Origin of the sequence: Corynebacterium spheniscorum (assembly GCF_900113445.1) — a bacterium.
In the GTDB taxonomy this organism is placed as follows: domain Bacteria; phylum Actinomycetota; class Actinomycetes; order Mycobacteriales; family Mycobacteriaceae; genus Corynebacterium; species Corynebacterium spheniscorum.
In genome coordinates this window covers 115,343-173,013 of sequence record NZ_FOPJ01000003.1, presented here as the reverse complement: position 1 = coordinate 173,013, position 57,671 = coordinate 115,343, and the positions used below count along the sequence as shown (strand labels likewise).

The following is a 57,671-nucleotide window of genomic DNA, read 5'->3' as shown; positions in this document are numbered from 1 at the left end:
GCGCATGACCTTCGGAGGTACTACGGAGACGGTGTGAAAAAGAATCTACCGCTGAACGCCTATCCGAGGTGGCGGGCGCTATCTCAGTCTGAGGTGTTCATCGACGCTGAGCCTCTACTTGATGAGTACGAGCTGGGGGGATACACCCCCGGCGAGAGAAAAGAAGTAGAAGAGAAGGTCTCTCAGGAGCTATCCGACATGTATCAAAAACGAGTGGTGCGAGTGGTAAAGGATGATGACTCGAGTGCCGATCGCTCCTACTTCTTCAAGAAGGAAGATGGGCAGTGGAAGTTCTGCTCTCAAAGCGACTGGAACCAGGCGGTAGAACCCATCAAAACCGCAGTGTATCTTCGTAGGTGATAGATCGCTTCGCGCAGTAGCCGTAGGATTCCTACTGCGCGGAGCCTTGTCTTTGTGGGCAGCTCCGAGGGGCAGCAGAGTGGAGTCCTAGCCCCAGCGCACCACGGACTCCCCAGTAGCTTCCTGGGTGAGTTCATCCAGGGTTCGGAGCACCTCATTAATTCCCCCGGCTAAGCAGTGAATCAACTGCCGTCCGGTCATCCCAGCTGGGATCTCGGTGACCGCCTCTACCGCCACCTGCAACCCATCAAGATCCGGGGAAACAAATACCTTCGCCATGGGGTATTTGGAGGTGTAGTCATTACATAGCAACTCGGTATGAAGGAAATCGCGTTCCTTATTGCGGTTGGCGTACCACATACCGCGGATCATCAAACTCGGCCCATTATCGAGAATGAAACCAAAGGGGATCTCGTTAATGGAGGTACCGACTGCTTGCTCGTGGGTCGCTACCTCTCGGATACCTAGATTGTCGAGCTGTTCGACAATATCGTCGATCGTCACGGTATCGGGGATATCTAGATCAGTGATCTCCGAATCAGCATCCTCCGGTTCAGGGGGACTATAAGTCACCAAACGCATATCGTTTTCGATGTCCTCCAATTCCCGTAAAATGCTGCTGGCATCATGCGGTCCTTGGCCTGGTTGATCCAAAAGCTGTTGGTGGGTCCAACCGGATACCCCAACCCCAGCCGGACCTAAGCGCAGCTGATCCTCCCAGACGCGCACATCCACTGCTAATTCGCTGACATCGAGCTCCGGGAACTGTTCAACCAGGAAATTACTAGCGATCATCGCTAACTCGATGCTGGTTTTGGTACCGACATATAGCTGTTCCTCGGTTAACCCGGTGCCCACCGGGATGGTGGTGCGGATATGCAGCCACTGCCAGCCGATGGCGTCGACGGTCCAGTAAAGCGCGGGATTAATGCGCTCCTGGTTCCACTGCGCGATCACACGGGCAAGTTTTTCTACGGAGGAAATCCCTAGGGGAGCACGCAACCGCGAGTTAAAAACGACAAGCGGGAGGTCCACATTTTCGATGGTCACCAACGTGGAATGGTTGGTAAAGCCGACAATCATCCGGTCATCCATCATCCAAGGCTGGAAACCACAGGCACAGGCAGCCTCCTCCACATCACGCATAGTGATGCGTTCCGGAGCGGTATCGCCCCGCGTATGCCCAAAGTTGGCTGAGCTCATGGTTTTAGCCCCCTTCCTATGAAGATCGTCCACAGATGATGGTTACGGATAAACAAAGCCTAACGCTGATGCTAGATAAGTTCAGCACTAGCTATCGGACTTGAACTGTTGAGAAGAAGATGACCCTGGGGAATAGGAAGCCGGGTTTGAAAGAACTGCGTGAAACCAACCCCCTGGCATCTTCTGGCTTACGGCTTGGATGATACGCGCTATAGCCAGCTCTGCAAGGCTTGGGCGGTGGGTTACCCTAAGGGGTGCATAAAATATGCACTGCGAAAACTGTTTCACCCAGATTGTTGTGCGCTCCGGCGCAGGAAGGCATCCATGCTCAGCCTGATCGACCTCCGAGGGACAACTCCGTCACCCAGCGAACTCCGACGGACACTGCCGCGCGGCGGCACCGATGTTAACGCCGTCCTTGGGACAGTAGCGCCCATCGTGGAGGACATTAAGGCCCATGGTGCCGCTAAAGCTCTTGAGTATGGCGAAAAATTCGATGGCATTAGCCCGCAGAGCGTTCGCGTGCCCCAAGAGGTAATCGACAAGGCAGTCGCTGACCTCACCCCAGAAATCAAAGCCTCCCTCGAAGAAGCTATCTCCCGGGTCCGCGTTGTTCACGCCGAGCAGCGCCCCCAGAGCCCTCGCACGACCACGCTGGCACCGGGTGCTGAGGTTACTGAAGTTTTCCTGCCCATGGCGCGGGTAGGCCTTTATGTTCCCGGCGGAAACGCTGTCTATCCTTCCTCGGTGATCATGAACGTGGTTCCCGCCCAGGAAGCCGGCGTAGAGGGCCTGGTTGTCGCATCTCCGCCACAAAAGAACTTCGGTGGCTGGCCGCACCCCACCATCCTGGCAGCCTGCGGGCTTCTAGGGGTCGATGAAGTATGGGCAGTCGGCGGTGCCCAAGCTGTCGCACTACTGGCTTATGGCGATGACGCCGAATCCCTCGAACCGGTTGACATGATCACCGGACCGGGCAATATTTTCGTGACCGCCGCTAAGCGCCTAGTCAATGGGGTAGTAGGCATCGATGCTGAAGCCGGTCCCACTGAAATTGCGATCTTGGCTGACTCCACTGCCGATCCAGTGTTCCTTGCTTATGACCTCATCTCCCAAGCAGAACACGACGTTATGGCTGCCAGCGTGCTCATTACCGATGATGCGGAGCTAGCTGAAGCCACCAACCGCGAAATCGAGGCTCGCTACACCGTCACCCTGAATCATGAGCGCGTCGCCGAAGCCCTCAAGGGCAAGCAATCCGGCATTGTGCTGGTCGATGACCTCGAACAAGGCATTGCGGTGGCTGATGCCTATGGTGCAGAGCACCTAGAAATCCACACTGCTGATGCCCCGGCAGTAGCTGCCCGTATCCGCAACGCTGGTGCCATCTTCGTAGGCGAGAACTCCCCGGTACCGCTTGGTGATTACGCTGCTGGCTCTAACCACGTGCTGCCCACCTCTGGTACCGCACGCTTTAGTGCTGGGCTGTCCACCCACACCTTCTTGCGCCCAGTCAACCTGATTCACTACGACCGCACTGCTTTAAAGGAGATCGCCCAAACGGTCATCACTTTGGCAGACGCGGAAGATCTGCCGGCGCACGGCGAGGCAATCCGGGCACGCTTCGAAAAGCTGCCCACCCAGGCTGACTAAGCCTGCACAAAAAATTTTTTAAGACGCATCCCGCACACCCCGCACAGTGAGTTTTCCTCCAGCGGCCGCGGGATGCGCTATTTTCACCCTCATTCGCAGGGAGCACACCGATAATGCTTAATTTCCGTGCTAACCTGCGCCTATTGGCCTAAAGACGCGATCTCTTCGAGGAGCTTCCTTCACAGTGACTACCACCTCTCCACTCGCCGCTAATACGACTCTTTCTGAGTTGCCCTTGCGCGAGGAACTACGCGGCCAATCCCCCTACGGGGCCCCGCAACTTATGGTGCCAAATCTGCTCAACACCAATGAGAACCCTTACCCGCCGTCCCAGGCGCTCATTGATGAGCTCGTCCAGGAAGTCTCCGCGCTAGCCCATACCCTCAACCGCTACCCAGAACGCGACGCCGAAGGATTACGCGCCGCACTGGCGGAGTACATCAGCGAACAAACCGGGGTCGCAGTCACCAAGGAAAACCTCTGGGCAGCTAATGGTTCCAATGAGGTACTCCAGCAGCTTCTCCAAGCCTTCGGTGGGCCCGGGCGCACAGCCTTAGGCTTCCAACCCAGCTACTCGATGCACCCACTTTTGGCAGCAGGAACCCAAACCGAGTTCCTAGCTTGTCCGCGTGGTGAAGATTTCCGCATCGATATCGACGCGGCCTTAGCGGCAATCGACAAGCACCAACCGAATATCATCTTCGTGACCACGCCGAATAACCCCACCGGTGATGTCACCTCACTAGCTGATATCCGCCGCATCCTGGATGCTGCGCCGGGAATCGTGATCGTCGATGAAGCTTATGCGGAATTCGATGATGGCCCTTCGGCATGTGAGCTGCTAGCTGAGTACCCGCGCAGCTTGGTGGTTTCTCGCACCATGAGTAAGGCCTTCGACTTTGCCGGTGGACGCCTTGGCTACTTTGTTGCCGCCCCAGCATTCGTCGAAGCTGTCATGCTGGTCCGCTTGCCCTATCATCTTTCGACCTTGTCTCAAGCGGTTGCTACGGTAGCTTTACGCCATAAAGGCGATACCCTCGCTACCGTGGCCAAATTGGCAGCCGAACGCGACCGCGTCCAAGCCCGACTCATTGAGCTGGGTTACCAGGTTGTGCCGAGCTCCTCGAACTTCCTTTTCTTCGGTAAGTTCGCGGACCAGGCTGCTACCTGGCAGCGCTTCTTGGACAATGACGTACTCATCCGCGATGTGGGTGTCCCAGGGCACCTCCGGGTGACTATTGGACTACCTGAAGAAAACGATGCCTTCTTGGCTGCCGCCGAGAACTTAGTCGAGGACATCCAATAATCACTACGACCTAGAGCTTCGAAATATTTGGAATCCCTGCTCGCCTTATCCCTCTAAGAAGGACTTTTAGCTGTGACCATCACTCCGCGTATCGGCCGCGCATCGCGAGCCACCAGCGAATCCCGCATCGAAGTAGAAATCAACCTCGATGGTTCGGGACAAGTGGACATCAACACCGGGCTGCCATTTTTCGACCACATGCTCACCGCCTTCGGGGTGCACGGCAGCTTCGACCTCAAAGTCCACGCAGTCGGTGATATTGAGGTCGATGCACACCACACTGTCGAAGACACCGCGATTGTTCTGGGAGCAGCACTGCTTGACGCACTAGGGAATAAGGAATCCATCCGCCGGTTTGGTTCCCAGCAGCTACCCATGGATGAAACCCTGGTGGAAGCCGTTATCGACATTTCTGGCCGCCCCTACTTTGTCATGCGTGGGGAACCGGACCACATGGTTAGCCAGATCATCGGTGGGCACTACGCCACCGTGATTAACCACCACTTCTTTGAAACCCTGGCGCTGAACTCGCGGACCACCTTGCACGTGATTTGCCACTACGGCCGCGACCCGCACCACATCACGGAGGCGGAATACAAGGCCGTGGCCAGAGCGCTACGTCAAGCCGTGGAGCGAGATGATCGCATTCAGGGTGTGCCTAGTACCAAGGGGGCGCTCTAAGTGCTGAACGAACTTGCTACAGTAGCGGCGGCCTTTCCTTTAGCGGAAGAAGAACGCCGCTCCGATTGGCTGGTTTACCTTCTCTTTATCGCCGCCGGGTTATTAACCGGTGGCACCTGGTCCGCCTATCAGGCGGGCCACAAGCTGATAACAATTATTCTTGCTGTTCTTGCTGCTGTGGCCCTAGTGGCCGCGGTGATGTGGCTGATGGGAGTGATGACGTAAGTGGCAACGACGACCCTGACTCGCGCTGAGATCGAGCAACTAGACAGTGTGTGGCGCAGTCCGGGTTTTACTGCCACCCTCATCGCTGTAGCAGCAGCCTTCGGTAGCTGGGCGTTATTGCTGCCCGTTGTGCCGCTGGCGGTACTCGACAACGGCGGAAGCGACGCCCTAGCCGGCGGCTCTACCGGTATTTTCATGGCCACCACGGTGCTCACCCAGATGATCACCCCACGGCTGCTACGCACCATTGGCTATAACCCAACCATGGTGTTCTCTGCCTTCATGTTGGGTGTCCCAGCACTGGGATACTTGCTGGGTGTGGATCTTGTCCCGGTGCTTTTCTTCTCCGCACTGCGTGGCATTGGCTTCGGTGCCTTAACTGTTGCCCAAGCAGCGCTGGTAGCGGAATTAGTGCCGGTGCGTTTCCTTGGCAAAGCTTCCGGAATCTTGGGCGTATTCATTGGCCTATCCCAAATGGTCTTTTTGCCTTCCGGACTCGCCATTGCCCATAACTTCGGGTTCGACACCATCTACCTGGTGGCCGCTGGTACCGCTTTGGTGGCAGCACTGATGTGCCTGCGGATCCCGCGACTAAAAGCCGCCCCAAAGGCAAAACCGCGTACCTATGATCATCCGGAAGAAAAACTCATTCCGACGGTTGCCACCTGGAAGCTGGTGACGGTACCTGCATTGGCGGTGCTGACTCTGGCGATGGGCTTCGGTGCGGTGTCTTCCTTCTTGCCCGCAGCGGTGAATGATATTGACCCAGTTGATGGCGCCATCTTTGGTGGTGTGATGCTCTCGGTGGTTGGTGGAGCGCAGATGATCTTCCGCTATGGCTCCGGCGTGGTGGCTGATCGTCGTGGTGAACCGGGATCCACGATGTTCTTTGGCCAGATCACCGGCATGCTGGGCTTGGCTGTCATGGCCCTGGTGGTCGCCCAAGGCTGGTCAGTATGGTTCCTGGTGCTTGCTGCAGTTCTCTTTGGTGCCGGCTTTGGCTGCGTGCAAAACGAAGCATTGTTGTCGATGTTCTTCCGGCTGCCACGCTCGAAGGTGTCCGAAGCTAGTGCCATTTGGAACTCCTCCTATGACGCGGGCACTGGTTTGGGTTCCTTCGTACTCGGCATCATTGCCGGGAAACTGGCCTACCAGGGTTCCTTCGGGGCTGGCGCACTCATTGTGTTTATTGGCTTCCTGGCTACGATCGCGGACCGCATTATTGGCCGCCACCGCATTGCGGAGTACAACAATATGCGTGCTCGCCTGCGTCAGGTGCCGGTGGCACGTAAGGCGGTGCACTCCGCCCGCAAGATCCGTAGGGTTGCCACCACCCCGGTTCCAGTGACGAAGCTACTGACTCGTCGCCCACCGCGACCTGGCTGGAAGCGACGCGAAGAAGAGGACGTATAGTTTTTTAACCATGACAGCTCAACAGCAACCACATGTCGCTTTGCTCGACTACGGCTCCGGCAATCTACGATCCGCACAACGCGCCGTGGAAGCCGCCGGCGCACAGGTGACCGTCACCCATGATCCGCAGGTCTGCCTGGATGCTGATGGGCTATTGGTTCCCGGGGTAGGGGCCTATGCTGCCTGCATGAAGGGGCTGCGCAAAGTCCAAGGTGCCCGCATTATTGGTTCGCGGCTGGCTGGGGGCCGCCCGGTGTTGGGGATCTGCGTTGGGATGCAGGTTCTATTTGACTCCGGGGATGAGCATGGTGTGACGGCACAAGGCTGTGGTGAGTGGCCGGGGCGGGTGGAAAAACTGCATTCTAAGATTTTGCCGCATATGGGGTGGAATACCGTTGAGCAGGAAGCTGGCTCTGAGATGTTTGCCGGCTTGCCTGCGGATGAGCGTTTTTACTTTGTGCACTCCTATGCGGTGCGGAACTGGGAGCTAGAAACCGATGATCTGACTCAGGCACCCTTGGTGCACTGGGCGGAGCATGAGGGGGACCGCTTTGTTGCGGCGGTGGAAAATGGGCCCTTGTGGGCCACGCAATTCCACCCCGAAAAGTCCGGGGATGCAGGCCAAGTTCTGCTCCGAAATTGGGTACGTAGCCTGAAAACCCCAACTGCCAGCTAGGATTGCCTTCATGAGTTTCACGCTTCTTCCCGCAGTCGATATCGTCAACGGCCAGGCCGTTCGCCTGGACCAAGGCGAAGCCGGCACCGAAAAGTCATATGGGGACCCCATTGAGGCCGCGAAGTTCTGGCAATCCCAGGGCGCGCAGTGGCTGCATGTGGTGGACCTCGATGCGGCTTTTAATCGCGGCAGCAACCACGAGTTGCTCGCTGAGATTGCCGGCACCTTGGACATTAATGTGGAGCTCACCGGCGGTATCCGCGATGATGCTTCCTTAGAGCGCGCCCTGGCCACGGGTGCGAAGCGGGTCAATATTGGTACCGCTGCCTTAGAAAACCCCACCTGGATTGCCCAGGCTTTGAAAGAGTATGGGGATCGCATTGCGGTGGATATTGCGGTGCGGGAGATCGATGGGGAGTGGCGCACCCGTGGTAATGGTTGGGTATCTGATGGTGGTGACCTTTGGGAGGTACTGGAACGCCTAGATACTGATGGTTGCCAACGCTTTGTGGTCACCGATGTGTCTAAGGATGGCACCTTAACGGGGCCGAATATTGAGCTTTTGCGCGATGTGGCTGCTGCTACGGAAGCACCGATTGTGGCCTCTGGTGGCATCTCCACCTTGGAGGACATTATTAATGTGGCGCGCTATCAAGCAGAAGGCATTGATTCGGTGATTATCGGCAAGGCTTTGTATGAATCTCGCGTGAACCTGCCAGAAGCACTGGCAGCCGTGAAGAATGTGGAACCCGCACCTGACCTGATCCCCGAGCTCCCCGATCTCGATTAAGCGCGCAGCCCAATGAGCGAATCCGATCTCGATACCCGCAGCTTATTAGCTATTGCCGAAGCCATCGTGGATGAATCTGAAGTGATTTTTGCCGATGGCTTGGGTGCGGATCCGGCGCGCCTGAAGCCGGCCGGGGATTTTGCCACTGAGGTGGATATTGAGATTGAAGCGCAATTGAAAGAGCGCTTAACTGAGCTCACCGGAATTCCAGTATTTGGGGAGGAATCCGGGGGCGATGCGGATGCTGACACTTTATGGGTGGTGGACCCAATTGATGGCACCGCGAATTATGCGGCGGGGAACCCCATGTGCGCGATTTTGGTGTCTTTATTGCATGCCGGGCAGCCGCGTTTAGCGATTACGAGTATGCCGCTTTTGGGGCGTCGTTTATGTGCCTATGAGGGTTCGCCTTTATATGTGAATGGTCGGGCGCAACCTTCTTTGAAGGAAAGCGGCGATATGGTTGCGCAGGTGGGATTTTCCTCGGTGGGGGCGCAGCATGACTCTAATTTCCCGGGAATGCTGCGGCGCGGATTATTAGCTGAATTGGCGGAGACTTTCTTACGCCCGCGGATTACCGGATCAGTTGGGGTGGATTTGGGATTTACCGCCCAAGGGATTTTTGGTGGGGCCGTGAGTTTCTCTCCGCATGTGTGGGATAACGCTGCTGGGGTGCTGTTATTGCGCAGCGCCGGGGCAGTGGTGACCGATATTAAGGGCCGTCCGTGGCGGCCGAGTTGCACTGGGGTGGTGGCGGGTAATCCGCGTGCGCACCGCACCATTATGCGCACCATGGATGCGCTGATGAGCTCCCGATAATCTTGTACCAGCACCTTTGTGGTGCGCTTAAGTTTCCTGTTTATGAAAGGCTTGTGAAAAGCAATGAGTTTGGCAATCCGAGTTATTCCTTGCCTGGATGTGGATCAAGGGCGCGTTGTGAAGGGCGTGAACTTTGAGAACCTGCGGGACGCGGGCGATCCAGTGGAATTAGCGCAACGCTATAACGAAGAGGGCGCTGATGAATTGACCTTCTTGGATGTATCGGCTTCTAAACAAGGCCGCGGCACCATGTTGGAAGTTGTGCGCCGTACCGCCGAACAAGTTTTTATTCCGCTGACTGTGGGCGGTGGGGTGCGAAGTGAAGAGGATGTGGATCAGCTGCTACGTGCTGGCGCCGATAAAGTGAGCGTGAATACCTCAGCTATTGCGCGGCCGGAATTATTGGGGGAGTTATCGCGTCGATTTGGTGCGCAGTGCATTGTGTTGAGTGTGGATGCGCGCCGCGTACCCGAAGGTGGGCAGCCGCAACCCTCGGGGTTTGAGGTGACTACCCATGGTGGGACGCGTTCGGCAGGCATTGATGCCATTGAGTGGGCGCGCCGCGGTGAAGAACTTGGGGTAGGCGAGATTCTGCTGAACTCCATGGATGGCGATGGCACCCGTGAAGGCTTTGATTTAGAGCTGCTGCGCAGGGTGCGAGAAGCGGTGAATGTACCGATTATTGCCTCTGGTGGGGCGGGTGCAGCTGAGCACTTCCCGCCGGCGGTAGAAGCTGGGGCGGATGCGGTGTTGGCTGCCTCGATTTTCCACTTCCAGGATGTGAGCATCCGCGAAGTAAAGGAAGCTATGGCTGCAGCAGGCCAGGAGGTGCGACTATGAGTGCTTCGGATCCCAACGCGGGGGCAGTCCCTGAGCGCCCGGAAGATGCGGTGCTTGATCCTGAGATTGCTGCGCGTGTGCGTTTTAATGACCAGGGTTTAGTGCCGGCGATTGTGCAGGATGCTAGTGATGGCAGTGTGCTGATGATGGCGTGGATGGATGAACATGCTTTGGCCTACACCTTGGCTGCGAAGCGGGGCACCTATTGGTCGAGGTCGCGCCAAGAGTATTGGATTAAGGGTTTAACCAGTGGGCATACCCAGAAGGTAACGGGATGCCGATTGGATTGTGATGGCGATACGGTGTTGGTGACCGTGGAGCAAACCGGCGGGGCTTGCCACACTGGGGACCATAGTTGCTTTGATGCTGACCCCTTATTGCCCTAGGAAAATGCTGGGCTAGCAGTCATGTGGTGCCGCGGTTGTTGCGGCGGTGGCTGTCGCGGCGGCTGCCGTGGCGAGGGCCGTGGTTGCCGCCCTGGCTGCGGCTTTGTTCCCTAGTTCCTTATAGTTGATATCCCTAGTTCTTCGAGTACGGAAGTGCAGCAGATTTTTATGAGCACCCGAGCAAGCGAACCAGCACGCGAAGGCCACGAGAGCGAAGGCCACGAGAGCGAAGGCCATGAAGGCGAAGGCCATCAGGCCGTCGGCCATGAGCCTGTGGGCCACGAGACGCTAGGCCATGAAGGCCGGCGTGCGGGTAGGACTCATTCGCGGAAGGTGTCGCGGATCGCCGCCTTAGGGATCGCACTGGGCGCAGTGGGGCAGTGGTTTGCAGCACGCGCCACCTGGCTGAAGGTCGTGGCTTTTGATGATAAGACCGGTGATGTCACCCGCTCTATCCCGGGAGCAAGCTGGTCAACCGCCACCACTGCCTTAGCTGCCTTGCTCTTGGTCGCTGCGATTGCGGGTTTGTCGCTAAAGAAGATTGGTCGGCGTTTAGCTGGGGCGATGGCAGCCATTGCGGCAGTGATCGCTAGCTGGCCGGCTACTCATCTAGCACTTTATGGGGCGGACCCGCAGCGCGCGCATAGCTTGTTGGTTGATGGTTTGACCAGCTCTAAAGCCACCGAACCACAAACCATTAGCCAGTGGGCCACTATCCAGGACATGCAGGTCAACTATGTGGCGACCGTGGTGTTTGTGGTGTTCTGCGCGCTGGCTTTAGTTAGCAGCATTGTGCTGGCGATGCGCCCAGGTGAGGACACGGCGAAGGCGAATCGCTTTGAGCGGAAAGCTGATCGGGAAGCGAAGCTGGCGGAAGATTTAGCGCAAAGCCCGGATTCCGGGCGCGTGATGTGGGATGCCTTGGATGCGGATCTGGACCCAACGGATGATTTGCCGCCAACGGATCCGGATGCGCCGGAGGCATCGCAGGCCCCGGAGGCACCGCAGGCGCCGGAACGGCCATAGCATTTCGCTGCTTTTGGGGTGAGCGTTTTGGGTGCGAAAAATGGTGGTGGGGGTACTGTGGGCACACCCCAAAGATCATTTCGCAGGCCACAGGGTAGATCTGATGTCCGGGGGTAGGAGGGGGTCTACAGAAGTTTCGGCTTCGTAGGTTGGCGGCATTACTCTGGAGCAGAACCGCGAGGGATCGTGTCGCGGATCACTAGCTAGCCGGATTTTCCTAGCACCTCGAGCAGAGGCGCACCGGAGCATCTGGTGCGGGAGGTGAAATGTCCACTCCATCTGATAGTCATCGCCGCTGGAGCATCCCAGGGCTCGTCTCGGCGGTGCGTCACGCCGTTGCCGCACGCGAAGCACGCGTGCCCCTTAAACAATTGCGTCAAAGCATTCAACCTAGCCAGCGCGGCAAAGAAATTGTTGGCCTCTTATCTTCCCCGGGCTGCACTGTTATTGCTGGATGCGACCCCTGTGCGGATAAACAACGGATGCGTACCTATGTCCGTGATTTAGACGATGCCCGAGTTACCTTAGTTGCCGGTATCTGCTGCCCGTTGATGGATACACAGTGCGTTAGCCAGCGCAATTGCGGGTGGGCACACAATTCTCCAGCAGCGATGCTGCTGCCTTTTATTTTAAGAGACGTCGTCATTGAGCCCTACCAGGTGCTAGAAGCCCGTGCCTTTGGTGCGGACGCCATCTGCTTACGCGCCAGCTTGCTAGAACAAGAACGCTTGCTTGGCCTTTATGAACGAGCAACGTCTTTGGGCATGGAAGTAATAGTTGAGGTGGGCAACCCAGCTGATGTGACACGAGCATTAGCAGTGGGAGCGAAAATCCTGGGGGTCAGTACCTTAAGCGCACTATCGGCAATGGCCTTAAACCTGCCCGAAGATGTGTTGCGCATTGCTTTGGAACCAGTGGCCAGCCCAGCTGAGGTGATGGCCTATGCCGCAGCAGGTGCTGATGCGGTAATTACCTACCCGGAGCGATATTCCTTAGCACCAAAGGTGAGCAACCTCGCGTCGCTATGTAGTGCTGGGCTGCACCCAGCCTGCCCATCCCGCTAAGCCTGGGCCGCAAGGAACCACCGCCGCCGGGGGAGCGAAGTGGTGCCCAGGGTGAAAGGTAGGGCACACTATGAACCGTGACTGAGTACATCCTCGCGACCATCCCATCACCGCCCCAAGGTGTCTGGCACCTTGGCCCTATTCCTATCCGCGCCTATGCGCTGTGCATTATTACCGGCATCATTGTCGCCTTATGGATGACCAGGCGCCGCTATGCTGCCCGCGGCGGCAACCCGGAGCTGACCTATGATGCGGCCATTGTGGCGGTACCGCTCGGCATTATTGGTGGCCGCCTCTATCACGTGATCACCGATCACGATAAATACTTCTGCATCGACTGCAACCCCATTGATGCCCTCAAAATCACCAATGGTGGTTTAGGTATTTGGGGTGCAGTAGCACTGGGCACCTTAGGTGTGTGGGCGATGTTTAAGGTCAAAAGGATCCCCATGGCCCCCTTCGCCGATGCGGTGGCCCCCGGCATTATCTTGGCCCAGGCGATTGGGCGCTTAGGAAATTGGTTTAACCAGGAGCTTTATGGTCGACCCACCGATGTGCCCTGGGCATTAGAGATCTACCACCGCGTTGACGCTAATGGGCTATATGCACCGCTTACTGGGCATTCCACCGGGGAAGTGGTGGCCACGGTGCACCCCACCTTCCTTTATGAACTTCTGTGGAATGTGCTGATCTGTGTGCTTTTGATCCTCTGGGATCGTCGCGCGCAACTCGGCCATGGCGCGGTTTTCGCACTCTATGTGGCCGGCTACACGCTGGGACGCTTTGCAGTAGAAGCGATGCGCGCAGATGCAGCAACGCATGTCTTTGGGCTGCGGATCAACACCATTGTGTCTGCGGTGGTGTTTATTATCGCCGCCACGATTGCCGCGCGACTGTTAAAAATGCGAAGGGAAACCCCCGCGGAAGTTCAAGGTGAAGTTGCGGTAAACCAGGCCATGTGAGTGAAGCAACACTTCTGTGGTCAGGTAGCCTGCCGCACCAAAACCGTGGACTCTATGTGGTGAATGTGGCCTTAAGAGCAGCGTAGTTGGTGTATTGGCCCATAAACCACTGTGACCCGAGAGTAAACGGACAGTAAACATGTGGGAATCTGCCCGATCGGGTATTGGCCTGGGGCATAAGAGAGAGTAGGTTGGGGCTCGTGGATAGAAGAACAAAGATTGTATGTACCTTAGGCCCCGCGGTTGCGAGCAAGGAAGGCATCCTTGAACTCGTGCGCGCCGGCATGAATGTTGCCCGCCTGAATTTCTCGCACGGGGATCACTCCGATCACGAGCAGAATTACCGTTGGGTGCGCGAAGCCACCGACGAAACCGGACACGCCGTTGGCATCTTGGCTGACCTCCAAGGCCCCAAGATTCGCCTCGGCCGCTTCGTTGATGGCGCCACCGTCTGGGAGACCGGCGAAACCGTACGCATCACCGTTGATGATGTGCCCGGCACCCATGATCGTGTTTCCACCACCTACAAGAACCTCGCCAAGGACGCCAAGCCGGGCGATCGCCTGCTGGTTGATGATGGCAAGGTCGGTCTTGTCTGCAAGGGTGTAGAAGGCAACGACGTTATCTGCGAGGTCATCGAAGGTGGCCCCGTTTCTAATAACAAGGGTGTCTCCCTGCCGGGCATGGATGTTTCCGTACCGGCACTGTCCGAGAAGGACAAAGATGACCTGCGCTTCGCCCTGAACCTTGGGGTGGACTTTATTGCCCTTTCTTTCGTCCGCTCCCCGGCGGATGTGGAATTGGTTCACGAGATCATGGATGAGGTGGGTCGCCGCGTGCCGGTGATCGCCAAGCTGGAAAAGCCCGAAGCTGTGGAAGCTTTGGAATCCATCGTCTTGGCCTTCGACGCCATTATGGTTGCCCGTGGCGACCTGGGTGTGGAAGTTCCCTTGGAAGAAGTTCCCTTGGTCCAAAAGCGCGCCATTCAGATTGCGCGTGAAAACGCCAAGCCGGTTATTGTCGCCACCCAGATGCTGGACTCCATGATCGAGAACTCGCGCCCCACCCGCGCTGAGGCCTCCGACGTGGCCAACGCGGTGCTAGATGGCTGCGATGCTGTGATGCTTTCTGGTGAAACCTCGGTGGGCGTTAACCCGCATAACGTGGTTCGCACCATGGCTCGCATTGTGCGCCGTGCGGAAACCGACGGCAGCTGCCCGCCCTTGCAGCACCTGCCGCGCACCAAACGTGGTGTGATTTCTTATTCGGCACGCGATATTGCTGAGCGCTTGAACGCTCGCGCATTAGTGGCCTTTACCTCCTCTGGTGATACCGCCCGCCGCGTGGCTCGACTGCATAGCCCGCTGCCGCTATTGGTATTCACCCCGGACCCGGCGGTGCGTAGCCAATTGGCACTGACCTGGGGTGCTGAGACCTTCTTGTGCCCCTCGGTTAATAGCACCGATGAGATGATGCACCAGGTGGATTCCGCTTTGTTGGCCATGGATGCCTATGAAGCTGATGACATGATGGTGGTTGTCGCTGGTACCCCTCCGGGAGTTTCCGGCAACACCAACATGATTCACGTGCACCTCTTGGGTGAAAACTACTCGGTAGGTAATCAGCGCTAAAAGCTGAACACGCTAAGGCCCCTTGGAAGATCTTTCCAAGGGGCCTTCGTGCTGCCGTAGGGAGGTTCAGGGCTTGGGTGTTTCGGGGGTTTTCATTTTGAGCACCTTGACCTGATCCCAGGAGCTCACCACATGATCGGCGAGCTCATAGTCGACCGCTTCATGAGCGTTGAACCAACGGTCATGTTCGGAATGGCGGTGAATGGTTTCAATGCTTTGGCCGGTGTTTTTGGCTTGCTTTTCTTCGAAGTGTTTGCGGGTCAGCCGGTGCAGTTCGACTTGGATGCGGACATCTTCAGCCGAACCGTCGATACCGGAGGAAGGCTGGTGCATCATGACACGTGCTGAAGGAAATACCCAGTGAGGACCTTTGGTACCAGCACTCAGTAAGAATTGGTCCATGGAAGTGGCTAGACCCAGGGCCACGGTACGCACCGGTGCATCGAGGACTTTGATGAGGTCATAGACCATCATTCCCGCGAGCATTTGCCCACAGATGGATTGGCATTGTTCGCTGGTGACCTCACCGAAAAGAGTGACGGTGCGGCCATCGAAAAGACCTTGCTGGATCAGGGCTTCAATGGGTGGTGTGGGGGCAGGGGTGGTTTGTGGTGAATCCTCAGCGTCATTGGCGCTGGGCTTGTAGACGGTATTCAACATACTTCAGGAAGATAATCACGTTTATTCTTTGGTTGGGGAAAGCTCGCTAAGAGCGTAAAAGGGAACCTGCCGTGGGTTCTTCTACTCGCGTGTGGAAGCAACTGCGCGCGGCAAAGCTGCGGAAGCCTGCTGGGCGTGGGGGAGCGCGCCGCGGCGTAGCCCCACGGTCTCGGGGAAAGCAAACATAGCGCGAAGCGGCGCAGCTAGAGTTTGAGGGAATGATCGAGTGCCGAAAGATTGAGGAATGCGATGACTAACATCAAGCGTGCCGTGGTTGTGGGGGCGGGACCGAATGGGTTGAGTGCGGCGGCGCGCTTGGCGAGCCAGGGGTGGCGTGTGGATGTGTATGAGGCGGGCGCGAGTGCGGGTGGGGCGGCGCGTTCTTCGGGAGAAGTTTTTCCTGGTGCCGTGGTGGATTTGGGGGCGGCGGCGCATCCTTTTGGGGTGGCGAGCCCGGCGTTTCGGGCCTTGGATTTAGAGTCTTATGGGTTGCGTTGGTGTCATGCTCCTTATGAGATGGCGCATCCTTTGGTGGGGCAGGAGGCTGCGGTTTTGAGCGCGTCTCTGGAGCAGACCGCGGATGGTTTGGGGGTAGATGCGCGCGCCTGGGAGCAGCTTCATGGCGCGGTGGTGGAGCATATTGATGAGCACCTGGAGAATTTTTTGGGTCCGATGTTGCGGGTGCCGCCGCATCCTTTGGCGATGATGCGTTTTGGGGCTCCGGCGGTGTTGCCGGCGAAGTTTTTGGGGGAGAAGTTTTTTCGCACCGAAGCTGCGCGGGCGCTTTTTGCCGGGAGTGCGGTGCATGCGATTGTATCGCCCACTAAGCCGATGACCAGTGCTTTTGGGATGTTATTTGGGGCCTTAGGGATGACGCGCGGATGGCCGGTGGCTTGTGGTGGGAGCCAAGCGATTGTGGATGCTTTAGTTGGCGTGTTGGAAGCCCATGGTGGGCGGGTGCATCTGAATTCTTTGGTGGAGGATATTCGGGATCTGGGGCCCGCTGATGCTGTGGTATTGAATCTGACGCCGCGGCAGGTAGCAGGCCTTGGTGGGGTGGATTTGAGTGTGCGGCAGCGTCGGGGTTTTAAGCGTTGGCGTTATGGCACCGCTGTGTATAAGGCGGATTTTTTGCTCAGTGAGCCGGTGCCGTGGGCGGATCCGCGGGTGCGAGAGGCTAGTACCGTGCATGTGGGTGGCACGGTGGCGGAGTTTGCGCAGGCGGAAGCCGAGGCGGCGGCAGGCCGTTTGCCGGAGCATCCTTTTGTGATGGTGTGCCAGCAATATGCGGCGGATCCCGGGCGCGGGTTGGTGCTATGGAGTTATGCGCATGTGCCACATGGGTATGTGGAGCGGTACCCGGGGGAGGTGCGGGAGGCGATTATGCGCTCTATTGAGCGCTTCGCGCCGGGGTTTAGGGATGTGGTGTTAAGGACGCAGATGAGTAGTCCGGTGCAGTTGGAGGCGTGGAATCCGAATCTGGTTGGTGGGGATATTGCCGGTGGGAGTATGGCTGGGGCGCAGTTGTTATTGCGGCCGGGGTTGAGTGTGCGGCCGCATCGGGTGAGCGTGGGGCGTGGTGGTGCTTCGGGTGCTGCAGGTGGGCCGGCCGGGGTTTATCTGGCATCAGCAAGCACCCCGCCAGGGGCCGGTGTTCACGGCATGGCGGGGTGGTGGGCAGCTGAGCAAGTCCTAGCGGACTGTGAGGCTAGCTAATGGCAGCTGGGGAGATCTTCCAGACTTCCTCGGCGTAGTCATTGATGGTGCGGTCCGAGCTGAAACGACCGGATTCGCAGATATTGACCCAGCACTTGCGGGCCCAGTCGAGGGGTTCGGCAACATAATCGGCGGCCATGCGGTCGCGGGTTTCGCGGTAGGAAGCGAAATCACCGAGCACATAGTAAACATCCGGGGTTTCCCAGCCGCCACCATCGAGCAAGGAGGCGCGCAGGTCATGGAACATGCCGGAGTGGCCGTCATTGAGGGTGCCATCGACGAGAGCATCGAGAGCGCGCTTAAGCCCCGGGACGGTTTCATACACCTGGGCGGGGTTATAGTGCGCCCGCAGCTCCGGTAGTTCTTCGACCTTGGCGCCGAAGATATAAGCGTTCTCATCACCAACGGAGTCCACGATCTCCACATTGGCGCCATCGAGGGTGCCCAGGGTGAGAGCGCCGTTCATCATGAACTTCATATTGGAGGTACCGGAAGCTTCCTTGCCGGCAGTGGAGATCTGCTCGGAGACATCCGCGGCCGGAATGATGTGCTCGGCGGGGGAAACATTGTAGTTTTCCACGAACACAACCTTGATGATCTTGGAGACCTCGGGATCATTATTGACCAGGTTGGCGATCTCGTTGATCAGCTTGATGATGGCCTTGGCGCGCACATAGCCGGGGGCGGCTTTAGCGCCGAAGATGAAGGTGCGCGCCGGGATGTTTTTCTCGCCGTCTTCCTTGATGCGGAAGTAGAGATCCAGCACATACAGAGCGTTCATCAGCTGGCGCTTGTACTCATGCAGGCGCTTGATCTGAACGTCGTAGATGGATTCTGGGTCAATGGTGATGCCCTGGCGGTCTTCAATCCACTGGGCGAAGTCGCGCTTATTGGCGGCCTTTACCTCAGCGAGTTCGCGCATAACCTCATCATCTTCGGTGAGATCGCGAAGCTTCTTGAGCTCATCCAGGTCGGTGACCCAGGCATCGGAACCGCTGCGCTTGGTCAGAAGTTCGGACAGGCGCGGGTTGCACATCTTCAACCAGCGGCGCGGGGTGACACCATTGGTCTTGTTATTGAACTTCTCAGGCCAAATATTGTGCCATTCGCGCAGGGTTTCGGCCTTGATGATTTCGGTGTGCAGCGCGGCCACACCATTGATGGAGTAGGCGGCGTAGCAGGCGATCCAGGCCATGTGCACGGTGCCATCATGGACCGGGGACATGTAGGTGATGGTGTCTTCGCTAAGCCCACGGGCACGCATATCTTCGCGGAAGCGGCGATCAATTTCGCAGACGATCTCGAAGATGCGGTTGAAAAGCTGCTGGAAGATAGTGACATTCCACTGTTCCAGGGCTTCCGCCAATACGGTGTGGTTGGTGTAGGCGAAGGTTTCGGTGACGATCTTCCAGGCGGCATCCCAGCCGAGCTTGTGATCATCCATGAGTAAACGCATTAGCTCTGGGATGGCCAGCACGGGGTGCGTGTCATTGAGCTGGATGCAGTTGTACTTAGCGAAATCGCTGAGGTCTTCGCCATGCTGCTCGATGTAGTTGGCGATCATGGCCTGCAGCGAAGCGGAGACGAAGAAGTATTGCTGCCGAACGCGCAGCACCTTGCCGGCGTAGGTGGTGTCATTGGGGTAGAGCACACGGCAGAGATCCATGACCGCTTCGCGTTCCACAATGGCGTCGGTAAAGCGCTGGGAGTTGAAGGCGTCGTAGTCGAACTCTTCCATCGGCTCGGCCTTCCACAGCCGCAGCGTGCCAACATTCTTGGTGCCATAACCGGTGATCGGCATGTCATAGGGCACGGCGCGCAGGATCATGTCATCGAAGGTGACGATGCGTTGCTGCTCAGCGCGGCGCACCACGAAGGGGTAGCCGTCTTCCTTCCACGCATCTGGGTGCTCTACCTGGAAGCCGTGGTCGAAGGTCTGCTTGAACAGGCCATAGCGGTAGAGGATGCCGTAGCCGGTGACGGGGAGGTCTTGGGTGGCACAGGAGTCCAGGAAGCAGGCGGCGAGGCGGCCGAGGCCACCGTTGCCGAGGGCTGCATCATTTTCGGATTCCAAGATATCGCTGAGGTTGTGGCCAAGTTCGGCGACTGCCTGTTCAGCATCCTCGACCAACTCGAGGTTGGTGAGGTTATTGAGCAAGGCGCGGCCCATCAGGAACTCAGCGGAGAAGTAGTGCTGTTGACGGGTTGCCGAGTAGGCCTGGGTGGTGTCTTCCCAGCGGTCGGCAAGTTGTTCCATCACGTTGCGGGAGAGGCCGAACCAGAACTTGCGATCAGGAGAGGTCTGGGGGCTGGTGCCGGCCGCGGCACGCACATGACCACCGACGGTCGTGGTGCTCAGCGGGGGAATCTGGGCATTGCTGCTCATAGCTTTGGCTGACTCAATTCCTTGAAGTTGTGGTGGGCAGAATCTATGCCAGCGTAGCCGATGGGTGTTGATGAACTAAGCAAGCGGGGGTGTCTGCAACAACGATCCTGAGATGGTGGTCACAAACCCTGGTGGGGTGTGGTGTCTAAGGGGTGTGTGGTGGCTGAGGGGTAGGGGGTTGAGGGGCTTGGGTCCCGGGGCGTGAGGGGCTTGGGTCCCGGGGCGTGAGGGGTTAACGCCAGAGGTAGGAAAGCGCACCGGCGGTACCGGCTTTGCACAGTGCCGTGATGGTGGGCTCATACTCCGGGACGAAATCCCCGGTGTGGTTGGTGGGTACCAATTTATCGACCGCGCCGCTTGCTTGTGCATGCTCCCAGAGCTCGCGATCAGTGCAACCCACCACCCAATAGCTATAGGGGACACCCCAGGCTTTGGGGATCTCGGAAAAATCTTCGGAGGCATAAGAAGGGTCAGCGTCGATGGAGTCTTCGGCGAAGACCTGGTCAAAGACCGGGCGGATGTGGTGGTGTACTTCAGCGGAGTTGGTGACTGCAGCAGCACTACCGAAGTACTCGAAGGTGGGGTCAACCTGGCAGCCCGAGGCCTCACATTCGGCGCGGACGACTCGTTGGATGGCTTTGTTGAGGCGGTTGCGGATCTCTTCGCTAAAAGAGCGGGTATTCAAAACCAGCTCGGCGGTACCGGGAATGGTGTTGTGGGTATCGCCCGCTTTTAAGGTACCCACGCTAATAACGGCTGGGGCTGCGGTACCGATCTCGCGGGCCACAATGGCTTGGAGTCGAAGCACAATCATCGCTGCGATGATGGTGGGGTCGATGGATGCCTGTGGCATGGAACCATGGGCCGAACGCCCGGTGATGGTGATGCGGATGGAATCGCATGCTGCGAAAACCGGGCCTGGGGTGCTCATAACCTGGCCGGCGCGGCCGGGAATAATGTGTTGGGCTAGGCAGACATCTGGGCGGGGGATCAGCTCGGTGAGGCCATCAGCGACCATGGCTTCAGCACCATTACCGAGTTCTTCAGCTGGTTGGAAAAGTGCAATGAAGGTGCCGGACCAATGCTCTCGCATGGAATCGAGGATCTGGGCTGTGCCCAGCAAACCGGTGGTGTGCATATCGTGTCCACAGGCATGCATGACCGGGCATTCCACCCCACGGTGATCAGCCATGGTGATAGTGGAGGCATAAGGCAGCCCAGAGGTTTCTTCAACCGGGAGCGCGTCGAAATCGGCGCGCATTAATACTGTGGGGCCTTCACCATTGCGGAAGATCGCGAGGATGCCATAGCCGCCCACATCAGGAATCACGTCGCACTCAAGCTCGCTCAGTGCTGCGCGGATCTGGGAGGCGGTGCGCTTTTCAAAAGTCGATAGCTCGGGATGTGTGTGCAGATCCTGATAGAACTCGCGAAGAAAATCCCACTGCGGATGGTAGGTTTCCAGCGCAGCGGCAATGTCCTGGGCGCTGTGGTTGCTGAGTGGTTCAGCATCCGTGGGGCGGGTGGTAGTCATAAAAAGACCCCCTCTGTTTTTCGGCACGCGTGTTCGTGGTGGAAGGTGCGCTATCAACTGTGGTCTGAAGCGTTGAGCACACTATACGCCTGCATAAAAGGAAACAGAGGGGCTGGAGGCCGAGCACCAGCAGAGGTGCGGGGTGCGGGCTATTGGGGCCGGACAACCCTGCGCCACTAAGGCGCTGGCTTAGTGCCGCTTAGTAGAGCTTCTGGGTGCCACCATCAGCCATCACGGTTTGGCCGCTGATATAACGGGCATCATCACTTAAGAGGAAAGCCACAACCGGGGCAATGTCCTTAGCAGGATCGCCATAACGACCCATCGGGATTTGGTTCTTTACCTTCTCATAGGCTTCCGGCTGCGCCTTGGACCACTTCTCTACGCCTTCGGTAAGAGCCAGCGGGGAGATGACGTTGACACGGATGCCATCTTCCGCCCACTCATTGGCAACCACGCGGCTTAAACCGCGGATAGCTTCCTTCGCCGAAGCGTAGGCACCCTGGGTGGTTTGCCCGGACATCGCAGAACCGGAACCGTAGTTCACGATCGCGCCCTTGGTCTTCTTCAGTTCCTCATAGGCGGCCTTCATAAATTGGGCAGTGGCCCAGAAACCGGTGCCAAAGGAGAGCTCCCAGTCTTCCTTCTCCAACTCCAAGAAGGGCTTCTGGCGAGAAGCATGCGCATTATTGACCAGGCCATCAAGCTTGCCGAATTTTTCGGCAGCTAGGGCAACGGCCTTCTTGGCGGTCTCCGGGTCGGAGACATCGCCGTTGAGGAAGGCTGCGCTATCGCCGCACTCATTAACCAAAGCTTGGCCGGCATCTTCGTTGATGTCCACGGCTACTACCTTGGCGCCGCGGGCAATGAGCTCACGACTAACGGCGCCGCCGATACCGGAAGCGCCGCCAGTGACGATGATGGACTTGTTTTCGAGTTGCAAGACAACCTCCAAAAATAGCGAGATTTATGGTGTTCCCTTGCGAGTGTAGGACGCTAATTCAACACGGGGTTGTAGCGCAGGCTATTCCGAGGGAGGGTGCATTCCGTGGCGATGCGGATGTTCTGGCTAATAACACCTTCATCACGCAGGCGGAACATCTGCGGAACCACGCGGTCGCGGATATCCCACGGTGAAAGCGTATTGACATAGATCTTGGTGCCGCCTTCAAACCCAGCCAAGGTCGACACACGCCACTTGATCATTACCCGGAAAGGCATGGGCACATCCAAGTCCACTGGTTGGTGATGCCACTCTTCATTACAGGCAACACTTGGTCCCGCTGCAGCATGGCAGGCGTGGATGAGATCGCTCATGGCATTGAGCTCTTCTTCGGTTTGCAGCCAAGGCTGTGCTGTGGGGGACTTAGAGAAAACTTCCAAGGTGGGGTAGCGGTGCCCGAAACCAGCGAAGCACACCGCATGATCATTTTCGGCGATCACCAGGTTGCGGTAGCCGGCATAATCCACCGCCCACTCGTTGTACATATTCGGATGACTGCGTAGCTTGGCGATCTCGATTTCGGCATTCATGCCGCGCTCATCGATGGCGACTAATTGCTTATGCAGGTGGTCGAAGGAAGCACCGGCAGGCGATAGCCAGTTTTGGAACACCACCACATAGCGGGCATAGCGGTTTTGGGTATAAAGATCTGCCATCGCATCCACGGTAAAGCGGGTAAGTGCTGCGTGTTCTTCCACGCTGAGCGTGCCAGAGCTAGCTAGCTGCGAGGTGTCTTCAGCGCCATCAATGTAGTGCCTACGGCCAATGATCACGTCATGTCCGCCACCGAAATAAGCCGGGGCGAGCTCTAAGAGTTCCTCTTCGGAGCGTTCGGCAATCTGCTTTGCGGCTTTAAGGCGGGTGCGCACGATATTCAGGACATGTTCTTTGCCCTCTGGATCAGCCAAATAGGCTTCCATTCGGGCGCGCACGGCAGCGGGCATCTCATAGTCATAGTTCTCCCGCCAGTAGTCATATGAAACGATTTCGAAGAGATTGGGCACACGCCGAAATTCCGCGGTAGTCTCACCCAACTCCTTGGGCAATAACCCGCGCAGAATCTCCCAATCACCTGCCGGGGTGCGCACCATCCGCGCTTTTTCCGGCGGGGTGGCAAGCGGGGTGGCCTCGCAAAAAGCGCAGGCAGAGTGCGCATCTTCGGGCTTTAGTGGCTGTGGCTGCGGCAAGGTTGAAGCCAGCGGGCGATTGCCGCGCCCGGGTACCGTCCACACCTCCGTCCCGGAGAAGGGATTGAGTTGTTTGATCGTCCCATCAGCCATCGTGGTGATGGGATTGGGGGTGAGATTGATAGACGGCAAACCAGAAGATGGGATCATGCCCTTAACACTATTGCGTTTCGGCACTAATGTGGGCACATGCCCTCCATTTTGTTTGATGTACTGGTTCCCGCAGAGGATGCCCAGACCCTGGAAGACGATTTCGCTAACGTCTTGAATAAATTAGTGGCCGCCAAGAAGCTGGCCACTGCACATGTCACTCGCACCCCCAACCCATCGGTGGGCGAAACCGTGGAAACTGAACTCCGCAAGGTATATGCGGGCCCAGAACACGATCTCGAAATGCACCGCTATGCAGTACAAGTTGAAGGTGCCACCGGATCCATCAACCAACTTGCCATGTTGCTTAGCCGCCTGATGACCCCGCAGGCGGACCTGCCCAAGGATAAGGTGCTGCTAGAACGCGAAGACGTCTACGAACTGCCGCCGCGTTATCCCTGGACCGTGGACATCGCGATGCGCTGACCGGCGTCAAAAAGCTGTTCATAGACATCGCTGCTGTCTTTTAGCTGCACACCATGTACTCCATCGGGGAGCTCACCAAGCTGGCCGGCCGCTACTGCAAGGGGCGTGCCGGCAGCCTTGGCTAAATGCCATAAGGTGCCCACCACCTTGCCACGGAAGGATTGTTCATCCAGGCGGCCCTCGGCAGTGATTACCAAGTCTGCCTTGGGAATGGCATCTTCTAGGCCCTGGGTGCGGGCAATAAGTGGCGCGCCGGGCATTAAGTGGATGCGATCGGCGGACCCATGCAAGAGGGTAGAAAGCCACATCAAAGACACCGGGGTGGCACCTGCTGCGCCCATGCCAGGAATGCTGCCATCCACCCCAGTTGCTTGAAGAAGTGCTTCGATACCTGCATCTAAAGCCGCCACGGTCTCTGCGTCCGCGCCTTTTTGGGGGCCGAAGACCGCTGCTGCGCCATCAGAGCCGGTGGCGGGCGAGGTTACGTCGCTAAGCAACACCCACTCCATTGCCGCGGCGGGGATATTCAGTTGCGCGGTATCAATCGAGGCGATGTCTTTAAGTGCCACGCCACCTTTCTTTAGCGGGTGCCCGGCTTGATCCATGGGCGTTGCGCCCAAGGCAATGAGAATGCCGGTGCCCCCATCAACGGTGGCTGAGCCGCCCAGCCCGAGCACAATGCGCTGAGCACCCCTGGTTTGGGCGTCCGCGATGAGCACACCGGTGCCATAGGTATCGGCAGTTGCCGGATCATTTCCGGGCATAACAGCTGGTAGACCAGAAGCTGCGGCGATGTCGATATAAGCGGTGGTGCCATCAAGCACATAGCTGGCCTCACATAGGCGCCCCATGGCATCCACGGTGGGCAAGGTGATTTCTTGGCCCTGGAAAGTGGCGGCCGTGCCCTCGCCGCCATCAGCCATGGGTGCCAGGATGATCTCGGCATCAGCTAAGACACTGCGCACCCCATCAGCTAGCGCCTGCGCGGCTTCTTGCGCGGTGGCTGTTCCCTTGAGGGAGTCCGGGGCAATGATGATGGTGCGCTGGTGAGCAGTGGTGGCGTGGGTGGCCGTGTCGTTGGCCGGGGTGGTGCCAGCGGTGCCAGCAGGGGAGTTGGCAGTTTCGCCGGCGGCCGCGTGGGGCTGGTTGTTCTGGGGGTGTTCTTCGCGGGGATTCATAGCTTTAGGGTGCGTGTTCTCGTTCTCGAATACAAGCAGGGGAGGGCGCGGGATGGGTGGCTGGGCCTTCAGCCCCGACACCTTGATGGCGGGAAACTCTGCGCTAAGAGTATCGACGGCACGCACGGAAGCGCTGACCGGCGCCATCTTGAAGCGGCTTAAAAGATCTGCCGCACCATCCACCCAACACCCCACCCAACCCCTCCACACCCCCCACACCGAACCTGTACGTCCGTACACTTCCGCAGGAAAACCGCGCTGTGAGAGAAATAACTTTCGAGCTATAGGCTAGCGGAAAAAATCCTTCTGAACTGCATATATTTCTACCCAAACGTACTGCCAGCCGGTGTGTCGGCAGGGGGTGCCGTTAGGTCAAATCGCTCTCGGCATGAAAAACTATTAACCGTTAGATATTCAGTTGAACCAGGATGATCGCCCGAGGACTTAAGACAACTTACGCGCGGTTTCCTAAGAAAGGGACACATATGAACGTTGAAGAGCAGGTATCGACCTACTACAACATGCTGCTCAAGCGTAACGCTGGCGAGCCGGAGTTCCACCAAGCAGTGGCAGAGGTCCTCGACTCTCTGAAAATCGTCCTCAAGAAGGATCCGCACTACGCCGACTATGGCCTGATCCAGCGCCTCTGCGAGCCGGAGCGTCAGCTGATCTTCCGTGTGCCGTGGGTTGATGACCAGGGCGTTGTCCAGGTCAACCGTGGCTTCCGTGTGCAGTTCAACTCCGCTCTTGGCCCCTACAAGGGTGGCCTTCGCTTCCACCCCTCCGTGAACCTGGGCATCATCAAGTTTCTCGGTTTCGAGCAGATCTTCAAGAACTCCCTCACCGGCCTGCCCATCGGCGGCGGCAAGGGTGGCTCCGACTTCGACCCCAAGGGCAAGTCTGACGCCGAAATCATGCGTTTCTGCCAGTCCTTCATGACCGAGCTGCAGCGCCACATCGGTGAGTACCGCGACGTCCCCGCCGGTGACATCGGCGTCGGCGGCCGTGAAATCGGCTACCTCTTCGGCCAGTACCGTCGTCTCGCCAACCAGCACGAATCCGGCGTCCTCACCGGCAAGGGCCTCACCTGGGGCGGCTCCCTGGTGCGTACCGAAGCCACCGGCTATGGCCTGGTCTACCTGACCAAGGAAATGCTGAAGTCCCATGGTGAAACCTTCGAAGGTGCCAAGGTTATCGTCTCCGGTTCCGGCAACGTTGCCATTTACGCGATGGAAAAGGTTCAGGAACTCGGCGCCACCGTTATCGCCTTCTCCGACTCCTCCGGTTGGGTTGAAACCCCCAATGGTGTCGATGTTGAGAAGCTGAAGGAAATCAAGGAAGTCCGCCGCGAGCGCGTCACCTCCTATGTTTCCGAGGTTGAAGGTGCCACCTTCCACGCTGAGGGTTCCATCTGGTCCCTGCCTTGTGATGTGGCCCTGCCTTGTGCCACCCAGAACGAGCTGGATGGCGAAGCTGCCCGCCTACTCGCCGACAATGGCTGCCGCTTCGTTGCTGAAGGCGCCAATATGCCCTCCACTCCGGAGGCCATCGAGGTGTTCCGCGAGCGCAAGATCCACTTCGCTCCCGGCAAGGCCGCCAACGCTGGCGGTGTCGCAACCTCCGCGCTGGAAATGCAGCAGAATGCTTCGCGTGACTCCTGGTCCTTCGAGTACACCGATGATCGTCTCCACAAGATCATGGCCAATATCTTCAAGACCATCGAAGCCACCGCAGCCGAGTACGGTCACGATGGCGACTACGTCATCGGCGCCAACATCGCCGGCTTCAAGAAGGTCGCCGACGCCATGCTCGCCCAAGGCGTCATCTAAAAACACCTAAGTAAAGCCTTTAGGAAGTAACCACTTCTTCCTAAAGGCTTTTTCTTTGCGCTCTGCTCGCCCCGAGATCTGGTGGTGCGCGTGCATAATTTTGTGCGCGCCCCCACGCAAACGCTCTGCCACTCCAGTAGCCTGTTAAGGTATGTATCGCGTTTTTGAGGCCCTAGATGAACTCGTCCAAACCGTAGAGCAAGCCTACGGCGTCCCCATGACCTCCAACTGTGTGGTCCCCCGCAGCCACGTGCTCGCTTTGCTCGACGATCTCCGCAACGCACTTCCCATCGAGATCGATGATGCCCAAGACGTCCTCGATGAGCGCGACGAGCTCCTCCGCGGGGCCGAAGAACGCGCCCGCTCCATCGTCGACGAAGCCCAGCAACAAGCCGATGACTTAGTCCGCGGTGCCGACGCTGAAGCCCAACGCCTCGTCGCCGATGCCACCACGCGCTCCGACTCCATGATTGCCCAAGCCGAAGATCGTGCCCGCATGCTTAATGAGCAAGCCGATCGCGACTCCACCGCCATGGTTGACCGCGCCCGCGCCGAATCCGAGCGTCTCATCGCCGAAGGTAATGACTCCTACCAGCGCAGCATCGACGAAGGCCTCGCCGAACAACGCCGCCTCGTCGAAGAATCCGAAGTGGTTCGCCGCGCCAATGATGAAGCCCGCCGCGTGGTGGACGCCGCCCACGCTGATTCCCGTCAGCTCCGCGGTGAATGCGATGACTTTGTTGACTCCAAGCTCGCCGAATTTGAAGAATCCCTCAGCAATATCCTGCGCACCGTGGGCCGCGACCGCCAGGCTCTTCGCCGCGGTGCCGGTGCCGCCGGCCTGGGTGATGAATCCTATCGCTAAACCCTAGAGCTCGAACGCGCACTCCTTATCAAGCTCCCTTGGTTGCTCACGCAGCCAAAGGGAGCTTTTCTATTGGGTTATAGAAATAGGTTCCTATAGAGCTATAGTTATTTGTGTCCACATGCACTCAACCCCCACCAGCCCCTGAGGGCGTGCACTGCCTGACACATCGCCCCGCTATCGCACAAGGAGCCCAGCGACCGCCCATGAATCCAGACTCACTCATCTCAACATCCGGCGACGCCAGCTGGATTCTGATCTCCGCCTCCCTTGTCCTGCTCATGACCCCAGCACTAGCCCTTTTCTACGGCGGCATGAGCTCTCATAAATCCGTCCTCAACATGATGATGATGGCCTTCGGCGCAGCCGCCGTTGTCTCCCTTATCTATGTGCTCATCGGCTGGTCCATGTCCTATGGCACCGAATCCTTCGCCGGCATCTTCGCCAACCCCTTCCAACACTTCGGCCTGCACAACGCCATCACCGCCAAAGATGGCAGCTTCCTACCCGGCGACCACGGCTACCCCGTAGTTATCGATATCGGCTTCCAACTCACCTTCGCCATCATTAGCTGCGCCCTTATTTGCGGCGCGCTGGCTGACCGCGTGAAATTCTCCGCCTGGCTCATCTTCGTAGGCTTCTGGGTGATCCTCGTCTACTTCCCGCTGGCACACATGGTCTGGGGCGGGGGAGTGCTCTCCCACCACCACGGTTCTCTCGCCACCGCACTTTTCGGTCATGATGCCGAAGGCTTCGCGCGTATCCCACCCATCGATTTCGCTGGTGGGGTAGTAGTGCATATTTCCGCAGGCACCGCAGCCCTAATCCTTGCCATCGTCGTTGGGCACCGCCGCGGCTTCTTAAAAACCGTGCAACGCCCGCACAACCTGCCCATGGTCATGCTCGGTGCCGCACTCTTGTGGTTCGGCTGGTGTGGCTTTAACGCCGGCTCTGCTTTCGGTGCTACCGCCTTAGCCGGCCTCGCCTGGCTTAATACCGCCACCGCCGCCTGTGCCGGAATCGGGGGCTGGCTGATTGTCGAACGCATCCGAGATAAACGCGCCACCTCACTTGGTGCAGCCTCCGGTGTGGTGGCAGGACTGGTATCCATCACCCCAGCCGCCGGCGACCTCACCCCACTAAGCGCCATCCTGCTTGGCGCCATCGGCGGGGCACTCTCCGCCTATGGAGTGGCCTTAAAATACCGCTTCAAATTCGATGACTCCCTCGACGTCGTTGGCGTGCACCTACTATCCGGGCTGTGGGGTACCGTCGCCGTCGGACTTTTCGCTAGCGGCGGGCGTGGCTGGTTAACCGGCGGTGGCTGGGAAGGTGCTCAACTCTTCCTCCTCCAACTCCTGATCGCGATAATCGCCATGGCGCTTTCTGCAGCTATGACCCTGACCATCGCCCTGGGTATCAAACACACCCTCGGTTGGCGGATAGATCCGGAAGATGAACACCACGGCATCGACTTCGCCCAACACGGTGAATCGGCTTACGATAATGCCGCCCACTTCCGCTAACCAAACAAAGGTGCCGCGCACCCCCAACTTATAGGGGGAAGCGCGGCACCTTTTGTGAAGCACTGCGGGCTTTAAGACTTTGTCGGTATCCGACGAGTAGTGGAATCACCCACCACCAACTTAGGCGCAATCACGGCACGCTGTGGCGGCAGATCAGGATCCGCAATGCGGTTACGCAGCACCTCCAGGGCCTTCAAACCGAATTGCTCCGGGTGAATATTCACCACCGTGGTGGACATGCCAAACCCGGGGCTAGAAAGCACCGGCAGGTCACCAAAGGCTGCGATCGCTACATCATCGCCAGGCATAAAGCCACGATCGCGCAGCGTTATCAACGCACCAACCAAATAACTCTCGTTGAAGCACACCACAACATCCGGGGCAGCCCCATCGAGGTTCTCATGGCAACGATCCAAAGCCTCAGTTACCAAGTTCAGGTTTTCGCTAAACTCATAATTGCCATTAGTAGCCGCAGCCTCGCACACCGGAATCTCCTTATCCGGAAGATGCTTAGCTAAACCATCCTGGATACCGGCCACACGTTGGCGCAGCACCGAGTTGCTCGTAGAACCGCCAATAAAGAGCAGGTTATTGGGGTTTAACTCAGCCAGATGCTCACCGAGCAAATAACCCGCCGCATACTCATCAACAATCACATGATCAAAGGCAGGGGCCGAATCATGAATCAGCTGCACCACCGGAATACCCAAACGGGCATTAATTTCCTGCATATCGTGGTCGCTATAAGGCTCGCGCGGCATGAACATCAAACCGGATATACCTTGGCCGGCCAGCTTCGTAGCTAGAGCTGCTTCCCTCCGCTTACCCCCGAGTGAGAAAGTCGAGACCGCCATATCATCGCTATCGGCGAGGGCCTGCTCGACTGCCATAATCAGTTCACGGAAATACGCATTCCGTGGATTCGTCACCAGAATTCCGAAGGTGGTGGCCCCTCCGCCACGCAAATTACCGGCCAGCCGGTTATATACGTAGCCAACATCTTTAATTGCTTGGTGGACGCGCTTAGCGGTGCAATCAGGTATCTGAGAATCCCCGCGAACAACCAAGGAAACCGTGGTGGTTGATACTCCCGCACTTAAGGCGACGTCTTTCATCGTTGGTCTTTTTGTGGACACGCAGTGCTCCCAACTTTGAATGTCTTCGAGGGCTTTCCTAAAACCTCGAACCGGATAATGAACCCACAAGGACACGGCCATCACATCCGCTGAAGCAGTCGATTTCGCACCGTTTTAATAAGAGGCGATATTGGAGTTGCTCCATCGTTAAGATAATGACCCTGCCGAGAAATATCCGTCGTGACTTTCGCCACCACGACTACCCTCTGCGGGGTTTTCACCATCAAACCTTCTCTCCCTAAAAAGGGGCTAAGGCAATAGTGAGAATGTGTGGGTTTCCTCCGGGGTCACACAGTTGAAGCGGCACATGTGGGGAGCAAACGCTGATGCCGACTGCGAGTCACCAAGAGGGTCGCTACACATATCTATTACCTATCAGAAACTGCGCCTAAGTCATACCTTATGCGTCGTATGGGGGTAATCACGGTATAGGCTAGCGGACGTCATGACTTCACCATTTCGCTTTGACGTCGCCGCCTTACTTAGGCCTGGCGCACTCCCTGAACACCTTGTCCACACCGGTCCTTCACCGCTTCGCATCGGACCGGTCATGATCGCTATCCCCGAAGGCGGGGAAGTGACCGTGGACACCAACCTGCGTCCGCTAGGGGATGCGGTGCTGGCCGAAGCCTCGGTCTCGGCACGCATGAAAGGCAAATGCTCGCGTTGCCTTAAAGAGCTCAACCCGATGTACACGCTGGACATCTCCACCGTCTTCGCCGCCGATGAGGACTTCATCCAAGGCGAAGAGGATGAAGACGAAGAGGTGTCGATGGTGGAAGAAAACCACATCGATCTCACGCAGGCGACCATCGACGAAGCCGGCCTCAACCTGCCTTTTAACCCAGTGTGCGCAGATTTCGGTGAGGAATGCGATGAGGAGGCAGTTCCCGCACCGGATGGGGTTTCAGGCGAAGAAGAGCGAGTCGATCCGCGCTGGGCGGGGTTGGAGAAATTCCTATGAGCCGAAAAAAGAATCGTCTCACCGGCACAGCGGCTTTGGAGGAGGCATTTAATGCCATCAACCATGAGCCGCTGCTTGATCGCCTAGGCATCGAGCTGAACCCGGATTTACTATGCCTGGCGCTTACTCACCGCTCCTTCGGCAACGAGAATGGGAATCTGCCCAATAACGAGCGCCTCGAATTCCTCGGCGACGCGGTCCTCGGCGTCTCGGTGGCCCACCAGCTCTACCTGCAATACCCCACCAGCCCGGAATCTGTGATCTCCAAAATGCGCGCCAGCATTGTTTCGCGCTACGGATTGGCCGATATTGCCCGCAGCATCAACCTGGGTGATTACATCCTGCTTGGCCGCGGCGAGCGCATGACCGAAGGCAAAGACAAGGACTCCATCCTCGCTGACACCACCGAAGCGCTTTTCGGGGCGATTTACCTGGAGCATGGGTTCGACGCAGCCAAGAATGTCATCTTGGCGCTATGCAAAGACAAAATTGATCACGCCACCGCTCAGGGCCTGCATCAAGATTGGAAAACCACGCTGCAGGAGCGCGTCTCGGAGCTTAAATATGAGCTTCCGGAATACACCGCGACCCACGAAGGCCCCGAACACGACCTCACCTTCACCGCACAAGTGTGGGTCAATGGCGAAGTGATGGGCACCGGTGTTGGCCACAATAAGAAACTGGCAGAGCAAGAGGCTGCCCGCGTAGCTTATGAACGGTTGGCCTAGTGCCTGAGCTTCCCGAAGTTGAGGTGGTTCGCCGCGGTTTAGCCGAGCACCTCAGCAACACCACGGTGTTAAGCTGCGAAGTGCTACACGCACGCGCCAACCGCGGCCAGGAAAGCCCCTTAGCCCCGCAATTAGTCGGCCGCCGCATCACCGGCTGGCATCGCCGCGGAAAATTCCTCTGGGCAGCCCTCGACGATGATCGCGCCCTGATGGTGCACCTCGGTATGAGCGGCCAGATGATCGTGGGGGACCCCGGCACCGCAACTAGCCCCCATATTCGCATCCGGGTTCACTGCGATAACGGCCGAGAATTATGCTTCATTGACCAACGAACCTTCGGCCGCTGGCTGCTTTGTGAAACAGATGCCGAAGGTACCCCCGTTCCCGCGCAACATATCGCGCTCGATCCGCTCGATCCGCGCTTCAATGAGCTCGAAACGGCCCGAAAAATGCGCGCCTCGAAGGCCAGCATCAAATCAGTGCTCCTGAACCAATCCCTAATTTCGGGGGTAGGAAATATCTATGCTGATGAATCTCTCTGGGCTGCCGGCATTAAACCAACCAGGCCTGCATACCGACTTCGACGCCGCGATATTCTCAACCTGATCAGCGCCGTCCAAGAGGTCATGCACCGCGCTCTCGCCGCCGGCGGAACCAGCTTCGACTCCCTATACGTAAACGTCAACGGCGCTTCCGGATATTTTTCCCGCTCCCTCAACGCCTACGGACAAACCGGGGAACCCTGCGCCCGCTGTGGCACACCGATTCGCCGCGTAGCCTTCGCGAACCGCTCGACGCACTACTGCCCAAGCTGTCAAACGCTCTAAGACTCACCGGAACGTGAGTTTTCTCATGTGGCAGAGATGGCTCTTTCGTGCAGGAATGATCGCGGTCACCCTGTAGGATCCCCTTCCATGCAGCTAATCGAAACCTTTGTGTCGGACACAATCAATGGGAATCTCTGGAAGGTCATCCCTTACCTCCTGATTCTCGCCGGTGCGTACTTCGGCATCCGAACCATCGTGGTTCAGATCCGAATGATCCCGGAAATGTTCAAAGCGGTCGCCGAAAAACCCGGTGGCCGTGGCCGCACCAAAGAAGAATCCAAAGATGATGGCATCTCGGCATTCAAAGCCTTTACCATCTCAGCAGCCTCGCGCGTAGGTACCGGCAATGTTGCCGGTGTAGCAGTGGCTATCACTACCGGTGGTCCCGGCGCGGTCTTCTGGATGTGGATGATCGCTCTACTCGGTGGCGCTACCGCCTTCGTGGAGTCCACCCTGGCGCAGCTGTGGAAAACCCGAGATGGCGATACCTACCGTGGTGGCCCCGCCTACTACATGACTCGTGGCATGAATGCGCGCTGGTTAGCTGTTATCTTCGCCTTCGCCATCACGATCACCTACGGCTTTGTCTACAACGCCATCCAAACCAACTCGATTGTGGCTGCAGTCGGCGGCTCCATCAGCTCCGACACCCTCACCTCCAAAATGATCATCGGAGCCATCCTCTCCTTGATCACCGCCATGGTTATTTTCGGTGGCGTCAAGCGCATCGCCAGCTTCACCCAGGTGGTTGTGCCCTTCATGGCCGTCACCTACATCATCATCGGCCTGGTGGTACTCGCCCTGAACTACAACGCAGTGCCCGCCATGATCACCGAGATCGTGACCCACGCCCTGGGCTTCAAAGAAATTGCCGGCGCAACCCTTGGCGCTGCTTTCACCAACGGCATGAAGCGCGGTTTGTTCTCCAACGAAGCCGGCCAGGGTTCCGCACCCAACGCCGCCGGTACCGCAACCGTGTCGCACCCGGTTAAGCAGGGCCTGGTGCAAACCCTCGGCGTCTACTTCGACACCATCGTGGTCTGCTCCATCACCGCCTTCATCATCCTGCTATCCGACCCGAAGTTCGGCGAAGGAATCGAATCCTCCAACCTCACCCAATCCGCTCTTGCTGGCGAAGTAGGTGCCTGGGGCGTCCACTTCGTGACCTTCATTCTCTTCTTCCTCGCCTTCAGCTCGATCATCGGCAACACCTACCTGGCACAGTCCAATATCGAGTACTTCACCACCAGCAAGTCCGTTATGACTGGCTTCCGCTTGATGGTCCTGATCTGCGTCTTCGGCGGCGCCATCGGATCGGTGCCGCTGGTGTGGGCTCTGGGCGATACCTTCGCTGGCATCATGGTCTTCATCAACTTGCTCGCCATCGTTCCGCTAGCCGGTGTGGCCATCAAGCTGCTCAAGAATTACTCCCAGCAAAAGGCCCGTGGCCTGGACCCGGTATTCCACAAAGACATGCTCCCCGGCGTGCCCAATATCGAGTGCTGGGAAGGCGATGACGCCGCCACCCAGGGCGCTGCCGAACGCGTCGCTGAGTTCACTGTCCACAAGTAACAAAGGCACTATGACTAACCTGGCAGGGGCTTGCTAGGCTAGCTCAAATGCATCTGAAATCGCTGACGCTCAAAGGTTTCAAGTCCTTTGCTTCAGCGACGACCCTAAAATTCGAGCCGGGCATCTGCGCAGTGGTAGGACCCAACGGGTCCGGTAAATCCAACGTCGTAGATGCCCTTGCTTGGGTTATGGGCGAACAAGGCGCCAAAACACTTCGCGGTGGCTCCATGCAGGACGTCATCTTCGCCGGGACAGGGGACCGTAAACCCCTAGGCCGCGCAGAAGTGACCCTCACCATCGACAACTCCGATGGCAAACTCCCCATCGACTACTCCGAAGTATCAGTCACCCGACGCATGTTCCGCGACGGCGCCAGCGAATACGAAATCAACGGCTCCCGCGCCCGACTGATGGACATCCAGGAACTGCTCAGCGACTCCGGCATCGGCCGCGAAATGCACGTCATCGTTGGCCAGGGACGCCTCGCCCAAATCCTGGAATCACGCCCCGAAGAACGCCGCGCCTACATCGAAGAAGCGGCAGGCGTGCTCAAACACCGCCGGCGTAAAGAAAAAGCGCAACGCAAACTCGTCGGTATGCAAGGCAACCTGGATCGCCTAACTGACCTCACCGAGGAACTAGGCCGCCAGCTCACCCCACTTGCCCGCCAAGCAGAAGCGGCCAAGCGCGCAGCAACCGTACAAGCAGAATTACGCGAAGCACGCCTTGTGCTCGCCGCCGATCAACTGCGCAATCTCCGGCTTAAGGTTCAAGACGCTGTTGCTGAGCAAAACCGGGCGAAGAACCTTGTTGCGGAGACTCAAACTGAGGTCGAGGAATGCGCGGGCGAAGAATTAGGATTGGAACAGGCCCTCAGCGTGGCCACCCCGGAAGCTAAACAAGCCCAGGAACTATGGTTTCAGCTTTCCACTCTCGCAGAACGCGTTAACGCTACCTTGCGGGTTGCCCGGGACCGCGCAAACGCCAGCCTGCCTAGCGAACTGACCCCATCCGGTCCGGATCCGGATGACCTGCTGGCGCGAGCTGAAGCCGCAGAAGAAGAATTCGAGGCCCTACGCGAAACCTGTGAGATCGCCCGGGAACGCCTAGAAACCATCAGCGAAGAAGTAGCCGAAAAAGAAGAAGCTGCCCGCGAAGCAGAAGCCCAACATATGGCCGAGGTACGTGCCTTGGCCGATGCTCGCGAAGGCGTGGTGCGCCTCGTCGCCCAAGAAGAAGCTCAACGCACCCGCCTAGCTGACACCCAAGCTGAAGTTCAACGCCTCGAAGAGTTCCTAGGACAAGCCCTACAAGCATCTGAAGAAGCCGAAGGCGAAGCACTGAGCCTGGAAACCCAACTCGATGCTTTAGAACAAGAACGCCCACCGCTTCTGGAAGCTCAAGATAATGCCGCCAAGGAAGCCCAAGCCGCCGAAGATCGCCTTGAAGAACTCCGCGGCCTCCAACGTGGACACGAGCGCGAGGTCTACACTCTAAGCTCACGCATCGACACCCTTGCCAATAGTGTTCCCAAGAACCCGGAAACCTCCGCTCAAGCACTGGCATCCCAGGGTGATTTCAGCGAACTCGCCCGCCATCTTCACATCGATAAGCGCTTGGCCCGTGCCCTTGGGGCAGCTTTAGGTGAACATGCCGCAGCGATGGTTGGTCAACCAACAAGCCTCCAAGCCCTGGTTGCCGACCTCAGCCACGCTACCCGCACCGTGGTGGTGGTGCCTCTGGAAGGAGATAGCTGGCGGCTAGACGCAGTACTGCCCGATAACACCAGTTGGTTGCTTGACCACCTCAAATTGGAAGCCCCCATTTCCGCCACCATCAACCGCTTATTGGTGGACGTGGTACTCGTTGAGGACGCCGAAAGTGCTCGGGCCGTCATCGAATCAGACCCGCGGCTGCGTGCAGTTACCCCCGGTGGTGTGCTCTACGGTCAAGGCTGGGTGGCTGTCGGTGAGGGACAAAGCTCCCGCGCCGTGGAAGTCAGCGCGGATATCGAAGCAGCTCGTGAAGAACTCACACTTGCTCAGGCGAAACTACAAGAACTATCCGGCACCCTTGAAGGCGCACACCTAAGTGCACAACAAGCCCGCGTTCACGCCGCTGCTGCCACTGCAGCTCTCAAGGAATGTGACACCCGCATCGATAGTGTGAGGCGTGAGGCTGAGCGGGCTCGTAAACAGGCCCAAACCCAGCGCCAAGAACACACTGCTGCTGCCACGCGGCTGGGGGCAGTCGAGGAGCGACTCGCTGAAGCGCAGCGCACCTTAGATGCCACCACCCACCAACTCGCGCATCTTGATGACACCGATGAGATGGCCGAACCATCCACCGAGGCACGCGATGAAGCAGTAGCAACGCTTGCCCAAATCCGTGCCATGGAAATGGAAGCGCGGCTAGCGGCACGTTCTGCCGAAGAGAAAGTGCAAGCAGCGGCAGGCAAAGCACCGGCTTTGCGGCGCCAAGCGCAAGCAGAACAAATGAACCGCGCTCGACAAGCACAAGCCCTAGCGGCCCGCCACCAACGCGTTGAACGCGCCTGCACCATTGCTGAATTAGGGGAGCGGATCGCTGGCCGCTTAAGCGACGCCACCGCCGCAGCTATAACCCGCCGAGATGAAACCGCCGCCACCCAACAGGTGTTGATCGCGAAACTAGGAAAGCTTCGGGAACGCGCAAACACAGCACGAACGAGGCTCCAACACCTCAGCGAGAAAGCTCATGCCGCCGAACTCGCTGCCTCCCGCGCTCAGGTACGACTCGAAGAAGCAGAAACGTCCTTAAGCGAGCAGCTCGGTATCGGCATCGGGGAACTCAACGAATATCCACTGCCGGAAGATTTTTCCCGCCCGCAGTGGACCACGCGACTACGCGAAGCCGAAAAGAACCTCGCCTCGCTCGGCAAGGTGAACCCCCTGGCCTTAGAAGAATTCAAAGCCCTGGAGGAACGCCACAAGTTTTTAAGCACGCAGCTTGATGATGTGATTCGGGCTCGCCGAGACCTCGAAGGTGTTATCGAGGAAGTCGACGAGCGCATCCTCCAGCTCTTTTCTGATGCATGGGCGGATGTCGAAGCGGAATTCCCCAAGGTATTCCACACGCTCTTCCCGGGCGGTGAAGGACGCTTGATCCTCACTAATCCGGAAGATATGTTGACTACCGGCATCGAAGTGGAGGCCCGGCCACCAGGTAAAAAAGTCAAGCGACTATCTTTACTGTCTGGCGGCGAAAAATCACTCACCGCTCTGGCGATGTTGGTGGCTATTTTCCGGGCCCGGCCGAGCCCCTTCTACGTTATGGATGAGGTGGAAGCAGCGCTTGATGATGTGAACTTAAGACGCCTGATCGCGCTATTTGAAGAGCTTCGGGAAGATAGCCAGCTCATTGTTATCACCCACCAAAAACCCACCATGGATGTGGCTAATGTGCTTTATGGCGTGACTATGCGTGGTGACGGAATCACCCGGGTTATTAGCCAACGTATGTCCCCGCCAAGCTCACCTGAGCCTGAACCCACCAAAACTTAAACTTTCTAGCAACGCCCCCGTTTTAACCCAGCCCACATAACTTCTAGAGGGACCCACAGCAAGACACATCATGAGTGACTCACAGTTCGCGACACCCTTTGCCGACCCCACGGACACACTTCTCGGATGGGCTTCACAAACCGAGCTCAACCTCACCCGCATGCTCGCCAAGCACCCCTATTTCCCAGACTGCGGGTGGGGCAATGACAAATTAGAAAAGCTCGAACGCTTCTACGGAATTTTCCTCGCCCGCCAACTAGCAGCCGGCGCGGACATGGGCGCGTTGATGAACGTCACCCCAGCGATGCTCAGCGTCACTCTGATCTCCTGGGCAGCGCACAATAGCGAACACGACACCTTCCTCCATGACTACCTAGTAGGACTGGGATTACACCCCGATGAGGAACGCGAAGCCACCCTTCTACATGACGCCCCGGAATTAATCCGGCGCGCCGGGCTGGCCGTTGTCGAAGGTGCTTCTCCGACGGACCTGATCTTCGCTCACACCGGTGGTCTCACGGCAGCTGAGATCCCCGCGGTATTGGAAGCCTTGGATCGTCATGAAGGCGATATTGATGCTGTCTTGGAAGAAGACCTTCCTGTGCTTCGTCGTAGCTACGAACTCTTCCCGGAAAAGCAGCGCGAGATTCTAGAAGGCATCGTGGCGCTGCGGGAATTCAGCATGCAGCATCCCAGCTCTTGGCTAGACCGTGACCGCACACATCTACGCCCGAGGCTCCCAGTTCTCGTAGCTGAAGCAGTCACCGCGGAACTTCGCGAACGCCCCGCCGGGACCGCCGACCGCGCTTCGGCGGTAGGAGTAGCCACCCGCGAACTACGACCGCGCATTATTTTCGACGGTGCCGCTAAACGCATCCGACTTCGGCTGCCGCAGCAGCGGGTGGCCGAAAATGATGTGGTCTCTTGGCGGGTAAGCCTGGAAGGAACCACACGAGTATTTCGCACCGGCCGCCCGTGGGGTGAACCCACCTACGCCGAAGCACTCGATATCACTTTGCAGCACCAGGTTCGCGAGCTGACTGTCCAAGACGTATCGCACTCCATCACCTGGGTTGTGCCGATTATCGACAGCGAAGATCCGGTGCTGCTATTTGCTGCAGTCAACGGGGAAAATCTTTCTGATAAAGAGTCCTTGCACCACTCCGCGGTCATCGCAATTGCCCCGGAAGACTCCACCTTTGTGGATGTGGTCACCGGAGAAGACATCCCTACCGCCAATGAATTTGCAATCCGCGGATGGGATGGTTGGCGTGGTGTCGAACTAGACCTTTCTACAGCAGCTAGCCTGCAGGTTTTGCGGCCTGGCCAACAACCTTCACCCATGCACCGGCTTCGCTGCGTGGATCCACGCCGCCGGGTACGTTTCCGCAACCCCAGCGCCCCGATCCCCGGGGTCACTACCTCAACGGGGTTGCCGCTCTACGACGATTCTTTGCACGTCGATTTCCCACCCACTCTCTCCGGTGACACCGAAACCTGGTGGCTATCTATTTCTTCTTATGCCGGCGCGGGGCGCATCGGTGAAGAAATTTCTGAACCGGAGGCCATCGAAGTTCCAGCCGAAGGCGGAAGCTTTATGATCTTCGACCCGGAAGCCTATGACGCTCCTTGGGTAGGGGAGTACCTCATTCGTTTACGCGGCCCGCGAAATGAATCCTTCCGTCACCAATTCGCCTTAGTCGAAGGAATGCACGCCACCCAGGAAATTTTGGGGGCCTGCCGTTCCTTCCGCATTCCCGCCCAAGGCGGGCTAAGCGAAGCGCGACTGCATATCCGCCACAATGGGGAAAAGCCCTTTGAGGTATCCCCTGAGGTAGTGCATGTTCCAGCGGATCAGGCATCGGCTGAATTCGTGATCAGCACCGAGGCGGGAGACTGTCTACCGCTGCGCTTCACGCCCTCTCGACTGACGGTGGAAGTTCCGGTGGTCACTCATCCACCAATGTGGCGTGCCTCCCGGTTTAGTTGCCTGCCGCGGGATTTCGATGCGGAAGGCACCTTGAGGATTCGCGGCACGAAGGACATGGGTGATCCCAAGATTGCGGTACGCAATCAGCATGGATCGCCACTGCGTACCTTGAAACTCACCACCGAAGATGGTGGGCGTACCTATACCGCGGCGATGAAGGAGCTAGCTGCCAGTTGCGCGGTACTACCTTCAGGCTCCCTGGAGTTTGAGTGGACTGATCGCAGCGCCGATCGTCGTATTTCGGTGTCCTTGGCGCAACTGACTAGCAGCCCGCATGCCACCGGGGTGCACCTTGAAGATGGTTATTTGATCTTCGATGATCTAGCAGAAGACCGTATGTTGGGTGCGTGGCTGTGGCCGATGAGTGCACCCTGGGAGCCAGGGGAAAAGATCTCGATAAGCGCAAAAACGGAGCTACCAGAACAGTTCTTAGAAGCCGGCCCACTAGCGGTCCAAATTTTCACCGATGATCCCTTCATGGTGCTGCGTGCCCCGCAGGTGCCTGGGCCAAATGCTTTCACGGTGGAACAAGCAGGGTACTTCAAGGCACAGCCGCCAGCACTGGCTGAGTTGTCCGCATTCTTAAGCGGCGAAGCTGAAGAAGCCCCCACGGACCCGCAGGTCATGCCTATTTTGTGGGATAACGTGGAGGTTTCCACCAACCGGGCTGCAATCCTGGATGCACTGGGAGCACACCCAGGTGCGGCGCTACGAGCACTGTCTGATTCTTTGGTGCCAGCAGACCAACAGCCCGGACGCATAATCGCGGCGGGGCTTGTCAATAAGCCCTTCGCTACTGACCTGGAGTTGCTCAGCGACTCCGAGGTACACCGCACCGCATGGATCGGAGCGATGGAATTGCTCGGCCAACTTCCGCGCGTGTGGAAAGCCGTGGAAGATGGCGAGACCCCTCGTAGTGAACTTCGCGAACGCGTGCAGCGCGTGGGTGAGGTAGTCGGACAGGAACTCGTTGACACCTTGTCCACCGGGCGCGATAAGACCCTAGATTCGGCGTGCATTGACCAGTCCACAGTGGCCATTGCGCGGATGGATGCCACGCAGCAAGACACCTTGTTGCAGATGTTCTTCGCCAACGCGGGCATCGTTCCCGGCGCAATGATGCAAGACTCTGCCCGCCTGATGGCAGTGTTTGAGTGCTTTAAGAAACGCGAGGAGCTCATTGAACTCCTTACCAGTGAGGACCTCATCAAGCCTGCTGTCACGCTGCTTCGGGCCTTGCGCGGTAATGATCGTTCGCTTTATGCCTGTGCACGTATCCGCTTCGACAAACTCGATGGCGTTAATACCGAAGCCCGCGAGAACGCCTGGGCGTTAGCGCCGGTGGTTTCCTTGGTCTTCGCTTTATCTGCGCGCCTGCATGCTCATGGGCTGATGGGTAAGTCCAAGACTTTGGACAAGGCGGCTTTAGGTTGGTCGCGTCTGGCGAATGTGGTTCCAGAGCTGGTGACCGGCGATATTATTTCCGCAGAAGCAATGGTGTTGGCAGCCCGCTACCCAGGGATTGCTGGTTAGTGCCGCAGTTGCTCAGATAGGAGTGTGTGATGGAAAAAATTAGCGTCGATTTGAATGTGCTCTTGGCGGATAAAGCGTGGGATACCTTAGCGCCCACGGTTGCTGATGCCCTCACGGCATCAGGCATCAAGGTCACTGAATCCTCCGCGGAGATTATTGAATTCTCCTGTCAGCCGGACAATATGTTGTTGGCGGAATACCAACAAAAAGAAGGCCACTTGCCCATCGAAGAATCTTTGCAGCGCGTGGTCATCAACTGCGAAGCGCCAGCGGATACTGATCTGCGCGCGGTAACAAAGACAGTGGTCTCCGCGCTGCCGGAGGGTGTTTATTGGTATGGCTCCACCAATGAAGGGCACCTAGAGCCTGGCGCGGATGCTGCTTGCCAGTGGCGTCCTTAAGTGTGCAGCGTTGGGGGTAATTCGCGCGGTGGGGTGTGAAAATTTCCCGAAGCTGCCACTATGGAGAACATGACTCCTACGATTTCCTGGATGACAGTTGGCATTATTGCCGCCGTCGTTATTCTTATCCTGCTCGTCATTGTGGTGCTGGTGGGGAAGAAACGGCGTGAAGCTAAGACCGTTCGCTTTGCCAAAGAAGAGGCTCCTAAAGAGCTGACTCGAGAGGAGAAGTCGGGTGATTATCAGGCGAAGGGCGGATTTAATTTCGCTCCTGCAGTTACCGACGCTGCTACCGGGCCGGCCAAGAAGGAGCCGGAACTTTTAGCGAATCAACAGCTGCATCAGGAAGCCAAGCCCAAGGCACAACCTGGAGTAGGGGAGAGCAACGCAGCTTCCATGCCGGTGAAGCTGGAAACCCCGGCCAAGCCGGAAACCCCCGCACCTAAGGCTGCTGAGGAAAAGCCACTAGCCCCAACCGAAGAAGCGGTGGTCGAAGAAGAAACTGAAGCTGCGTCTGCTCCGATCGTCATGCCCGAAGATCGGGATGAAGATACCAAGGTTGAAGCCGTTGCTGAACCTGCGACAGAGGTTAAACCGGAACCCGAAGTAGAAGCGGAACCGGCACCTGTAGTGCAAGAAGAAGCAGAAGCTGCTTCGGCACCCATCGTGATGCCCGAAGATTCGCAGGTTGAGGCACCGGCAGAACCGGCCGAACCGGCCGCCGAACCGACCGTGCCTTCGGAGCCGCGTACCGAGGCAGTATCCGAGGAAGCAGCTGAAGAAGCCTCCGCTCCCATCGTGATGGCCGAAGATAGCAGCGCTAAAGCCAGCGAAACCGCAGGCTCCGAAGCGGTCACTGACCGCACTCCTGCCGAAAATCTTGAGCCCGAAGCTGCCGCAGTACCGCCTGTTCCGGATACCCCGGAGCCACAAGAACCTGAAGCAGCCGAAGCACAACCTCAGGTAGCGGATACCCCGGAACCGAAACCTCAAGCACAGGAAGCCCACGAAGCCGCAGAAGCAGCCCAAAGCACCGTTGAAGGCGCAGAAGCTGCACTCGCTGAACCTCACCCGGCACCCAGTGCTGAGACTGAAGTTGCTCCAGTCCCCGAAACGCAGCAGCTTGATGACATTGCTCCGGCGGCCGGCCGCATTGGTCGCCTCCGTGGTCGTTTATCGCGTTCCCAAAATGCGATCGGCCAGGGCCTGCTCGGTATTCTCACCGCCGGTGACCTCGATGAGGACGCATGGGAAGAAATCGAAGACACGCTCATCATGGCGGACCTCGGTGCCAGCGTGACCGCTGAAGTTGTTGACCAACTTCGCGAAAAGATCGCAGCCCACGGTGTGTCCTCTGAAGCTGAGGCTCGCGCTATGCTGCGCGAAACCCTGATCGACGCCGGCCGCCCGGATATGGACCGTTCCATTAAGGCCATGCCCTATCAAGGCAAGCCGGCAGTGGTTTTGGTTGTGGGTGTCAACGGCACCGGCAAGACCACCACCACCGGCAAACTTGCTCGCGTGCTGACCTCCATGGGACATAAGGTGCTGCTCGGTGCCGCCGATACCTTCCGTGCTGCGGCAGCTGACCAGCTAGAAACCTGGGGCCGTCGCGTAGGTGCCACCACCGTGCGCGGTAAAGAAGGCGCTGACCCAGCATCCGTCGCCTTCGATGCTGTGGCCCGTGGCGTGGAAGAACATGCCGATGTGGTGCTCGTGGATACCGCTGGGCGCCTACATACCTCCCAAGGGTTGATGGATCAGCTCGGCAAGGTGAAGCGAGTAGTCGAAAAGAAAGCCAAGGTCGATGAAGTCCTCTTGGTTCTTGATGCCACCGTCGGCCAAAACGGCTTGATGCAAGCTCGAATCTTCCGAGATGTCGTGGATATCACCGGTGTTGTACTCACCAAACTCGATGGCACCGCTAAGGGCGGCATCGTCTTTAGGGTCCAAGAAGAACTCGGTGTGCCGGTGAAACTCGTTGGTCTCGGCGAAGGTGCCGATGACCTGGCACCCTTCGAAGTTGAAGGCTTCGTCGACGCACTGCTGGGCAGCAAACGCTAACACTATTCGGGTGAATCAGCGTTGTGGATGTACGTACGTCTCGTTGTTTTACTGTGACTAATTACCCTTAGATAGGGGTAATTGCACAGTCGAGATCCCTCAACCATGGATCTCTGGGTTTATGTTTTATCCATGACGCATTCGCCCACCTACCTTCTGGTCGTTCTCGGGTGTTCCATTGCCCTCTTGGTCTTCTTGATCAACTGGCGCACCAAAATGCACCCCTTCCTGGCCCTTACTACTGTCTCCTTCGTCGCCGCGATCGCGGCGGGCATGCCCTATGCAGAAGTACCCCACCTGCTCATCAAAGGCGCAGGCGGCAGCCTGGGCCATACCGGCCTGGTGGTGTTCTTCGGCGCAATGCTCGGCCGCCTGCTCGCAGACTCCGGCGCCGTTGGTCGTCTCGCCGACCTCGTCATTGAACACAGCTCACCCAAAACCGCACCGTGGGTGATGACTGCAGTTGCCTTCCTCATTGGCATCCCCATGTTCTTCGAGGTCGGCCTCGTCGTTCTGATGCCGGTCATCTATGCGGTCGCCCTGCGACTAGAAGTCGCCGCTGGTCGCCCCAAGACCTGGTATCTTCGCATCCTCATCCCCGCCATTGCAGCGCTATCCTGCCTCCACGGCATGCTGCCGCCGCACCCCGGTCCCGTTATCGCCGTCAATGGCCTGGGAGCTAATACGGGCCTCACCATTGGCCTTGGTCTGATCTGCGCCATTCCCTCGGTGATTGTCGCCGGCCCGCTTTATGCTCGCTTTATTGCTCCGCGGATTGATTTGGAACCGGGCAAGGACCTCATCCGCCAATACACCGGCACCACCGTGGAAGCTGCCATGGCAGGCAAAGGCTCTGCCGTTGCGCTGAAAGAAGAAGCCCGCGCCAAGGCTCATAGCGATCATGGGGAAGAAGATGAAGAACCCCTACGCACCGTGCCCACCTGGTTGAGCTTCGTGTGCGTCCTGGTTCCCGTGGTCCTCATGCTGGTGGAAACCCTGGTTCAGCTGCTCGCCCCCAATAACGAAAAACTGGTGGAATTCGCTGGCGTAATCGGTGACCCTGCCGTCGCCATGTTCCTGGCAGTGCTTTTTGCTGCCGTGGCTCTTAGCTTCGCCAGCGGCATGAGTGGTTCCCGTATCCGCAAGACCTTCGGTGCTTCCCTCGGGTCGGTTGCCGGCGTGGCCCTCATCATCGCCGGTGGCGGCATGTTCAACAAGGTCCTGAAATCCTCCGGCATCGGTGATGCCATCGTGGAGGTCACCAGCCACCTGGATATGAACTACATCCTGCTCGGCTGGCTCATCGGCACCATTTTGTCCTTCTGCACTGGCTCCGCCACGGTGGGCATTGTGTCGGCCACCGGCATCCTTGCCCCACTGGTCGTAGGTATGCCCCCGGCTTATGTCTCCCTGGTGGTCATCGCGATCGGCTCTGGTTCCATCTCCTTTAACTGGGTCAACCACGCAGGCTTCTGGTTCGTGAAGGAATCCTTCGGCATGACCCTTGGCCAGGCCACCAAGACGCACATGACTGTGCAAACCCTGGTTGCCTTCATGGGCCTCCTCTTCGCCCTGCTGCTCTCACTCTTTGTCTAGGGCCCCGCAGGTAGCAACCCCGCAAGCAACCACCCCGGCACTAGCCACCCCCCGCGCATAGACCGAGGTGGTCTAATAGAGAGCATGTCTGATGTACTGAGCGGCTTCGCATCCGTCGCGCTGATAATTTTCACCGGCTGGATGCTAGGCCGCTCCGGCATCTTAGGGACCAGCGGCGGCAAAGTGCTCAACCAAGTCGTCTTCTGGGTCGCCATGCCCTGCCTGCTTATCAGCACCCTCGCCGATGGCGATAGCACCCACATCCTCGGCAAACCCTTCCTCGTCGCAGCCACATCCGCACTGCTCACGGGCATCCTCTATGTGCTTTTAGCCCGCCCACTGCTGGGCCAACGCGGCCCAGAATTAGTCAGCGGCGCCATGGCCTCTAGCTACAACAATGTCGCCAACCTAGGTATCCCGATCGTCGTGGCAGTTGTTGGTGATCCCACCGTCGCGGTGCCAGCCCTTCTCTTCCAAATCGCTGGATACGCCCCGCTGTGCCTCAGCATTTTCGACACCATGACCAGAAGCGCTGGATCGCATTGGTGGACGCCCCTGAAAAACCCCATGACCATCGCCGCAGTCATCGGCATCACCTTGTCCCTGCTGCCATGGCAACCCCCGCATGTCATCATGGACCCCATCCACCAGATCGGGTATGCCGCTATCCCGCTGGCACTGATCGTGTTTGGCATCTCCATGTACGGGGCACCCATGTTGCGCCGCGGCATCTCCCCGCGCCGGGCAGTAGCACTGGCATCGGTACTGAAACTCGTCGTCCACCCCGCGCTTGCTTTCGGGGCAGCAGTGTTGCTGGGCTTGGAAGACCAAGCGCTGCTAGCAGCAGTGGTGGTGGCCGCTTTACCGACCGCGCAGAATGTTTTTATCTTCAGCTCACGCTATGCCCGCCACGTCGGCACCGGCCTAGTTCAGGCCCGTGATTGTGCGCTGGTTACCTCCATGGCATGTGTGCCAGTCATTTTATTGATCACCCTTGCTTTAAGATGAACTCAACGCCGCGCGAAAGGACCCTTCCCGCTATGAAACTCGTGACCGCTGTGGTCAAGCCCTTTACCCTCGATGACATCCGCGAAGCACTCGAACAATTGGGGGTGCGCGGCATGACCGTCAGCGAAACCCAAGGTTTTGGTCAACAACGCGGCCACACTGAGGTTTATCGCGGCGCTGAATACGCCACCGACTTCGTCCCCAAAGTTAAAGTCGAAGTCCTCACCGACGATGACCACAGTGAAGATGTCGTCAAAGCCATCGTGGATGCCGCCTGCACCGGAAAAATCGGTGATGGCAAAGTGTGGGTCACCGCCGTTGAAGAGGTCATTCGAGTAAGAACCGGCGAGCGTGGCTCCTCAGCTGTCTAAGTCGCCCAGCCAACTACGCGAGGAATCCCAAGCCAAAGCCCTCGCCGTGATTGACACTTTGGCGTTGCCCCAAGGCACCGCACTAGTGGCAACTGGGTCCTTAGCGCGCGAGGAAATGACCCCCTACTCGGACCTGGATCTGCTGCTGATCCACGGGCCCACCCCGCCGCCAGATCAAGAACTAGAGCGCCTCTGGTACCCGCTATGGGATGCCGGGTTTCGCGTGGACTATTCCCTGCGAACACCCGCTGAGTGCGCCAGCCTGCTGAACGCAAACTCAACCAGCGCCCTTGCCATGCTGGAGATGAAGCACCTGCGTGGGGACGCGGAATTAACCCAACAGGCTAGAGAAAAAACTCTCAAACAATGGCGCCGCGAAATTGCGCGGAACTTCGAAGCACTGGTCGACACCGCGATCGCCCGCTGGCGGCGCTCCGGATCCGTGGTGACCATGACGCACCCGGATCTTAAAAATGGGCGCGGGGGACTGCGCGATCTCGAGCTAATGCATGCCCTAGCGCTAGCGAATCTATGTGATATTCCGCCGCTGAACTCCTCGAAGAAACTCCTGCTCGATACCCGCGTGCTGTTACACGCCGATGCTCGCCGCCACCGTGATGTCCTCGACCCCGAATTCGCCGCCGCGATTGCCGAACCTTTGGGATTCCCGGACCGCTATGAGCTTTCGGCAGCTTTAGGCAATGCCGCTCGCGATATTGATGAGGCATTAACCCAGGCTATGGCTGCTTCCCGAGCTCTGCTGGGAAGGAAGAAAATTCTGCGGCGGGCCCCACGCATGCCGGTAGACAAAGACGTGGTGGAAGCTGCAGGCGAGTTGACGCTAGCGAAAAAAGCAGATCTTTCCGACCCCACATTGCTGCTTCGCTTTGCTGCCGCAGCCGCACGCACCGGATTAAAAATCGACCCAAATATCTGGGAGCAGCTAAAGAAACTCCCACCCATGCCAGAAGGACGATGGCCACGCAACGCCGTGGAGGACTTCTTCTCGCTTTTAAGCGCCCCAGAACACCTAGTAGAGATCATCAGGATGCTTGACCGCCAAGAACTATGGGGTTCTTTAATTCCTGGCTGGGATCATATTCGCGATCGCCTACCGCGCGAACGCACCCACATCCACACCATTGATCAACACCTCGTCAACTGTGTTGCACTGTGTGCTGAAGCGCGTCTTCGAGGCCCCGTAGCACGACCCGATCTCTTATCCCTAGCAGCGCTTTTCCACGATATCGGCAAAGGCTATGACCGTCCTCATGAACAAGTAGGTGCGGAGTACGCAGCCCGCATGGCCCAAACCCTAGGTCTTAATCCGCGCGCTAGCCGCTGCGTTCAAACCCTGGTAGCAGAGCACACCACCATCGCCCGACTAGCCGCTCGCTGCGACCCCTATGATGATGAGCCCGTCGATCAGCTTCTTGATGCCGTGCACTATGACCTACTCATCTTGGACATGCTCGAGGTTCTAGCCGAAGCAGATGCCCAAGCTACTGGCCCCGGGGTGTGGAATACCCGCCTAGAATCCGCCACCCGCATTCTTTGCTCCCGGGCCCGCACCCAATTACGCACCTTGCACCCCATGCCTCCGATGGTTGCAGCACCTCAAGATACCGAGCTGCGCACCCATGAAGACCGCGATACCGTGCACTGGGCAGGGGAGGACCCCCAAGAAGTCTTGGCGGTTATCGCAGCCAAAGCCTGGAGCATCACCGGTGCCCGCATTAACGCTGATGCTGGGCACTATGCCGGAGAATTCGATGTGCGAAGCACTACCGGGAGCCCACCAGATCCAGTGGAATTCACCCAGGCCTATAGCTCGCGGGTACATGTGCGTACCCCCAAAGCCCAGCCAGCCCCCACCGCTACCTATTGGCATGGCAATGTGCTGGATATCCGCACTGTGGATCGCCCCGGTGCGCTTGCCAATCTCATTGCCGCTTTACCGCAGTTGAAGTGGCTGGTGATGAAGAAACGCGGCAGTACTTTGATCACCACCTGCCGCCTAGAATCCCACCCAGATCGGGCCGCGGTGGAGAGAGCTGTTCGAGAGCGGCTAACATAAAGCGGTTAGAACTGACCACAAACCTCAGGAGAATCCAACGTGTTTGAGTCTTTGTCCGACCGGTTGACCGGTGCCCTCAGTGGACTGCGGGGCAAAGGCCGCCTCACTGAGGCCGATATTAATGCCACCGCCCGCGAAATCCGTCTCGCCCTCTTAGAGGCTGACGTTTCGCTCACCGTGGTACGCGGCTTCATTAAGCGCATCAAGGAGCGTGCCGCGGGCGCCGAGGTTTCCGAGGCCCTCAACCCGGCCCAGCAGGTTATCAAGATTGTTAATGAGGAACTCATCCAAATCCTGGGTGGGGAGACTCGTCGCCTGCAGCTAGCGAAGAACCCACCCACCGTCATTATGTTGGCGGGTCTTCAAGGTGCCGGTAAAACCACACTGGCCGGTAAATTAGCCCACCACCTCGGCAAGCAGGGGCACACCCCCATGCTGGTGGCCTGCGACTTGCAGCGCCCCGGTGCGGTGCAACAGCTGCAGATCGTCGGTGAACGCGCTGGGGTACCCACCTTCGCGCCGGACCCCGGTACCTCTGTTGATTCCTCTGAGCATGAAATGGGCACCTCCCACGGTGACCCAGTTGATGTGGCTCGCCGCGGTATCGAAGAAGCCCGCCGCTTGCAGCACGATGTGGTGATCGTGGATACCGCCGGCCGTTTGGGTATCGATGAAACCCTGATGACCCAGGCCCGCAATATCCGTGATGCGGTGAACCCGGACGAAGTCCTCTTCGTTATTGACGCGATGATTGGTCAAGATGCGGTCACCACCGCCGAGGCCTTCCGCGATGGCGTTGATTTCACGGGCGTGGTCCTAACCAAACTTGATGGTGATGCCCGCGGCGGTGCGGCACTGTCCATCCGTGAGGTCACCGGCAAGCCGATCATGTACGCATCCACCGGTGAAAAACTGGATGACTTCGATGTCTTCCACCCGGAGCGGATGGCCAGCCGAATCCTGGGCATGGGCGATATGCTTTCGCTCATCGAGCAGGCCGAGCAGATGCTGGACCAAGAAAAGGCGCAGGAAACTGCGGCGAAGATTGGTACCGGTGAGCTCACCTTGGAAGACTTCCTGGATCAGATGCTGATGATCCGCCGCATGGGTCCAATCGGCAATCTGCTGAAGATGCTGCCTGGTGGCAAGCAGATGAACCAGATGGCCGACATGGTCGATGAAAAACAACTCGACCGAATCCAAGCGATCATCCGCGGTATGACCCCGGCAGAGCGAGCCAACCCGAAGATCCTGAACGCTTCGCGGCGTAAGCGTATTGCCGCTGGTTCCGGTGTGAAGGTTTCCGATGTCAACCAACTGGTGGAACGCTTCTTCGAAGCCAAGAAGATGATGGGCAAGATGGCCGGCCAATTCGGCATGGGCCCAGCTGGCCGCAGTGCCACCAAGAAGAAGCCCAAGGGGCGTCGCGGTAAGGGCGGTAAGCGTAAGCCCGCGAAGCAGCGTCGCCCACAGATGCCTCAGGGCATGCCGGGCATGCCTGATATGGCGCAGCTACAGCAACTCCAACAACAAATGGAGGGTGGTGCTGGGATGCCGGGTATGCCCAATATCCCTGGGATGCCGGGTATGCCGAAAATGCCGAAGGGCATGGAAAATATCGACCTGAATAACCTCGACTTCAACCGGAAGAAGAAATAGGGTAAAATCCCTCGGGTTGCTTTAAGTGAGCAACTTTCCTGCGTCACACCGTCACCGACTACGGTCGGCCGGGGTTTGTCACGCGCAGGTTAAATCCAAGGGCTGAACCGGCTCACTTTCCTTCAAAAGGTGAGCGCCTGTACTGCCCGGTGACCGCGAAAAGGAATATATACATGGCTGTCAAAATCAAGCTCCAGCGCCTGGGTAAGATCCGTACCCCGCACTACCGCGTCATCATCGCTGATGCTCGCACCCGCCGCGATGGCAAGGTCATCGAGAACATCGGTGTCTACGAGCCGAAGGCTGATCCCTCTGTCATCAAGATCGACTCCGAGCGTGTCCAGTACTGGCTGGGTGTCGGTGCACAGCCGACCGAACCGGTGCTGGCTCTGCTGAAGGTGACCGGCGACTGGCAGAAGTTCAAGGGCCTGCCGGGTGCCGAAGGTACCCTCAAGGTGGCCGAAGAGAAGAAGTCCAAGCTGGAACTCTTCAACGAAGCTTTGGCTGAAGCCAACAATGGCCCCTCCGTGGAAGCCATCACCGAGAAGAAGCGCAAGGCTAAGGAAGAAAAGGAAGCCAAGGCTGCTGCCGAGAAGGAAGCCGCTGAAAAGGCTGAGGCCGCTGAAAAGGCTGAGGAAGCTGCTTCCGAAGAAGCCGCTGAATAATCTTCGCGATTAATATCGCACCAAGTTAAAGCACCGACCTGGACTAAGGTCGGTGCTTTTGCTTTCGCATTGTTAGGATCAACCTCATGGATGAGCGTGATGAGCAGGCTCTGAAAGCCGTCAAACTCTATTATGAAGCCGGCCTCAGCCAGGCCGAAGTTGCCGCAGAGATTGGGGTCTCGCGACCTACTGCCGCACGCCTACTCGCGCACGCCAAAGATCGTGGCTTTGTCACCATCGAGATCCATGACCCCCGCGAACAAGGCGGAGAGATCTCCACCCAGCTACTGGAAAAATTCGGCCAATACGGCCTGACTGATGCCCGCGTGGTGGCCACTGCCCGCAGCGATCAGGAACAGCTCCTCAAAGAACTCGGCCGTGCCGGGGCAGAGGTATTAGAAGAACGCGTGAAAGATGGTGACCTACTCGGTGTTAGTTGGGGCACCACGATGTTCGCAGTCGCACGAGCCTTAACCCCAACCAGTCGCCGTGGTGTGGAGATTGTGCAGCTCAAAGGCGGAATGAGCTATACCGAATCCTCCACCAATGATATTGAAACCATCAACCTGTTTTGTCGAGCATTTGATGCTTATGCCCGCACCCTGCCGCTTCCGGTGATCTTCGATAACGCTGAAACCAAGCGGGTGGTGGAAAAAGACCGCCATATTAAACAGCTCTTAGAACTGGGCGCGCATACCGATATCGTGATCTTCACGGTGGGGCATACCCATGTCGATGCCCTGACTATGTCTTTGGGGTACCTCAGCGAAGAAGAACGCGAACAGCTCTCCCGTGTTGCGGTAGGAGATGCATGTTCGCGTTTCTATACCCGTGATGGTCAGATCGCACTACCTAGTGTCGATGAGCGGACCGTGGGCATTAGCCTCGATGCCTTAGCTTCGCGGCCCACCCGCATTTTAGTTGCTGGTGGGCGCTGGAAAGCAGAAGCCATCGAGGTTGCCCTGCGCATGGGGTTGGCTACCCATTTGGTGATTGACCGAGAAACTGCGCAGGACATTGTGGATTAGGTTGCCTTAGAGGGCGACCACACCCACGATGGCGGCGTTGAGCATATTGGTGCAGAAGCCACCAAAGAGTGCCTTCATGCCAAGCTGTGCCACATCGCTGCGGCGTTCCGGGGAAAGCGCACCGAAAGCACCGATTTGAATGGCGATAGAAGACAGGTTCGCGAAACCAGCCAGCGCGAAGGTGCTGATCATAATTGCGCGGGGGCTAAGCGTATCGACGTGCTCAGAGAAGCTGGTGTAGCCAACGAACTCATTGAGGATCGTCTTTTGGCCAATGAAGTTACCGACTATGGAAGCTTCTTCCCACGGCACACCGATAGCCCAGGCCAGTGGTGCGAAAATCGAGCCGAATAGACCTTCCAAGGTCCAGCCTTCTTGACCGAAGATATGCCCGATCCCACCCAGGAGTGCGGAGATCATGGAGATCAGCGCAATGAAGGCAATCAACATGCAAGCCACCGTGACAGCAATGCGACCACCAGCGATGGCGCCAGATCCGAGGGCGTCGATAACATTTTTATTTTCTTCATCTCGGATATGCCGCACATCCACCGAGGCAATGGACTTTTCGGTTTCCGGCATCAGTGCTTTAGCCACAATAAGCGAACCAGGTGCGTTCATAATAGATGCGGCCAAGAGATAGGGAAGTGGTGCGCCCAAAAGCGAATAGCCGATCAGGGTGGAACCAGCAACGGAGGCAAAACCACCGGTCATACAGGCAAATAGCTCGGAGCGGGTGAGTTTATTTAGCCACGGACGAATAACCAGTGGGGCTTCAGATTGCCCGAGGAAGACCACGGTGGCAGCCCACACGGACTCAATTTTCGAGGTCCCTAGGAGTTTATTAAGTGCGGTGCCGACGATCTCAACGAACCATTGCAAGATGCGCAGGTAGTAGAGCAAGGCGATGAGTGCGCCGAGGAAAATAATCACCGGCAAAACGTTGAGGGCGAAGGTGAAGCCAATACTGTCGCCGAAGAGCGGGCCGAATACGAAGCTCGTGCCTTCGGAGGTGAAGTCAATGAGTTTGGTGATGCCATCGGCGGTGGCTTTGAGCGCATGGAATCCAGGCTCCCACTTCAACACGATGAGCGCGAAAACAATTTGGAGGATGATACCCACGCCGAGGGTGCGCCAATTGATTTTGCGGCGATGGGAAGAGAAGGCGATTAAGACGCCGAAGATCAAGATGATGCCGATGAGGCCTTGAAAGCGTTCCATCAGAATTGCGTCTTTCCGTTAGTGTTCGCCGTGGTCATCAGGGCTGTGTAAAGCCTCTGGGCCAAATGAATGCGGAAGCAAGTCGGCGAAAGGTAGCTGAATGGGGGAGCCGCTTTCGTCTTCAACGATGACGCCGCGGCAGTTGAATTCGCGTAGTACTTGTCGGCATGCACCACAGGGCCAGCAGGGGGCGGCTTGGAGTCCGACGACCGCGACAGTATCGACTTGGATATTCGGGCCAAGTGCAGCAACCGCGGTGGTAATAGCGTTTCTTTCGGCACAGATCGCTTCACCATAGGCAGCGTTTTCGACATTGCAGCCGCAGATGATTTCCCCGGTGGTGGTGATGATGGCAGCCCCAACCGGGAAGTGTGAGTAGGGGGCGTAAGCGTTGTGGGCGGCTTCGCGGGCCGCTGTCAGGAGGGCGGCGTGATCCACGATGATCCTTTCTTCCCTTCGTTCCCAAGCCGTGCACCGGTGCTGGGGCATCCCCAACTGCGGGGCATTCCCCACCGCGAGCGCTGTTCCAAACCTATCCGTTGTGAACAAAAGGAAAATGTGTAGTTGACAATTGTTCTACCCCGGATGATAATGGGACCACAGCCCAATACGCAAGTGGTGCGACTCACGACCAAGAAGTGATAAGCATGTCATCACCAGAAGACATCACTTATGTGTCGTTGCCAACCAAGGCAATGCCTGCCCAACAAAGCAGAACCTGCCCAACAAAGCAGAGCCTGTCGAAGAAGGCCGCAGCAGCAGAGGTCTCCACGACCGACCACCAACCGAATGTCGACACCACGCCTCCGAGACAAGAAGGGAAACCCATCTCATGGCTGAGAAGTTCGACGCCGTCGACATCATCCGCAGCAAACGAGACCGCGAGGTCCTATCCGAAGACCAGATCAACTGGATCATCGACGCCTATACCCGCGGCATCGTCGGCGATGAACAAATGGCCGCACTCAATATGGCTATCTTCCTCAACGGCATGAACCGCGAGGAGATCGTCACCTGGACCAAAGCAATGATCGCCACCGGCGAAACCATGAGCTTTGAAAAACTCAGCAAGAAAACCACCGACAAGCACTCCACCGGCGGGGTAGGGGATAAAATCACCCTCCCGCTGGGCCCCCTGGTCGCCTCCTACGGCATTGCCGTCCCGCAACTATCCGGCCGTGGCTTAGGGCACACCGGCGGCACCCTCGACAAGCTCGAAGCCATCCCCGGCTGGAGCCCCGATATGAGCAATGAGCGCATGTTCGAGATCCTCGAAGAAACCGGCGCGGTCGTCGCTGCCGCAGGCTCCGGTCTAGCCCCAGCAGATAAGAAGATCTACGCGCTCCGCGATATCACCTCCACCGTGGACTGCATCCCGCTGATCGCCAGCTCGATCATGAGCAAAAAGATCGCCGAAGGCACCGCCAGCTTGGTGCTCGACGTCAAGGTCGGATCCGGCGCCTTCATGAAAGACCTCGAGCAGGCCCGCGAACTTGCCCAAACCATGGTGGACCTCGGCACCGATGCTGGGGTCAATACCCGCGCGCTGCTGACTGATATGTCGGTACCGCTGGGCCTTACTATCGGCAACGCCCTGGAAGCCCGCGAATCAGTAGAAGTTCTCGCCGGCGGCGGACCTGCCGATGTTCGTGAGCTCACCTGCGCACTTGCCCGCGAAATGCTGGACATGGCCGGGGTGCATGATGCCGACGTGGAAGAAGCCCTTAACGATGGCCGCGCCATGGATTGCTGGAACCAGATGATCCGCGCCCAAGGCGGTGACCCTAATGCGAAACTTCCCACCGCCACGCACACCCACGAGATTCTGGCCGAGCAAGACGGCTACATCACCAACCTCGATGCCCTGGCCTTGGGTGTTGGTTCCTGGCGCCTGGGTGCCGGGCGTGCGCGGAAGGAAGACCCGGTGCAGGCAGGTGCCGGCATTGAAATCCACACCCCGATCGGCACCAAGGTCACCAAGGGCCAAAAACTTCTGACCCTGCACACCGACACCCCCGAACGCTTCGAGCGCGCCATCGAATCCATCACCCCTGGCATTAGCATCGGTGAGCAAGCACCTGCCAAACGCCAGATCATCCTCGACCAGATTTCCTAGGAGCCCATACCAGCCATGAATATCGCCTCCTTCATTGACCACACCCTGCTCAAACCCGAAGCCACCGCAGAGGATGTCCGCGCACTTGTTGAAGAAGCAGCCCGCCTGCAAACCTTCTCGGTGTGCGTATCGCCTAGCACGCTGCCAGTAGAGGTCCCGGAAGGCCTCAAAGTCGCCACCGTGTGCGGTTTTCCCTCCGGCGCGCACCACAGCGCCATCAAAGCAGCCGAAGCAGCTGATTCAGCCAAGCGCGGCGCTGATGAAGTCGATATGGTGATTAACCTCGCCCACGCCTGCAGCAATGACTTCGCCGCCGTAGAAGCAGATATCCGTGCCGTACGCGAAGCCCTCCCCAAGAACGTCTTACTCAAAGTGATCTTGGAAACCGCTGCACTCAGCGATGAACAGATCACCGAATGCTGCCTAGCCGCAGAACGCGCCGGTGCAGAGTTCGTCAAAACCTCCACCGGTTTCCACCCCGCCGGCGGCGCCAGCGTGCATGCGGTGGAACTCATGCACAAAGCCGTGGGTGGGCGGCTAGGCATTAAAGCCTCCGGCGGCATCCGCGACTTTGAAACTGCTCAAAAGATGATCGATGCTGGCGCTAGCCGCCTGGGGTGCTCCGCCTCGGCAGCCATTATTAAGGGTGCTTCTAAGTGAGTGGAGTAATAGAGCGCGCCCGCCAATGGATCGCGCACGACCCTGACCCTAAGGCCCGCGCGGAATTGCAGGCACTTATCGATAGCGGCGAGCACGCTGAGCTAGAAGATCGCTTTTCCGGCCCCTTAAGCTTCGGCACCGCCGGTTTAAGGGCGCGGGTGCGCGCCGGGGAAAATGGCATGAATATTGCCACCGTTACCCGCACCACCGCCGGGCTTGCAGCCTGGTTGAACAACCAGGTCGAACGCCCAGAAGTAGTGGTGGGCTGCGATGCCCGCCATGGCTCTGCCGCCTTCCAGCAGGCCACCGCGGAAACCCTGTCGGCTGCCGGCTGCATTGTGCATCTCCTGCCCGCCCAACTGCCCACCCCGATTACGGCCTTTGCTTGCCGTGATCTCAAGGCGGATGCCGCGGTGATGATTACTGCCAGCCATAATCCCGCCCCGGATAATGGCTACAAGGTCTACCTCGGCGGGCGTATCTGCGAGCACGATTATCAGCGCGGCGTGCAGCTCATCTCCCCGGCTGATAAAGAAATCAGTGAGCAGATCGCTGCCGCCCCACCAGCCGACCAGGTCCCCCGTAACCGAGAGCTCATCCGCCCGCTAGGAGATGAGGTTACTCAGCGCTATCTTCAGCGCACCTGCAGTCTGGTGGAAGGTAACTCGGATTACCCAATGGTGCTCACCGCCATGCATGGTGTGGGCGGCACGCTGCTGGTTGAGGCACTGCGTCGCGTCGGGTTTAGCAAGGTCTATCCGGTAGCGCAGCAACAGCAACCAGACCCAGACTTCCCCACCGTTGCTTTCCCCAACCCGGAAGAAGCCGGGGCCTTGGACTTGGCTTATGAAGAAGGCTCCCAGCAGGGCGCTGGCATCGTCTTAGCCTTGGATCCAGATGCGGACCGCTGCTCGGTGGCGGTACGCACCGGGGATTCTTGGCAGCAACTCAGCGGCGATAATGTGGGTGCCCTGTTGGGTGAGGACATGGCCTTACAGGCATCCGGCACCATGGCCTG

Annotated in this window: 47 protein-coding genes and 1 pseudogene (1 of these 48 cut by a window edge); 38 read left to right on the top strand and 10 right to left on the bottom strand. The window is 58.0% G+C overall.

All coding sequences use genetic code 11. The features are described 5' to 3' along the window. Nucleotides 1-33 precede the first annotated feature (33 nt). A complete protein-coding gene (locus BMZ01_RS03635) occupies nt 34-360 on the top strand; it encodes a hypothetical protein (RefSeq protein WP_143067436.1) in 327 nt (108 codons plus the stop codon). An 87-nt stretch (nt 361-447) separates the two neighbouring features. Here the strand turns inward: BMZ01_RS03635 and BMZ01_RS03630 are convergent, their stop codons facing one another. Next, nucleotides 448-1,563 (bottom strand): hypothetical protein, encoded by a 1,116-nt coding sequence (locus BMZ01_RS03630; protein ID WP_092284520.1) that lies wholly within the window; start codon nt 1,561-1,563, stop codon nt 448-450. Nucleotides 1,564-1,887: 324 nt separating this feature from the next. Between BMZ01_RS03630 and hisD the strand changes: the two genes are divergently transcribed. From hisD to pyk, 14 genes and pseudogenes are all read left to right on the top strand, one after another. Beyond that, a complete protein-coding gene (gene hisD / locus BMZ01_RS03625; protein WP_092284518.1) occupies nt 1,888-3,216 on the top strand; it encodes a histidinol dehydrogenase in 1,329 nt (442 codons plus the stop codon). A 184-nt stretch (nt 3,217-3,400) separates the two neighbouring features. After that, nucleotides 3,401-4,522, top strand: a complete 1,122-nt coding sequence (locus tag BMZ01_RS03620; protein WP_092284516.1) for a histidinol-phosphate transaminase — start codon at nt 3,401-3,403, stop codon at nt 4,520-4,522. Between the two features lie 72 nt (nt 4,523-4,594). Then, nucleotides 4,595-5,203, top strand: coding sequence for an imidazoleglycerol-phosphate dehydratase HisB (hisB, locus tag BMZ01_RS03615; protein WP_092284514.1), 609 nt, complete (start codon nt 4,595-4,597; stop codon nt 5,201-5,203). After that, nucleotides 5,204-5,428, top strand: a complete 225-nt coding sequence (locus tag BMZ01_RS03610) for a hypothetical protein (protein WP_092284512.1) — start codon at nt 5,204-5,206, stop codon at nt 5,426-5,428. Next, nucleotides 5,429-6,841 carry an MFS transporter gene (locus BMZ01_RS03605; protein ID WP_092284510.1) on the top strand — a complete coding sequence of 471 codons (1,413 nt, stop codon included), beginning with the start codon at nt 5,429-5,431 and terminating at the stop codon, nt 6,839-6,841. A gap of 10 nt (nt 6,842-6,851) precedes the next feature. Next, a complete protein-coding gene (gene hisH / locus BMZ01_RS03600; RefSeq protein WP_092284508.1) occupies nt 6,852-7,517 on the top strand; it encodes an imidazole glycerol phosphate synthase subunit HisH in 666 nt (221 codons plus the stop codon). Between the two features lie 10 nt (nt 7,518-7,527). Further along, nucleotides 7,528-8,307 carry a bifunctional 1-(5-phosphoribosyl)-5-((5-phosphoribosylamino)methylideneamino)imidazole-4-carboxamide isomerase/phosphoribosylanthranilate isomerase PriA gene (gene priA / locus BMZ01_RS03595; RefSeq protein WP_092284506.1) on the top strand — a complete coding sequence of 260 codons (780 nt, stop codon included), beginning with the start codon at nt 7,528-7,530 and terminating at the stop codon, nt 8,305-8,307. 12 nt (nt 8,308-8,319) lie between these two features. Further along, nucleotides 8,320-9,126, top strand: coding sequence for an inositol monophosphatase family protein (locus BMZ01_RS03590; RefSeq protein ID WP_092284504.1), 807 nt, complete (start codon nt 8,320-8,322; stop codon nt 9,124-9,126). A gap of 63 nt (nt 9,127-9,189) precedes the next feature. Next, complete coding sequence (gene hisF, locus BMZ01_RS03585; protein ID WP_092284502.1) at nt 9,190-9,966, top strand: imidazole glycerol phosphate synthase subunit HisF; 777 nt, start codon at nt 9,190-9,192, stop codon at nt 9,964-9,966. After that, a complete protein-coding gene (hisI, locus tag BMZ01_RS03580) occupies nt 9,963-10,352 on the top strand; it encodes a phosphoribosyl-AMP cyclohydrolase (RefSeq protein ID WP_092284500.1) in 390 nt (129 codons plus the stop codon). The genes hisF and hisI overlap by 4 nt, the downstream gene beginning before the upstream one ends. Nucleotides 10,353-10,520: 168 nt before the next feature. After that, nucleotides 10,521-11,378, top strand: a complete 858-nt coding sequence (locus BMZ01_RS03575) for a TIGR02234 family membrane protein (protein WP_092284498.1) — start codon at nt 10,521-10,523, stop codon at nt 11,376-11,378. Nucleotides 11,379-11,644: 266 nt separating this feature from the next. After that, nucleotides 11,645-12,442: a beta/alpha barrel domain-containing protein gene (locus BMZ01_RS03570; protein ID WP_092284496.1), complete on the top strand. Its 798-nt coding sequence runs from the start codon at nt 11,645-11,647 to the stop codon at nt 12,440-12,442. 77 nt (nt 12,443-12,519) lie between these two features. Continuing rightward, nucleotides 12,520-13,398 (top strand): annotated as a pseudogene (gene lgt / locus BMZ01_RS03565) (prolipoprotein diacylglyceryl transferase); the annotation flags it as partial. A gap of 206 nt (nt 13,399-13,604) precedes the next feature. After that, the gene (gene pyk, locus BMZ01_RS03560) at nt 13,605-15,035 is read left to right on the top strand and encodes a pyruvate kinase (RefSeq protein WP_092284492.1); all 1,431 of its coding nucleotides are present in this window, start codon (nt 13,605-13,607) and stop codon (nt 15,033-15,035) included. Between the two features lie 66 nt (nt 15,036-15,101). On the opposite strand, the gene BMZ01_RS03555 is transcribed toward pyk, so the two are convergent. Beyond that, nucleotides 15,102-15,695 (bottom strand): ClpP family protease, encoded by a 594-nt coding sequence (locus BMZ01_RS03555; RefSeq protein WP_092284490.1) that lies wholly within the window; start codon nt 15,693-15,695, stop codon nt 15,102-15,104. A 249-nt stretch (nt 15,696-15,944) separates the two neighbouring features. On the opposite strand from BMZ01_RS03555, the gene BMZ01_RS03550 reads away from it, so the two are divergent. Next, nucleotides 15,945-17,411 carry a phytoene desaturase family protein gene (locus BMZ01_RS03550; RefSeq protein ID WP_092284488.1) on the top strand — a complete coding sequence of 489 codons (1,467 nt, stop codon included), beginning with the start codon at nt 15,945-15,947 and terminating at the stop codon, nt 17,409-17,411. Here the strand turns inward: BMZ01_RS03550 and BMZ01_RS03545 are convergent. From BMZ01_RS03545 to BMZ01_RS03530, 4 genes are all read right to left on the bottom strand, one after another. After that, nucleotides 17,404-19,797: a glycogen/starch/alpha-glucan phosphorylase gene (locus BMZ01_RS03545; RefSeq protein WP_092284486.1), complete on the bottom strand. Its 2,394-nt coding sequence runs from the start codon at nt 19,795-19,797 to the stop codon at nt 17,404-17,406. The genes BMZ01_RS03550 and BMZ01_RS03545 overlap by 8 nt on opposite strands. 232 nt (nt 19,798-20,029) lie before the next feature. Continuing rightward, nucleotides 20,030-21,331 carry an amidohydrolase gene (locus tag BMZ01_RS03540; protein ID WP_092284484.1) on the bottom strand — a complete coding sequence of 434 codons (1,302 nt, stop codon included), beginning with the start codon at nt 21,329-21,331 and terminating at the stop codon, nt 20,030-20,032. A gap of 199 nt (nt 21,332-21,530) precedes the next feature. After that, nucleotides 21,531-22,274, bottom strand: coding sequence for an SDR family NAD(P)-dependent oxidoreductase (locus BMZ01_RS03535; protein WP_092284725.1), 744 nt, complete (start codon nt 22,272-22,274; stop codon nt 21,531-21,533). A gap of 53 nt (nt 22,275-22,327) precedes the next feature. Next, on the bottom strand, nt 22,328-23,671 hold the full coding sequence (locus BMZ01_RS03530; protein WP_223845862.1) for a DUF4921 family protein: 1,344 nt from the start codon (nt 23,669-23,671) through the stop codon (nt 22,328-22,330). A 39-nt stretch (nt 23,672-23,710) separates the two neighbouring features. On the opposite strand from BMZ01_RS03530, the gene BMZ01_RS03525 reads away from it, so the two are divergent. Beyond that, entirely contained in the window at nt 23,711-24,097 is a 387-nt protein-coding gene (locus tag BMZ01_RS03525; RefSeq protein ID WP_092284482.1) for a hypothetical protein, read from the top strand. Here BMZ01_RS03525 and BMZ01_RS03520 read toward each other — a convergent pair. After that, on the bottom strand, nt 24,064-25,275 hold the full coding sequence (locus BMZ01_RS03520; protein ID WP_092284721.1) for a glycerate kinase: 1,212 nt from the start codon (nt 25,273-25,275) through the stop codon (nt 24,064-24,066). The two genes, BMZ01_RS03525 and BMZ01_RS03520, sit on opposite strands and share 34 nt — an antisense overlap. Nucleotides 25,276-25,760: 485 nt before the next feature. Here BMZ01_RS03520 and gdhA point away from each other — a divergent pair, with 485 nt between their 5' ends. The 3 genes from gdhA to BMZ01_RS03505 all read left to right on the top strand — a co-directional run bounded on the left by gdhA (nt 25,761) and on the right by BMZ01_RS03505 (nt 29,495). After that, entirely contained in the window at nt 25,761-27,104 is a 1,344-nt protein-coding gene (gene gdhA / locus BMZ01_RS03515; protein ID WP_092284480.1) for an NADP-specific glutamate dehydrogenase, read from the top strand. A gap of 151 nt (nt 27,105-27,255) precedes the next feature. After that, nucleotides 27,256-27,969, top strand: coding sequence for a DivIVA domain-containing protein (locus BMZ01_RS03510; RefSeq protein WP_092284478.1), 714 nt, complete (start codon nt 27,256-27,258; stop codon nt 27,967-27,969). A gap of 206 nt (nt 27,970-28,175) precedes the next feature. Then, a complete protein-coding gene (locus tag BMZ01_RS03505) occupies nt 28,176-29,495 on the top strand; it encodes an ammonium transporter (protein WP_092284476.1) in 1,320 nt (439 codons plus the stop codon). 71 nt (nt 29,496-29,566) lie between these two features. On the opposite strand, the gene BMZ01_RS03500 is transcribed toward BMZ01_RS03505, so the two are convergent. Next, entirely contained in the window at nt 29,567-30,610 is a 1,044-nt protein-coding gene (locus tag BMZ01_RS03500) for a LacI family DNA-binding transcriptional regulator (RefSeq protein WP_177180041.1), read from the bottom strand. 466 nt (nt 30,611-31,076) lie between these two features. Here BMZ01_RS03500 and BMZ01_RS03495 point away from each other — a divergent pair, with 466 nt between their 5' ends. The 15 genes from BMZ01_RS03495 (at nt 31,077) to BMZ01_RS03425 (ending at nt 52,656) form a co-directional block, all read left to right on the top strand. After that, nucleotides 31,077-31,595: a YceD family protein gene (locus tag BMZ01_RS03495; RefSeq protein WP_092284472.1), complete on the top strand. Its 519-nt coding sequence runs from the start codon at nt 31,077-31,079 to the stop codon at nt 31,593-31,595. Beyond that, entirely contained in the window at nt 31,592-32,323 is a 732-nt protein-coding gene (gene rnc, locus BMZ01_RS03490) for a ribonuclease III (RefSeq protein ID WP_092284470.1), read from the top strand. The genes BMZ01_RS03495 and rnc overlap by 4 nt, the downstream gene beginning before the upstream one ends. Further along, complete coding sequence (gene mutM / locus BMZ01_RS03485) at nt 32,323-33,150, top strand: bifunctional DNA-formamidopyrimidine glycosylase/DNA-(apurinic or apyrimidinic site) lyase (protein WP_092284468.1); 828 nt, start codon at nt 32,323-32,325, stop codon at nt 33,148-33,150. The genes rnc and mutM overlap by 1 nt, the downstream gene beginning before the upstream one ends. Before the next feature lie 87 nt (nt 33,151-33,237). After that, nucleotides 33,238-34,722: an alanine/glycine:cation symporter family protein gene (locus BMZ01_RS03480; protein WP_092284466.1), complete on the top strand. Its 1,485-nt coding sequence runs from the start codon at nt 33,238-33,240 to the stop codon at nt 34,720-34,722. A 47-nt stretch (nt 34,723-34,769) separates the two neighbouring features. Next, nucleotides 34,770-38,264: a chromosome segregation protein SMC gene (smc, locus tag BMZ01_RS03475; protein ID WP_092284464.1), complete on the top strand. Its 3,495-nt coding sequence runs from the start codon at nt 34,770-34,772 to the stop codon at nt 38,262-38,264. A gap of 70 nt (nt 38,265-38,334) precedes the next feature. Then, entirely contained in the window at nt 38,335-41,787 is a 3,453-nt protein-coding gene (locus BMZ01_RS03470) for a hypothetical protein (protein ID WP_092284462.1), read from the top strand. 29 nt (nt 41,788-41,816) lie between these two features. After that, nucleotides 41,817-42,188, top strand: a complete 372-nt coding sequence (locus BMZ01_RS03465; RefSeq protein ID WP_092284460.1) for a hypothetical protein — start codon at nt 41,817-41,819, stop codon at nt 42,186-42,188. A gap of 69 nt (nt 42,189-42,257) precedes the next feature. Continuing rightward, complete coding sequence (ftsY, locus tag BMZ01_RS03460; RefSeq protein ID WP_395890741.1) at nt 42,258-44,252, top strand: signal recognition particle-docking protein FtsY; 1,995 nt, start codon at nt 42,258-42,260, stop codon at nt 44,250-44,252. 105 nt (nt 44,253-44,357) lie between these two features. Then, on the top strand, nt 44,358-45,848 hold the full coding sequence (locus tag BMZ01_RS03455; protein ID WP_244887572.1) for a GntP family permease: 1,491 nt from the start codon (nt 44,358-44,360) through the stop codon (nt 45,846-45,848). An 84-nt stretch (nt 45,849-45,932) separates the two neighbouring features. Next, on the top strand, nt 45,933-46,856 hold the full coding sequence (locus tag BMZ01_RS03450) for an AEC family transporter (RefSeq protein ID WP_223845861.1): 924 nt from the start codon (nt 45,933-45,935) through the stop codon (nt 46,854-46,856). Nucleotides 46,857-46,888: 32 nt separating this feature from the next. Further along, nucleotides 46,889-47,227: a P-II family nitrogen regulator gene (locus BMZ01_RS03445; RefSeq protein ID WP_092284454.1), complete on the top strand. Its 339-nt coding sequence runs from the start codon at nt 46,889-46,891 to the stop codon at nt 47,225-47,227. Continuing rightward, a complete protein-coding gene (locus BMZ01_RS03440) occupies nt 47,208-49,304 on the top strand; it encodes a [protein-PII] uridylyltransferase (RefSeq protein ID WP_223845860.1) in 2,097 nt (698 codons plus the stop codon). Before BMZ01_RS03445 ends, BMZ01_RS03440 begins: the two co-directional genes overlap by 20 nt. A gap of 39 nt (nt 49,305-49,343) precedes the next feature. Beyond that, nucleotides 49,344-50,963, top strand: coding sequence for a signal recognition particle protein (gene ffh, locus BMZ01_RS03435; protein WP_092284452.1), 1,620 nt, complete (start codon nt 49,344-49,346; stop codon nt 50,961-50,963). A 173-nt stretch (nt 50,964-51,136) separates the two neighbouring features. Further along, nucleotides 51,137-51,628 (top strand): 30S ribosomal protein S16, encoded by a 492-nt coding sequence (gene rpsP / locus BMZ01_RS03430; protein ID WP_092284450.1) that lies wholly within the window; start codon nt 51,137-51,139, stop codon nt 51,626-51,628. An 86-nt stretch (nt 51,629-51,714) separates the two neighbouring features. Continuing rightward, a complete protein-coding gene (locus BMZ01_RS03425; RefSeq protein ID WP_092284448.1) occupies nt 51,715-52,656 on the top strand; it encodes a sugar-binding transcriptional regulator in 942 nt (313 codons plus the stop codon). Between the two features lie 6 nt (nt 52,657-52,662). On the opposite strand, the gene BMZ01_RS03420 is transcribed toward BMZ01_RS03425, so the two are convergent. Next, complete coding sequence (locus tag BMZ01_RS03420) at nt 52,663-53,877, bottom strand: NupC/NupG family nucleoside CNT transporter (RefSeq protein WP_092284446.1); 1,215 nt, start codon at nt 53,875-53,877, stop codon at nt 52,663-52,665. An 18-nt stretch (nt 53,878-53,895) separates the two neighbouring features. Continuing rightward, nucleotides 53,896-54,366 (bottom strand): cytidine deaminase, encoded by a 471-nt coding sequence (cdd, locus tag BMZ01_RS03415; protein ID WP_092284715.1) that lies wholly within the window; start codon nt 54,364-54,366, stop codon nt 53,896-53,898. 343 nt (nt 54,367-54,709) lie between these two features. Between cdd and BMZ01_RS03410 the strand changes: the two genes are divergently transcribed. The 3 genes in view from BMZ01_RS03410 to BMZ01_RS03400 are tightly spaced (at most 15 nt apart) and all read left to right on the top strand, a layout consistent with a single transcriptional unit that may run on beyond the window. Next, on the top strand, nt 54,710-55,993 hold the full coding sequence (locus tag BMZ01_RS03410; RefSeq protein ID WP_092284444.1) for a thymidine phosphorylase: 1,284 nt from the start codon (nt 54,710-54,712) through the stop codon (nt 55,991-55,993). A gap of 15 nt (nt 55,994-56,008) precedes the next feature. After that, on the top strand, nt 56,009-56,653 hold the full coding sequence (deoC, locus tag BMZ01_RS03405) for a deoxyribose-phosphate aldolase (RefSeq protein WP_092284442.1): 645 nt from the start codon (nt 56,009-56,011) through the stop codon (nt 56,651-56,653). Then, on the top strand, nt 56,650-57,671 hold the 5' portion of the coding sequence (locus BMZ01_RS03400; RefSeq protein WP_092284440.1) for a phospho-sugar mutase. The gene runs 595 nt beyond the window's last position; the window shows 1,022 of its 1,617 coding nt (coding positions 1-1,022); its start codon is at nt 56,650-56,652; its stop codon lies beyond the right edge, outside the window. Before deoC ends, BMZ01_RS03400 begins: the two co-directional genes overlap by 4 nt.

What these genes read in the sequence shown, in the direction of transcription:
- BMZ01_RS03630 (WP_092284520.1), bottom strand. Translation starts at nt 1,563, where the DNA reads ATGAGCTCAGCCAACTTTGGGCATACGCGGGGCGATACCGCTCCGGAA.
- hisD (WP_092284518.1), top strand. Translation starts at nt 1,888, where the DNA reads ATGCTCAGCCTGATCGACCTCCGAGGGACAACTCCGTCACCCAGCGAA.
- hisH (WP_092284508.1), top strand. Translation starts at nt 6,852, where the DNA reads ATGACAGCTCAACAGCAACCACATGTCGCTTTGCTCGACTACGGCTCC.
- priA (WP_092284506.1), top strand. Translation starts at nt 7,528, where the DNA reads ATGAGTTTCACGCTTCTTCCCGCAGTCGATATCGTCAACGGCCAGGCC.
- BMZ01_RS03590 (WP_092284504.1), top strand. Translation starts at nt 8,320, where the DNA reads ATGAGCGAATCCGATCTCGATACCCGCAGCTTATTAGCTATTGCCGAA.
- hisF (WP_092284502.1), top strand. Translation starts at nt 9,190, where the DNA reads ATGAGTTTGGCAATCCGAGTTATTCCTTGCCTGGATGTGGATCAAGGG.
- hisI (WP_092284500.1), top strand. Translation starts at nt 9,963, where the DNA reads ATGAGTGCTTCGGATCCCAACGCGGGGGCAGTCCCTGAGCGCCCGGAA.
- BMZ01_RS03575 (WP_092284498.1), top strand. Translation starts at nt 10,521, where the DNA reads ATGAGCACCCGAGCAAGCGAACCAGCACGCGAAGGCCACGAGAGCGAA.
- BMZ01_RS03570 (WP_092284496.1), top strand. Translation starts at nt 11,645, where the DNA reads ATGTCCACTCCATCTGATAGTCATCGCCGCTGGAGCATCCCAGGGCTC.
- BMZ01_RS03555 (WP_092284490.1), bottom strand. Translation starts at nt 15,695, where the DNA reads ATGTTGAATACCGTCTACAAGCCCAGCGCCAATGACGCTGAGGATTCA.
- BMZ01_RS03550 (WP_092284488.1), top strand. Translation starts at nt 15,945, where the DNA reads ATGACTAACATCAAGCGTGCCGTGGTTGTGGGGGCGGGACCGAATGGG.
- BMZ01_RS03545 (WP_092284486.1), bottom strand. Translation starts at nt 19,797, where the DNA reads ATGAGCAGCAATGCCCAGATTCCCCCGCTGAGCACCACGACCGTCGGT.
- BMZ01_RS03540 (WP_092284484.1), bottom strand. Translation starts at nt 21,331, where the DNA reads ATGACTACCACCCGCCCCACGGATGCTGAACCACTCAGCAACCACAGC.
- BMZ01_RS03530 (WP_223845862.1), bottom strand. Translation starts at nt 23,671, where the DNA reads ATGATCCCATCTTCTGGTTTGCCGTCTATCAATCTCACCCCCAATCCC.
- BMZ01_RS03525 (WP_092284482.1), top strand. Translation starts at nt 23,711, where the DNA reads ATGCCCTCCATTTTGTTTGATGTACTGGTTCCCGCAGAGGATGCCCAG.
- BMZ01_RS03520 (WP_092284721.1), bottom strand. Translation starts at nt 25,275, where the DNA reads ATGAATCCCCGCGAAGAACACCCCCAGAACAACCAGCCCCACGCGGCC.
- gdhA (WP_092284480.1), top strand. Translation starts at nt 25,761, where the DNA reads ATGAACGTTGAAGAGCAGGTATCGACCTACTACAACATGCTGCTCAAG.
- BMZ01_RS03510 (WP_092284478.1), top strand. Translation starts at nt 27,256, where the DNA reads ATGTATCGCGTTTTTGAGGCCCTAGATGAACTCGTCCAAACCGTAGAG.
- BMZ01_RS03505 (WP_092284476.1), top strand. Translation starts at nt 28,176, where the DNA reads ATGAATCCAGACTCACTCATCTCAACATCCGGCGACGCCAGCTGGATT.
- BMZ01_RS03500 (WP_177180041.1), bottom strand. Translation starts at nt 30,610, where the DNA reads ATGAAAGACGTCGCCTTAAGTGCGGGAGTATCAACCACCACGGTTTCC.
- BMZ01_RS03495 (WP_092284472.1), top strand. Translation starts at nt 31,077, where the DNA reads ATGACTTCACCATTTCGCTTTGACGTCGCCGCCTTACTTAGGCCTGGC.
- rnc (WP_092284470.1), top strand. Translation starts at nt 31,592, where the DNA reads ATGAGCCGAAAAAAGAATCGTCTCACCGGCACAGCGGCTTTGGAGGAG.
- BMZ01_RS03480 (WP_092284466.1), top strand. Translation starts at nt 33,238, where the DNA reads ATGCAGCTAATCGAAACCTTTGTGTCGGACACAATCAATGGGAATCTC.
- smc (WP_092284464.1), top strand. Translation starts at nt 34,770, where the DNA reads ATGCATCTGAAATCGCTGACGCTCAAAGGTTTCAAGTCCTTTGCTTCA.
- BMZ01_RS03470 (WP_092284462.1), top strand. Translation starts at nt 38,335, where the DNA reads ATGAGTGACTCACAGTTCGCGACACCCTTTGCCGACCCCACGGACACA.
- BMZ01_RS03465 (WP_092284460.1), top strand. Translation starts at nt 41,817, where the DNA reads ATGGAAAAAATTAGCGTCGATTTGAATGTGCTCTTGGCGGATAAAGCG.
- ftsY (WP_395890741.1), top strand. Translation starts at nt 42,258, where the DNA reads ATGACTCCTACGATTTCCTGGATGACAGTTGGCATTATTGCCGCCGTC.
- BMZ01_RS03455 (WP_244887572.1), top strand. Translation starts at nt 44,358, where the DNA reads ATGGATCTCTGGGTTTATGTTTTATCCATGACGCATTCGCCCACCTAC.
- BMZ01_RS03450 (WP_223845861.1), top strand. Translation starts at nt 45,933, where the DNA reads ATGTCTGATGTACTGAGCGGCTTCGCATCCGTCGCGCTGATAATTTTC.
- BMZ01_RS03445 (WP_092284454.1), top strand. Translation starts at nt 46,889, where the DNA reads ATGAAACTCGTGACCGCTGTGGTCAAGCCCTTTACCCTCGATGACATC.
- rpsP (WP_092284450.1), top strand. Translation starts at nt 51,137, where the DNA reads ATGGCTGTCAAAATCAAGCTCCAGCGCCTGGGTAAGATCCGTACCCCG.
- BMZ01_RS03425 (WP_092284448.1), top strand. Translation starts at nt 51,715, where the DNA reads ATGGATGAGCGTGATGAGCAGGCTCTGAAAGCCGTCAAACTCTATTAT.
- BMZ01_RS03420 (WP_092284446.1), bottom strand. Translation starts at nt 53,877, where the DNA reads ATGGAACGCTTTCAAGGCCTCATCGGCATCATCTTGATCTTCGGCGTC.
- cdd (WP_092284715.1), bottom strand. Translation starts at nt 54,366, where the DNA reads ATGCCCCAGCACCGGTGCACGGCTTGGGAACGAAGGGAAGAAAGGATC.
- BMZ01_RS03410 (WP_092284444.1), top strand. Translation starts at nt 54,710, where the DNA reads ATGGCTGAGAAGTTCGACGCCGTCGACATCATCCGCAGCAAACGAGAC.
- deoC (WP_092284442.1), top strand. Translation starts at nt 56,009, where the DNA reads ATGAATATCGCCTCCTTCATTGACCACACCCTGCTCAAACCCGAAGCC.